The organism is Martinezella rhizogenes (genome assembly GCF_027460065.1).
Taxonomy (GTDB): Bacteria; Pseudomonadota; Alphaproteobacteria; order Rhizobiales; family Rhizobiaceae; genus Agrobacterium; species Agrobacterium rhizogenes_C.
On sequence record NZ_JAPYZZ010000018.1, the window covers coordinates 55486 to 104894 of the forward strand.

The 49409-nt window shown below is 59.1% G+C and carries 52 protein-coding genes and 3 tRNA genes (1 of these 55 running past the window's edge); 31 read left to right on the top strand and 24 right to left on the bottom strand.

The genetic code is table 11. The features are described from left to right. A protein-coding gene (locus O8B93_RS22470) for an AEC family transporter (protein WP_269712109.1) crosses the window boundary here: on the bottom strand, positions 1–685 show its 5' portion. The gene continues 254 nt to the left of window position 1, outside the view; the window shows 685 of its 939 coding nt (coding positions 1–685); its start codon is at positions 683–685; its stop codon lies off the left edge, out of view. 27 nt (positions 686–712) lie between these two features. After that, positions 713–1459 (bottom strand): cytochrome c biogenesis CcdA family protein, encoded by a 747-nt coding sequence (locus O8B93_RS22475; protein WP_006314286.1) that lies wholly within the window; start codon positions 1457–1459, stop codon positions 713–715. Positions 1460–1739: 280 nt separating this feature from the next. Here O8B93_RS22475 and O8B93_RS22480 point away from each other — a divergent pair. Then, positions 1740–1815 (top strand) — tRNA-Lys (locus O8B93_RS22480). Between the two features lie 170 nt (positions 1816–1985). On the opposite strand, the gene O8B93_RS22485 is transcribed toward O8B93_RS22480, so the two are convergent. The 4 genes from O8B93_RS22485 to O8B93_RS22500 form a co-directional block, all read right to left on the bottom strand. Continuing rightward, the gene (locus O8B93_RS22485; RefSeq protein ID WP_269712110.1) at positions 1986–2492 is read right to left on the bottom strand and encodes an ankyrin repeat domain-containing protein; all 507 of its coding nucleotides are present in this window, start codon (positions 2490–2492) and stop codon (positions 1986–1988) included. Positions 2493–2869: 377 nt separating this feature from the next. Continuing rightward, entirely contained in the window at positions 2870–3613 is a 744-nt protein-coding gene (locus O8B93_RS22490) for a glycosyltransferase family 25 protein (protein WP_269712111.1), read from the bottom strand. Positions 3614–3745: 132 nt separating this feature from the next. After that, positions 3746–5014 carry a YcbK family protein gene (locus O8B93_RS22495; RefSeq protein ID WP_269712112.1) on the bottom strand — a complete coding sequence of 423 codons (1269 nt, stop codon included), beginning with the start codon at positions 5012–5014 and terminating at the stop codon, positions 3746–3748. Positions 5015–5173: 159 nt separating this feature from the next. Then, a complete protein-coding gene (locus O8B93_RS22500; protein ID WP_269712113.1) occupies positions 5174–5614 on the bottom strand; it encodes a VOC family protein in 441 nt (146 codons plus the stop codon). A 192-nt stretch (positions 5615–5806) separates the two neighbouring features. On the opposite strand from O8B93_RS22500, the gene O8B93_RS22505 reads away from it, so the two are divergent. After that, positions 5807–6385 (top strand): cold-shock protein, encoded by a 579-nt coding sequence (locus O8B93_RS22505; protein WP_269712114.1) that lies wholly within the window; start codon positions 5807–5809, stop codon positions 6383–6385. After that, the gene (locus tag O8B93_RS22510) at positions 6385–6867 is read left to right on the top strand and encodes a DUF192 domain-containing protein (protein ID WP_269712115.1); all 483 of its coding nucleotides are present in this window, start codon (positions 6385–6387) and stop codon (positions 6865–6867) included. The genes O8B93_RS22505 and O8B93_RS22510 overlap by 1 nt, the downstream gene beginning before the upstream one ends. A gap of 60 nt (positions 6868–6927) precedes the next feature. Here the strand turns inward: O8B93_RS22510 and O8B93_RS22515 are convergent, their stop codons facing one another. Then, the gene (locus O8B93_RS22515; RefSeq protein WP_003522642.1) at positions 6928–7176 is read right to left on the bottom strand and encodes a BON domain-containing protein; all 249 of its coding nucleotides are present in this window, start codon (positions 7174–7176) and stop codon (positions 6928–6930) included. Positions 7177–7389: 213 nt separating this feature from the next. Between O8B93_RS22515 and O8B93_RS22520 the strand changes: the two genes are divergently transcribed. Both O8B93_RS22520 and O8B93_RS22525 read left to right on the top strand, forming a co-directional pair. Continuing rightward, a complete protein-coding gene (locus O8B93_RS22520) occupies positions 7390–7659 on the top strand; it encodes a DUF982 domain-containing protein (protein ID WP_006314278.1) in 270 nt (89 codons plus the stop codon). A 210-nt stretch (positions 7660–7869) separates the two neighbouring features. After that, positions 7870–9012 carry a ceramide glucosyltransferase gene (locus O8B93_RS22525; RefSeq protein WP_269712116.1) on the top strand — a complete coding sequence of 381 codons (1143 nt, stop codon included), beginning with the start codon at positions 7870–7872 and terminating at the stop codon, positions 9010–9012. 52 nt (positions 9013–9064) lie between these two features. Here the strand turns inward: O8B93_RS22525 and O8B93_RS22530 are convergent. Then, positions 9065–9141 (bottom strand) — tRNA-Pro (locus O8B93_RS22530). 267 nt (positions 9142–9408) lie between these two features. Here O8B93_RS22530 and O8B93_RS22535 point away from each other — a divergent pair. After that, on the top strand, positions 9409–9714 hold the full coding sequence (locus O8B93_RS22535) for an ETC complex I subunit (protein ID WP_010971882.1): 306 nt from the start codon (positions 9409–9411) through the stop codon (positions 9712–9714). Between the two features lie 42 nt (positions 9715–9756). Next, positions 9757–9833 (top strand) — tRNA-Arg (locus O8B93_RS22540). Positions 9834–9886: 53 nt separating this feature from the next. Here the strand turns inward: O8B93_RS22540 and O8B93_RS22545 are convergent. The 3 genes from O8B93_RS22545 to O8B93_RS22555 all read right to left on the bottom strand — a co-directional run bounded on the left by O8B93_RS22545 (position 9887) and on the right by O8B93_RS22555 (position 11085). After that, positions 9887–10105 (bottom strand): hypothetical protein, encoded by a 219-nt coding sequence (locus O8B93_RS22545; protein WP_269712117.1) that lies wholly within the window; start codon positions 10103–10105, stop codon positions 9887–9889. 120 nt (positions 10106–10225) lie between these two features. Further along, positions 10226–10738 (bottom strand): GNAT family N-acetyltransferase, encoded by a 513-nt coding sequence (locus O8B93_RS22550; RefSeq protein ID WP_269712118.1) that lies wholly within the window; start codon positions 10736–10738, stop codon positions 10226–10228. 191 nt (positions 10739–10929) lie between these two features. Continuing rightward, positions 10930–11085, bottom strand: a complete 156-nt coding sequence (locus O8B93_RS22555) for a hypothetical protein (RefSeq protein ID WP_269712119.1) — start codon at positions 11083–11085, stop codon at positions 10930–10932. Positions 11086–11322: 237 nt separating this feature from the next. Between O8B93_RS22555 and O8B93_RS22560 the strand changes: the two genes are divergently transcribed. The 3 genes from O8B93_RS22560 to O8B93_RS22570 are packed head-to-tail and all read left to right on the top strand — an operon-like array spanning position 11323 to position 14553. Continuing rightward, the gene (locus tag O8B93_RS22560; RefSeq protein WP_269712120.1) at positions 11323–12621 is read left to right on the top strand and encodes an efflux RND transporter periplasmic adaptor subunit; all 1299 of its coding nucleotides are present in this window, start codon (positions 11323–11325) and stop codon (positions 12619–12621) included. A gap of 14 nt (positions 12622–12635) precedes the next feature. Beyond that, positions 12636–13355 (top strand): ABC transporter ATP-binding protein, encoded by a 720-nt coding sequence (locus tag O8B93_RS22565; protein WP_269712121.1) that lies wholly within the window; start codon positions 12636–12638, stop codon positions 13353–13355. Continuing rightward, positions 13345–14553: an ABC transporter permease gene (locus tag O8B93_RS22570; RefSeq protein WP_269712122.1), complete on the top strand. Its 1209-nt coding sequence runs from the start codon at positions 13345–13347 to the stop codon at positions 14551–14553. Before O8B93_RS22565 ends, O8B93_RS22570 begins: the two co-directional genes overlap by 11 nt. A 59-nt stretch (positions 14554–14612) precedes the next feature. On the opposite strand, the gene O8B93_RS22575 is transcribed toward O8B93_RS22570, so the two are convergent. Continuing rightward, entirely contained in the window at positions 14613–15131 is a 519-nt protein-coding gene (locus O8B93_RS22575; protein WP_269712123.1) for a DUF6714 family protein, read from the bottom strand. Continuing rightward, a complete protein-coding gene (locus O8B93_RS22580; protein WP_080856478.1) occupies positions 15100–15333 on the bottom strand; it encodes a hypothetical protein in 234 nt (77 codons plus the stop codon). The genes O8B93_RS22575 and O8B93_RS22580 overlap by 32 nt, the downstream gene beginning before the upstream one ends. Positions 15334–15507: 174 nt before the next feature. Between O8B93_RS22580 and O8B93_RS22585 the strand changes: the two genes are divergently transcribed. Next, a complete protein-coding gene (locus O8B93_RS22585) occupies positions 15508–15783 on the top strand; it encodes a hypothetical protein (protein WP_269712124.1) in 276 nt (91 codons plus the stop codon). Positions 15784–15999: 216 nt separating this feature from the next. Here O8B93_RS22585 and sufA read toward each other — a convergent pair whose 3' ends face one another. The 7 genes from sufA to O8B93_RS22620 form a co-directional block, all read right to left on the bottom strand. After that, on the bottom strand, positions 16000–16389 hold the full coding sequence (gene sufA, locus O8B93_RS22590; RefSeq protein ID WP_269712125.1) for a Fe-S cluster assembly scaffold SufA: 390 nt from the start codon (positions 16387–16389) through the stop codon (positions 16000–16002). Positions 16390–16500: 111 nt separating this feature from the next. Continuing rightward, the gene (locus O8B93_RS22595; RefSeq protein ID WP_269712126.1) at positions 16501–16884 is read right to left on the bottom strand and encodes an SUF system Fe-S cluster assembly protein; all 384 of its coding nucleotides are present in this window, start codon (positions 16882–16884) and stop codon (positions 16501–16503) included. Positions 16885–16922: 38 nt separating this feature from the next. Then, positions 16923–18173: a cysteine desulfurase gene (locus tag O8B93_RS22600; RefSeq protein WP_269712127.1), complete on the bottom strand. Its 1251-nt coding sequence runs from the start codon at positions 18171–18173 to the stop codon at positions 16923–16925. Beyond that, entirely contained in the window at positions 18166–19437 is a 1272-nt protein-coding gene (gene sufD / locus O8B93_RS22605; protein ID WP_269712128.1) for a Fe-S cluster assembly protein SufD, read from the bottom strand. The genes O8B93_RS22600 and sufD overlap by 8 nt, the downstream gene beginning before the upstream one ends. 24 nt (positions 19438–19461) lie before the next feature. After that, a complete protein-coding gene (sufC, locus tag O8B93_RS22610; protein ID WP_003522658.1) occupies positions 19462–20217 on the bottom strand; it encodes a Fe-S cluster assembly ATPase SufC in 756 nt (251 codons plus the stop codon). A gap of 175 nt (positions 20218–20392) precedes the next feature. Further along, a complete protein-coding gene (sufB, locus tag O8B93_RS22615) occupies positions 20393–21862 on the bottom strand; it encodes a Fe-S cluster assembly protein SufB (RefSeq protein ID WP_006698793.1) in 1470 nt (489 codons plus the stop codon). A 199-nt stretch (positions 21863–22061) separates the two neighbouring features. Next, positions 22062–23231, bottom strand: a complete 1170-nt coding sequence (locus O8B93_RS22620; protein ID WP_269712129.1) for a cysteine desulfurase family protein — start codon at positions 23229–23231, stop codon at positions 22062–22064. A 211-nt stretch (positions 23232–23442) separates the two neighbouring features. Here O8B93_RS22620 and O8B93_RS22625 point away from each other — a divergent pair, with 211 nt between their 5' ends. Then, positions 23443–24120 (top strand): alpha/beta hydrolase, encoded by a 678-nt coding sequence (locus O8B93_RS22625; protein ID WP_020012833.1) that lies wholly within the window; start codon positions 23443–23445, stop codon positions 24118–24120. 239 nt (positions 24121–24359) lie between these two features. Here the strand turns inward: O8B93_RS22625 and O8B93_RS22630 are convergent, their stop codons facing one another. Beyond that, positions 24360–25481, bottom strand: a complete 1122-nt coding sequence (locus O8B93_RS22630) for an anhydro-N-acetylmuramic acid kinase (RefSeq protein WP_269712130.1) — start codon at positions 25479–25481, stop codon at positions 24360–24362. 148 nt (positions 25482–25629) lie between these two features. Between O8B93_RS22630 and tyrS the strand changes: the two genes are divergently transcribed. Continuing rightward, entirely contained in the window at positions 25630–26883 is a 1254-nt protein-coding gene (tyrS, locus tag O8B93_RS22635; RefSeq protein WP_269712131.1) for a tyrosine--tRNA ligase, read from the top strand. 45 nt (positions 26884–26928) lie between these two features. Here tyrS and O8B93_RS22640 read toward each other — a convergent pair whose 3' ends face one another. After that, positions 26929–30312, bottom strand: coding sequence for a YhdP family protein (locus tag O8B93_RS22640; RefSeq protein ID WP_269712132.1), 3384 nt, complete (start codon positions 30310–30312; stop codon positions 26929–26931). A gap of 235 nt (positions 30313–30547) precedes the next feature. Here O8B93_RS22640 and O8B93_RS22645 point away from each other — a divergent pair, with 235 nt between their 5' ends. The 5 genes from O8B93_RS22645 (at position 30548) to O8B93_RS22665 (ending at position 35419) form a co-directional block, all read left to right on the top strand. Then, positions 30548–31015 carry a peroxiredoxin gene (locus O8B93_RS22645; protein WP_269712133.1) on the top strand — a complete coding sequence of 156 codons (468 nt, stop codon included), beginning with the start codon at positions 30548–30550 and terminating at the stop codon, positions 31013–31015. A gap of 16 nt (positions 31016–31031) precedes the next feature. Then, on the top strand, positions 31032–31853 hold the full coding sequence (locus tag O8B93_RS22650) for a ferritin-like domain-containing protein (protein ID WP_269712134.1): 822 nt from the start codon (positions 31032–31034) through the stop codon (positions 31851–31853). An 84-nt stretch (positions 31854–31937) separates the two neighbouring features. After that, positions 31938–33236: a M23 family metallopeptidase gene (locus tag O8B93_RS22655; RefSeq protein ID WP_269712135.1), complete on the top strand. Its 1299-nt coding sequence runs from the start codon at positions 31938–31940 to the stop codon at positions 33234–33236. A gap of 219 nt (positions 33237–33455) precedes the next feature. Further along, on the top strand, positions 33456–34967 hold the full coding sequence (locus tag O8B93_RS22660) for a DEAD/DEAH box helicase (RefSeq protein ID WP_269712136.1): 1512 nt from the start codon (positions 33456–33458) through the stop codon (positions 34965–34967). Between the two features lie 8 nt (positions 34968–34975). After that, the gene (locus tag O8B93_RS22665) at positions 34976–35419 is read left to right on the top strand and encodes an NUDIX domain-containing protein (protein ID WP_269712137.1); all 444 of its coding nucleotides are present in this window, start codon (positions 34976–34978) and stop codon (positions 35417–35419) included. Positions 35420–36427: 1008 nt separating this feature from the next. Here the strand turns inward: O8B93_RS22665 and O8B93_RS22670 are convergent. Next, a complete protein-coding gene (locus O8B93_RS22670; protein ID WP_269712138.1) occupies positions 36428–36595 on the bottom strand; it encodes a hypothetical protein in 168 nt (55 codons plus the stop codon). 294 nt (positions 36596–36889) lie between these two features. Here O8B93_RS22670 and O8B93_RS22675 point away from each other — a divergent pair, with 294 nt between their 5' ends. The 10 genes from O8B93_RS22675 to O8B93_RS22720 all read left to right on the top strand — a co-directional run bounded on the left by O8B93_RS22675 (position 36890) and on the right by O8B93_RS22720 (position 44475). Next, positions 36890–37420, top strand: a complete 531-nt coding sequence (locus O8B93_RS22675; protein ID WP_269712139.1) for a helix-turn-helix domain-containing protein — start codon at positions 36890–36892, stop codon at positions 37418–37420. Between the two features lie 136 nt (positions 37421–37556). Continuing rightward, entirely contained in the window at positions 37557–38636 is a 1080-nt protein-coding gene (locus tag O8B93_RS22680) for an ABC transporter substrate-binding protein (RefSeq protein WP_405049083.1), read from the top strand. Between the two features lie 131 nt (positions 38637–38767). Beyond that, a complete protein-coding gene (gene rpe, locus O8B93_RS22685) occupies positions 38768–39445 on the top strand; it encodes a ribulose-phosphate 3-epimerase (RefSeq protein ID WP_063948726.1) in 678 nt (225 codons plus the stop codon). Between the two features lie 44 nt (positions 39446–39489). Further along, on the top strand, positions 39490–39996 hold the full coding sequence (locus O8B93_RS22690) for a hypothetical protein (RefSeq protein ID WP_269712141.1): 507 nt from the start codon (positions 39490–39492) through the stop codon (positions 39994–39996). An 81-nt stretch (positions 39997–40077) separates the two neighbouring features. Beyond that, positions 40078–41385 carry an adenylosuccinate lyase gene (purB, locus tag O8B93_RS22695; RefSeq protein WP_269712142.1) on the top strand — a complete coding sequence of 436 codons (1308 nt, stop codon included), beginning with the start codon at positions 40078–40080 and terminating at the stop codon, positions 41383–41385. Between the two features lie 68 nt (positions 41386–41453). Further along, complete coding sequence (locus O8B93_RS22700) at positions 41454–42017, top strand: alpha/beta hydrolase (RefSeq protein WP_269712143.1); 564 nt, start codon at positions 41454–41456, stop codon at positions 42015–42017. Between the two features lie 203 nt (positions 42018–42220). Further along, the gene (gene purC / locus O8B93_RS22705; RefSeq protein ID WP_003516002.1) at positions 42221–42985 is read left to right on the top strand and encodes a phosphoribosylaminoimidazolesuccinocarboxamide synthase; all 765 of its coding nucleotides are present in this window, start codon (positions 42221–42223) and stop codon (positions 42983–42985) included. A gap of 73 nt (positions 42986–43058) precedes the next feature. After that, positions 43059–43301: a phosphoribosylformylglycinamidine synthase subunit PurS gene (gene purS, locus O8B93_RS22710; RefSeq protein WP_003507918.1), complete on the top strand. Its 243-nt coding sequence runs from the start codon at positions 43059–43061 to the stop codon at positions 43299–43301. 19 nt (positions 43302–43320) lie between these two features. After that, a complete protein-coding gene (purQ, locus tag O8B93_RS22715) occupies positions 43321–43992 on the top strand; it encodes a phosphoribosylformylglycinamidine synthase subunit PurQ (protein ID WP_080824853.1) in 672 nt (223 codons plus the stop codon). A gap of 78 nt (positions 43993–44070) precedes the next feature. Beyond that, positions 44071–44475 carry a hypothetical protein gene (locus tag O8B93_RS22720; RefSeq protein WP_269712144.1) on the top strand — a complete coding sequence of 135 codons (405 nt, stop codon included), beginning with the start codon at positions 44071–44073 and terminating at the stop codon, positions 44473–44475. 128 nt (positions 44476–44603) lie between these two features. Here O8B93_RS22720 and O8B93_RS22725 read toward each other — a convergent pair whose 3' ends face one another. After that, positions 44604–44909: a DUF1127 domain-containing protein gene (locus tag O8B93_RS22725; RefSeq protein WP_269712145.1), complete on the bottom strand. Its 306-nt coding sequence runs from the start codon at positions 44907–44909 to the stop codon at positions 44604–44606. A 93-nt stretch (positions 44910–45002) separates the two neighbouring features. Here O8B93_RS22725 and O8B93_RS22730 point away from each other — a divergent pair, with 93 nt between their 5' ends. The 3 genes from O8B93_RS22730 (at position 45003) to O8B93_RS22740 (ending at position 49060) form a co-directional block, all read left to right on the top strand. Beyond that, positions 45003–46421 (top strand): aminotransferase-like domain-containing protein, encoded by a 1419-nt coding sequence (locus O8B93_RS22730; RefSeq protein ID WP_269712146.1) that lies wholly within the window; start codon positions 45003–45005, stop codon positions 46419–46421. A 154-nt stretch (positions 46422–46575) separates the two neighbouring features. After that, positions 46576–48810: a phosphoribosylformylglycinamidine synthase subunit PurL gene (purL, locus tag O8B93_RS22735; RefSeq protein ID WP_269712147.1), complete on the top strand. Its 2235-nt coding sequence runs from the start codon at positions 46576–46578 to the stop codon at positions 48808–48810. A 16-nt stretch (positions 48811–48826) separates the two neighbouring features. Then, positions 48827–49060 (top strand): BolA family protein, encoded by a 234-nt coding sequence (locus tag O8B93_RS22740; protein ID WP_003516012.1) that lies wholly within the window; start codon positions 48827–48829, stop codon positions 49058–49060. The last annotated feature ends 349 nt before the right edge of the window (positions 49061–49409 follow it).

A 49409-nucleotide genomic window follows, 5' to 3' on the forward strand; every position in this document is an offset into this window, starting at 1 on the left:
TGATCTCCATCGGCACCCGTTTCATGGGCCTCAACGCCAGCGTCACGCCCATGGCAAACAGCGCGCAGGGTGCTGCAGATTGCGCCAGATAATCCACCAGCCGCTGCACCGCCTCCGGCGGCTGCCATGACAGCGAAGCGGCGAGAAATCCGGCGATGACCGACACGATGAACGGATGGGTGATGACCTTGCGCGCCACATCCAGCGCGAGCCTTCCAGCCGAGCGCGTGTCGCCGCCCGCCACCGCCATCATCGCCGGTGCGACGATGAAATGCGCGGCGTTTTCAAGGCAGACGATCAGCGCCACCGGCACCGCCGCCTTTTCGCCAAGCGCCAGAAGCGCAAGCCCCGGCCCCATGTAACCGATATTGCCGTAACTTGCCGCGAAACTCTGGATCGTGGTTTCGGCGAGGCTGTTCCCGCGCACGAAACGGCCGATCAGAAACACCAGCAGAAAAATGCCATAGGTGCAGGCAAGGCTGGCGGCGACAAAATCCATCCGCGCCAGTTCTTCCACCGGCGTCTTGGAGACAAGCTTGAAAAACAGCGCCGGCAGCGCCGCATAGATGATGAAGGTGTTCAGCCAGCCCATCGCTTCGACCGGCTGTTTTGTTATGCGCGCTGCACCGTAGCCGATGAAGATCAGGCCAAAAAACGGCAACAGCAATCCAATGATATCAGCCACAGTCGTTCCCTCACATCCGCGAGAGGCTTAGCCGATTTGCATCAGGATCGGAAAGGTCTCCTGGAACCAGATCGCGACATTGGTGATGAAACCGGACATGAAAGCGAGACCGGTGAGCACCAGCAGCACGCCGAGCAGCTTTTCCACAAGACCGAGATGGCGGCGGAAGCGGACGAGGAAACGCATGAACGACCCGGAAAACGCCGCGGCGATCCAGAACGGCACCGCAAGGCCAAGCGAATAGACCGCAAGCAGCATCGCGCCATCGCCGACCGTATCCCGCGAAGCAGCAACCCCGAGGATAGCTCCCAGAACCGGGCCGATGCAGGGCGTCCAGCCAAAGGCAAAGGCAAGACCCATGACATAGGCCCCGGACAGCGTGGCGGGCTTGCCCGCCCCCTGAAACCGCGCCTCGCGCGAAAACAGGCCGATGCGGAAAACACCGAGGAAATTCAGGCCCATTAGGATAATGATGAAACCGCCGATCTTGGCGAGAATATCGAGATTCTGGCGCAGCAGCGTACCGATCGTCGAGGCACCTGCCCCCAGCGCCACAAACACGGTGGCGAAACCGAGCGTGAAGCAGAAGGCCGAAAACAGCACTGCCCTGCGAACCTCCGGCCGCGGCGCGGTCTCTTCCGTCCTGAACTGCTCGACCGACACACCCGCCATATAACAGAGATAAGGTGGCACCAGCGGCAGCACGCAGGGCGAGAGAAATGAAAGAGCGCCGGCCAGAAGCGCACTGAACAGGGAAATATCGGCAATCGACAAGAAAGAACTCCGCATCCCGCAAAGCCCCGCGATTCTCACTATTCGCCGGCACTTCACGCTTCATTTTCGTGCATGTCATTGCTGCAAAACGATTTCATCCGTTTGCGCGACACGCCTGAAGCCGGTTTTATCCCCAGCCGCCCCCTCTCTCCAATCACCTTTTCGGGGGTGCGACAAAAAAAACCGTATTGAGTGTCGAAACCGCTTTTTTTGGGTTGACCGAACGGATCGCTCTACCTATGTTCCGCGCACTTCCGAAGGGCAGCCAAGCCCGCCGCGGGAGAGCGTAGCTCAGCCGGTAGAGCAACTGACTTTTAATCAGTAGGTCCAGGGTTCGAATCCCTGCGCTCTCACCAACGGAAACAAGCACTTACCGTTGAAAATACTGTTCACGCCGGTAAGATCATCCTCACATATGTGCCGCATCGAATGTTCCCGCCAGCGCTGTGGACATTGCTGTGACTGACATTCGCATATCCCCGCTTCCCTGTAGCGGCGACACAGGACACTCTCTAAACGGCCACCGCTACTTCTTTGCACCACTTGCGATCAGCATACGGATAAGAGCCGCGTCGCCAGTCTGTTTTGCAAAAGAGAGAGCGGTTTCACCCGCCGAGCCCTCGGCATTGGGGTCTGCCCCTTGGGCAAGAAGCGCAGCCACCACATCAGGACCATTCTGCTGATTATTCGCCTGCATGATCAATGGCGTCCATCCCCTCTCATCGCGGGCCTCGATATTGGCGCCGCGCTTTACAAGCAGGGAGACGGTGTCTGGATCGGTGATGATATGGAGAATGGTCACGCCTTCGTCGTTCGCTGCGTTGATGTCGGCACCATTTTTAAGCAGAAGGTCGAGCACCTCCTCTTCGGGATACATGTCGAGGAGATGGATCGGCTGGAAACCGAACTTGTCCCTTGACGTGGCCAAACCGGGGTCAGCCGCAATCATGGTTCGAACGGTTTGGACATCACCCACCTGAACGGCGTGGTGGAAAGCGCCCACCGCATCAGTGTCCGCCGCCGGCGCTGACACGGCGGTAAGTCCAAAAACCATCAGCACGATGAGAAACGAGCGCGGTAGCATTGCGATCCAAAATGTTGAGTATCGCCCGATAACGGAGTCCCTGATTGACGGGCCTCAAGGTCCGCCCATGTTCTACTTGTTTTTAGCTTGATCGTGATGCCACTTGATGGAGAAAAACATGCCAACGCCTAACACGATAAGCTTGAACGGCAAGAAGACTAAAGGGAAAAAATCCCACATTTTGGACACTTCCAGACTTTGATTTAACACCCTGTGGTAACAGATAATTACCTCAAAACTCCCTCACCCAACATCAGGCATTTTGACGCGGGTGGCTCGTAATATCACCATCACGTCACGACCTGCCGCCCTCTGGATGACCATCCCTATCGATAGGCGTAGATGTACCGCGCGATATTGTCGTAAAAGCTGGAAAGATAGGCGGGAACCCGACTGAAACGGGCAAACTTGCTGCCCCTATATTCGTCGCGGGTGCCAACCAGCGTATCCGGGTCGCCGAATGACAGGAAATCCTTATCGGTGATGTAAACCTTGGTGCCATAACCCCAGCCGCATTCGAGAGCCCGGTCGAAGGGCAGCGTCATCCTTCGTGCCGTCTTGAGGAAACGCTCGGCGGCCCTGCGGGAAATGATGTAGCAGGCAGATGAGCCCTGCGGGCCGTAGATGCATCGGCCGAACGCATCGCCAAGAGCACTGGTTTTGCGGCCCTTGAAGCCCTTTCGACGGTGGTTGGTCAGTTTTATGATGGCATCGTCAGGCATCACCGCAACCATGGCCTTGACCCGCTCCGAGAAATCCGGCGTGAAGGCGACGTCATCTTCGACGATCACGGCGACGGGCGCATCGGTCTTCAGGAAGATTTCAAGCGCTTTGATATGGCTGGCGTAACAGCCATATTCTCCCGGCAGGGCGTGGCGGCCATTGCGCAGCTCGAAGCCGCGCCGGTCGAAATCCCGCCAGTCGGCAGGGGAAATAGTCTTGCCGTCTACCCCTTCCACCGGCCGCAGGTCGAGACCGAGGCCGGAGGCGCCTTCCAGCATTTTCTCCAGCCGCGCCCGCGCGCGGGCAATCGAAATGATATAGATCGGGAAGGTGGAGATCGGCTGCATTCGCAAGGCACCATAAGCGGGACATAGTGAACCGCCTCCTACAGCAAGCCGGGCCATCCGTCCATGCGGCTGCGATCTCCAGTCTTATCGGGAGATGCGCCGAAGGCCGTATTGCCGAAAAAACGAGCGGGATTATTTGCGCGGAGCAGTTCGGCGGCAGCGCCAGTTCCAGTCCCGCGCTTCGCCGGTATCCATATGCACTGACTCGGTGTGGCAATAGGTGCCCACGCCGCCACGATCCGGCAGGGAACGCAGATAGGTGGCGAGTTCCCATTTGGAGACACCCTTGATCTGGATGTCAGCGGCATCGCAGGTATAGTGCTTGGAACCCTGCCTAATTCCCTTCGGCGGACGATAACCGGAGGTGACGATCGCCGGGCTGTTATAGTGACGCTCCACATCCTTGATCATCCGCACCAGTTCCGGCTTGAAACAGCCGACTTCGACATGGTCCGTCTGCAGGAAAAGCCCGTTCGGGGCGACGCGTGTGAGGCCCGAAAGTGAGGCGAGCTTCATCAGGCCTGTCGGCTGGTCATCCTCTTCATCGAGATGGGCGTCGTCGAATTCCTCGGACATCATCGAGCGGCCGGAAAGCGCAATGCCCATCGACCCATCACCGGCTCCGGATAATGCGGCAACCTCAGTGTTGCCCGCCGTGCCGCTTTCGATCATCTTCGGCAGACGCTTCTTGGCAGCACCTGCGAAAAACGCCGCAAGCGTCAGGCTCTTGCCCTGGCTCTCCTGCCCCTCACCCGTCGCTCCGGCATTGGCCGCCGGCTGCGCAGCCGCGAGCCGTTCCGGCTGCGGCACCGGCACGGCGGCGGGCTGACGATTTTCGCTATGCTGTTCCGGCGGCACCTGAGCGGCTACCGGAACAGGGACTGGCGCAGCAACAGGCTGCGGCTGCGTCGGCTGCACCGGCGCGGAATAGACGCTGCTGACGGCGGGAATGATTTTCTGGGCGGAACCGCCCTGGGCTGCGGTCGCGCCCTGAGCCGCTGCGGAACCGGGATGGGTCACCGCGTTTGCGGTGGAATAGATGCTGGACGTCCCGGCGGAAATCGCCGTCGGCTGCGTCGCCAGTCCGCCGATATCGGCGGCACCACCATAACCCTGTGCGGGGCCACCGGGTGCCTGTTGGGCCGGAACGTTGCCGGCACCGGCCGCCGATGCGACGGCGGGATCCACATAATGCCCCGGCTGCGTGCCGGCCGCCGGCGCAGCAACTGCTGCTGCGGCCGTCTGCTGCTTGTGCTGTGCGGCGATTTCCGGCTTCTTCGCCGTGGCGGCCATCTCGTCATCCGTCACCGCCGAAACGCAACCGGAAAGCCCGAGCAGCGAAACTGCAACGACAAAACGCTGACAGGAAAGGCGCCCTTTCGCATTCTCTGCAGTTTTCATGGATGGCCTCCGTATCTTACGCATTTTCACCAGCAGCACGGCAACGGAATCGTGCGCTTCCCCGAAACGGAACAGGCCGTTTTTGATTCGCGGACTATGCCTCATCCCCTCGGGACAAGGCAAGTGCGCGAAAAACCGCCCGTATTCGCTCAAAAAACCCTACCAGGAACCGGTATTCTGCATAGATATCCACGGTTCGGCTGGTGCGAGGCTTTCGCCTTTCTGCAGAATTTCGAAGGAAATACCGTCAGGCGAGCGAACGAAAGCCATGTGCCCGTCACGCGGCGGCCGGTTGATGACGATGCCGTTCTGCTGAAGGCGCGCGCAGAAGTCGTAGATATTGTCGACCTCATAAGCGAGATGGCCGAAATTGCGGCCGCCGGTGTAATTCTCGGTATCCCAGTTATAGGTCAGTTCCAGACACGGCGCCTTGTTTTCCTTCGCTGCAGCAATGTCGTCACGCGCAGCAAGAAACACCAGCGTGAATCGGCCTTTTTCGTTCTCGATTCGGCGTATTTCCGTAAGACCTAGGAGGTCGACGTAGAATGTAAGTGATTCGCCAAGGTCTTTGACGCGAACCATCGTGTGCAGATACCGCATTTTATTCCTCTCCATTACACGGGTCCGAAGCCGTTAAACGCACGATGGCAAGCCCCGGACAAGGACGGCGACATAAAAGCAGGTGCGTAAATCAAAAACTAGGGCTTGCGTGAAACCGTTACCAAGATGTTAATCTGGCGCACAGGAATCAGTTGACCGGTGTATGGCGCGTAATCGAGGGGTTGGCAGGATATGGCTGATAGGATGTCATCGAAAACGATAGTCGATGTCGAGGACCTTTCGGGCGATGCCGTGGACCTGACCGAAATCACCGGCGTCGTGAAATGGTTCGACGTCGCCAAGGGTTTCGGCTTCATCGTGCCCGATAACGGCGCGCAGGATGTGCTGCTGCACGTCTCGTGCCTGCGCCGCGACGGCTACCAGACCATCCTCGAAGGCACGCGTATCGTCGCCCTGATCCAGCGGCGCGACCGCGGTTTTCAGGTTTTCCGCATCCTGTCCATGGATCAGTCGACCGCGGTTCACCCCTCGCAGCTGCCGCCGGTACGCACCCATGTGCAAGTCACGCCGTCCAGCGGACTTGAGCGCGCCATCGTCAAGTGGTTCAACCGCACCAAGGGTTTCGGCTTCCTGACGCGTGGCGAAGGAACGGAAGATATTTTCGTGCATATGGAAACGCTGCGCCGTTTCGGCCTGACGGAACTGCGCCCCGGCCAGGTGGTGCTGGTGCGTTACGGCGATGGCGACAAGGGCTTGATGGCGGCGGAGATCCATCCCGATAACCCGGTTTCCATCGGGATGTCGCATTGATGTCCGGCCTGCGTCTCATGGTGAAAAGCGCCGTTACGGCGCTTCTTTTTTTCACGCTTGCCAGCACCGTCCAGTCTCAGGAACGTCAGACATTCACGTCCGAGCCGCTGACCATTGAAACCGCCTCCGGCAAAACCCAGGACTTTGTAGCCGAACTGGCGCTGGACGACGCCCAGCGCTCGCAGGGCCTGATGTTCCGCAAATCCATGCCTCCTGAAAACGGCATGCTGTTCGATTTCGGCGAGACACGCGCCGTGGCCATGTGGATGCGCAACACCCTCATCCCGCTCGATATGCTGTTCATCGCTGGTGATGGCCGAATCACCCATATCCATGAAAACGCGGTTCCGCATTCGGAAGCGATCATCAGCTCCCGCGGACCCGTAAAATTTGTGCTTGAGCTGAATGGCGGCGCCGCAAAACGTTATGGCATCAAGCCTGGCGACATGGTCCGCAGTGCGCAGGTCGGCAACCGGAAATAACATTGCCGCGTTATTGTGTCTGAATGAGCCGGACGACCTCTCGCCCGGCTGGCACAATAATCAGTAAACCGGCTCGATATGGCTCAAAATCCGGCAATTGGAGATGGAAGCGGCAAGATTGATGGCGATATCGATCGCCTCGACCGAATCGGCCGTGCCTTCCAGATAGATCACGTCATTTTCGACAGTCGCGGAAATACGCGACTTTTCGAGACCCGATTCAAAGGCCAGCGCCGAGGTGATCGCCTGGCATACGCCAGCCATGCGGTCTCCGAAAAAGCTTTCCTGAATGCCTGACAAATTGAACATATGCGTTCTCCTTCTTATGGACATACCAACGCATGAGCGTGGAGTTTGTTCATCTCCGGTTCATCTATTTGTTCATCTTCCATTCATCTTGGAAAATTGGAACCCCCTGACCGATCACATTTTAGGTGATCGGGAACCATTTCGTGAGGCAGGCATTTCGCGCATGGGAGCAAACACGGCCATGAAGGCGCGTGAAACAGGGAGGAGAATGACATGCTGATCAACAGAACGGAGCCGTGTCACCACGCCTCGTGGATGAAGCCGGTGGCGATCCACCTGCCGCTTTGCGTCGCCGTGGAGATTTACAGCCCGCTGGTGGCGCTTGACATGCTGATGTACCGCTGGCCCGAGGAACATGGACCAGAATATGAAGAGGCGCGCAGAAACTGCCTCAATGCCATTGCCGGCAAATGCGACATCGAGATTGCACGGGAATCGTTTCTCGTCGCAAGCAGTCATGCCCATATCCTGAACGTCCACTAAAACTCTTTGACCGTCATGATGATTGGGCCCTTCTTCATGAAGGGCTTTTCTTTGCGCCAGGCTTCCGCAGCGCTTTCATGCACGGCGCAGCCTCCCCGCCTGCCGATCATGACATGTAACTGTCACTCAAACGTTATAATCCGCAGAGATGAATTCCATGGAATCGATTGGCGCTGAACCGCCAAAAGCTCGGGAGTGGAACTGGCCAGCATGGAAACCGTCTTTGCCCTTTGCGCAATTCTGCTCCTCGCCGTCAATCTTCTCGGCATCGTTCTCGCCGGCTGGCGACTAACGAGACGGGACGCGGAAAACGATCTTGTCCGGCAAAAACCGCCGGTCTCGGTAGTCGTGCCGCTGCGCGGCGTCGAAAACTTCACGCCGCTGACGCTCTCACGCGCCTTCGGGCTCGACTGGCCGGATTACGAGCTGCTGTTCTGCGTTGCAGACGAATTCGACCCCGTGATCGCGGAAGTCCACAAGGCCGCCGCCGCATTTCCCTCGGTCTCCATGCAATTGCTGATCGGCGACGATCGCGTCAGCGCCAACCCGAAGCTGAACAATTGCGTCAAGGGCTGGCGCGCCGCCAGGCACGAATGGGTGATTCTGGCCGATTCGAACGTGCTGATGCCAAAATCCTATATAGCCGCGATGATGTCGGCCTGGCGGCCGGATAGCGGGCTGGTCTGCTCGCCGCCGCTCGGTTCCCGCCCTGTGGGGTTCTGGGCCAATGTGGAATGCGCCTTCCTCAATGGCTCGCAGGGCCGCTGGCAATATGCAGCGGAAGCGATCGGCATCGGTTTCGCACAGGGCAAATCGATGTTGTGGAACAAACAGTTCCTGGAGGACCGTGGCGGCATTCGCGCACTCGCCGCCGAAATCGCCGAGGACGCCGCGTCCACGAAGCTCGTGCGAAGCGCCGGCCGCAAGGTGCATCTGGTCTCCGCCCCATTTGAGCAACCGCTCGGCCAGCGCCATGCCGGCGAAATCTGGTCACGCCAGACCCGCTGGGCGCGGCTGAGACGCGTGACCTTCCCGCAATATTTCGCACCGGAAATCCTGACCGGCGCGCTGCCGCCGCTTCTTTTCGCGCTTGCCGCCGCCGCCATGATGGATGTGAACCTCGTCGCGACCGCCGCTGTTGTCCTCGCCCTCATGTACGGACCGGAACTGGCGCTCGGCGCCCTCAATGGCTGGCCGGTATCGCTCTATACGCTGCCGGCCATGATCGCCCGCGACATGATCATGCCCGTCGTCTGGGCGCGCAGCTGGATCGGCAGCGCGGTGGCCTGGCGCGGCAATGTCATGACGATCGGCACGGCGGAGAGCACTCTGGCTGGTCCGTCTGCGGAATAACTGAGAATATTTCCTGGGAGTTACGCCGGAAAGCTGATGTTCTGCTTTAAAATGGTCGGAGTGGAGAGATTCGAACTCCCGACCCTCTGGTCCCAAACCAGATGCGCTACCAGACTGCGCTACACTCCGCCGAGGCGATGGCTGGGGAATACACGGTTCACCCAGAGTCCGCAACAGGGAAATTCATCTTTGTTCAGTCGCGGCCCTGATCGGTAAAATACGCAGCCGGCGCGGCAACGGTGGGATAAGGAAAGCGCGGGATAATCGTCTTGACTCTCACCTGAAGTCAGTCCATTTCAAATTCAACGTTCCTGACACGATTTGGTTATTCTATTCAGGTACGTGAAGAATAATTCGGGGTGTTGCGCCCCACTGTCCAACCGGAGCAGTTTCGACATGTCTGCGAAGATCTACCGCCCTGCAAAAACCGCCATGCAATCCGGCACGGCGAAGACCAATGTCTGGGTTCTGGAATTCGACGCCGAAGTTCCGCGCAAGATCGATCCGATCATGGGCTACACCTCCAGCTCCGACATGAAGCAGCAGGTCAAGCTGACATTCGAAACACAGGAACAGGCCGAAGCCTATGCACAGCGCAAGGGCATCGAATACCGCGTGATCCTGCCGAAGGAAGCGACCCGCAAGGTGGTTTCCTACACCGACAATTTCCGTTTCAACCGCACCCAACCCTGGACGCACTGAAACACTACAGTTTTCGCCGGCAGCATCGCTGCCCGGCATGACGGCCCCTTAGCTCAACTGGATAGAGCAACTGCCTTCTAAGCAGTAGGTCGCAGGTTCGAGTCCTGCAGGGGTCGCCACCGCTTCTCACATTGTCAATAAAAGACTGGCCGGATCAGGTTGCAATACGCGATCAGTCTGCGTTTGCATCGCGGTTGTTTTTCATCTTTCTCCATTTCAAGAGATAACCGAAACCCGGTCCGATCAGCATGCCGCCGATAACCCACTCGACCAGGGTCAAGGGTCGCTCATCCGGATCGTGACCAGTCACGTAGAGAAAGAGAAAAAACGCGACCACGCCGCCGATCAGGAGCGTGACCGGAAAAAACACACTGTCGCGAAAACCTTTCATACATTCCACTCCCTTGGCCGTGTTGATAAAGGTATTGGGTATGATTCCGTTGGCAAACGGTTTTTACAGCGGCGACGGCAAGTTATCGATTGAGCAGTATTGCGCCACTAGCAGTCATTGTCACGCGACTGGGAGCAGCCTTTGAAACAAGAGACGGTTTCTCTCAGGGAGGTGACGCGCAAACGCGAAACCAGCTTTATCTAAGATCCTCTGCGACCCCATGTTATCCGGATGGGCCATTGCCCAAACCTCTGGAAGCTCGAGCTGGTTATCTGCGAAACTCAATGCCGCGCTGACGAGCTCGGAGGCATATCCCATCCCCCAAGCTTCGGGGCGGAAATAATATCCAACCTCGAAATTCCAACCGGGATCAAATGGGTCTTCGTACAAACCGCCCCAGCCAACAATCCGGCCGTTGTCACGACGTAAAACCACCCATGGGGCACAGCCATCATGGCGTCTTCGCCATTCATGGACCATTATCCTTCTCTGACATTCTCTTAACGTTTTATCGCAATGGGTATGCTGCATCGCCACCGGGTCTCCAAGGAACTCGAATAGCTCCGGAATGTCCGCATAGCGGGGTGGACGTAGGATCAAACGTTCAGTTTCCAGCACGATCTCGAATTCCACATGTGTTCACACGATAGCCAAACAAACATCCGCGCTAAGGAGCATCGGTCAACTGATTTCGTTACTTTTGTCCGCTTCGGGCCAATAGCCGTCATCAGACTCAGCCGCTGCGCCCCACCCGCTTTAGCCAATTTGCATACTCGCACCTTCCATTCCGCCCCAAGCAAGAGCGCCAACGCCGGCCCTTCGCCCTACCCCTGCCCCATCAACGTGAAGTAACCCCAAGCCGCCACAAAAAACGCGATGACGGCCGCAATCGCCAGCGCCTTCTTCGCTTTCGGCCCGAGCGGTTCGCGCGGCTTTTTCGGCGGCACCGGTTTGCGGAACTTCACCACATTGTCGTTCATTTCATCATCGTCCTGAATGTCACTGCTGAAACCTTAGCCCTCTCTGTGGCATCGGTCTTTCCAATGCTTATCTCTAGCAGACCAGAACTATCATAAATATTACCAAGTTTTCACTTCACCCTTGAGGCAAGCTATGTCACTTCCCACAATCAGAGGAATACACAGCGACAGGCGGATGGACAAACCGCGGAACGGAAACAACCCTCTGTGGTATTTTGAATTTTGCGAGTGACGAGAATGAATGACGCCAACGGCAATGGCCGCGATACACCAGACAGCCAGCCCGATCTGCGTGAGATTCTGGGAACGAACAGAAACGGCAGGAAGAAGAAATCGCGTCGGTTTCTCTATATCGCGGCAGCCATTGTGCTGATTGGCGGCGGCCTTGGCTATTATTACCAGTCACGCGCAGCGGGTGTGGCTTACAACTACACTACGGAACCCGCGCGTCAGGGCGATCTCTCCGTCATCGTCACCTCCACCGGCTCGGTGCAGCCGACGGATCAGGTCGATATATCGAGCGAATTGTCCGGTACCGTGCGCAAGGTCAACGTCACCTATAACACCCCCGTGAAAGCCGGAGACGTTCTGGCGGAGCTGGATACCAACAAGCTGGAGGCCGACGTGCAGAGCGCCCGCGCCAAGCTTGCTTCCGCCAAGGCCAATGTGCTGAAGGCGCGCGCCGATCTCGGCTCGGCAAAGACATCCATGGAACGCCTGCGGTCGCTGGTGCAAAACCGTGTGTCCAGCCAGCAGGATCTGGATGCGGCGCAGTTCACCCACGATGCTGCGGCTGCAACGCTGCAGGTCAACGAGGCAACCGTGCTTTCGGCGGAAGCGGATCTGCGGCTCGCCGAGGTCAATCTCGGCAAGGCCAAGATCGTCTCGCCCATCGATGGCGTCATCCTCACCCGCAGCGTTGATCCGGGCGCCACCGTCGCCTCCTCGCTGAATGCTCCGGTGTTGTTCACCATCGCCGGCGATCTGCGTCATATGGAATTGCAGGTCTCGGTGGATGAGGCCGATGTCGGCAAGGTCGAGACCGGGCAGAAGGCCACGTTCAATGTCGATGCCTATCCCGACCGCAGCTTCCCGGCCGAGATCGAAACCGTGCGTTTCGCCTCCGAAACCGTATCCAATGTGGTGACCTACAAGGGCATATTGACTGTCGATAATGCGGAACTGCTGCTGCGCCCCGGCATGACGGCAACGGCCAATATCATCGTCGAGGAAATCAAGGACACGCTGCTGGTGCCGAATTCGGCGCTTCGTTATACGCCGCCGCGCGAATCCGCCTCGCGTAGTGGCGGGTTGATGAGCCTGTTCCGCCCGCCCCGCATGGGCCGCTCGCAGAACCGCGATGCCGGCCAGGCCGCGCAAGGCAAAAGAACGGTCTGGGTGCTGCGCGACAACAATCCGGTGTCCGTCGCCATCGAAACCGGTTCCACTGACGGCCAGCACACCGTGGTCAAATCGGGCGAACTGAAAGCCGATGATCTGGTGATTACCGACGCTACGGCCCGCAACGCCGGCTGACGGAGGAAGAGCTGATGCAAAAGCCGCCGCTCATCGAATTCCGCAACGTCGTCAAGCAATATGGCCGCGACGAAGCAACCATTCGCGCGCTCGATGGCGTCAGCCTGTCGATCCACGAGAAGGAATTCGTCGCCATCATGGGGCCATCAGGCTCGGGCAAATCCACCTCGATGAACATCATCGGCTGTCTGGATGTACCCACGGCTGGCGAATATCTGTTTCAGGGCGTACCGACCAGCGGCTTCGACAATGAGCACCTGACGCTGCTGCGCCGCCACATGCTGGGTTTCGTGTTTCAGGGCTTCAATCTTCTGTCACGCACTTCGGCGGTGGAAAATGTCGAGCTGCCGCTGGTCTATCGTGGCATGAAGGCCTCGGAACGGCGCGCCCGTGCCATGGAGGCGTTGGCTCAGGTGGGGCTGAAGGGCCGTGAGGATCACACGACGCAGGAGCTTTCCGGCGGTCAGCAGCAGCGCGTGGCCATTGCGCGGGCCATTGTCACCCGCCCTGCCCTGTTGCTGGCCGACGAGCCGACCGGTAACCTCGACACGAAGACCAGCAACGAGATCATGGACCTCATCACCGCGCTCAATCGCGACCGGGGCATCACGGTCGTCATGGTCACGCATGAAGAGGATATCGCCGCCCATGCGGGGCGTCTGCTGCGCTTCGTTGACGGCCACCTCGCTTCCGATAGCGCCGCGGAAAAAAAGGAGAGCTCCGATGTTCTTTGAAACGTCGCGTCTGGCGCTGCGCGCCATCAGCCGCAACCTTTTGCGCTCCTTTCTCACCGTGCTCGGCGTCGTCATCGGCGTGGCCGCCGTCATTGCCATGGTCACCATCGGCAACGGCACCACGGAACAGGTGAAATCGGAACTGTCGCGGCTCGGCACCAACATGCTGTTCGTCCGTCCGGGCCAGTTCGGCCCCGGCCGCGCCAGCACCGAGGCGAAACGTTTCGATGACCGCGATGTCGAGGCCATCCGCAACCAGATAACGGGCATCCGCGCCGTCGCGCCGCAGAACCGCAGCTCCGCGGCGACCGTCATTTTCGGCGGCAAGAACCACCAGACCAGCGTCATCGGCACCACCAATGATTATCTGATCGCGCAGGACTGGACCATCGCGCTCGGCCGCGATTTCCAGCCTGCAGAAGATCGCGGCGGCCAGATCGGCTGCATCATCGGCGAAACGGTGCGGCAGGAACTGTTCGGCGCGGAAAACCCGGTGGGACAGACAATCCGTGTCAGCAACATCTCCTGCCCCGTCATCGGCGTGCTCGCCCGAAAAGGCCAGTCCGGCCTCGGCGACGATCAGGACGACACCATCATCATGCCGCTGAAAATCCACCAGCGGCGCATCGGCGGCACCACCACCATTTCCTCCATCATGGTCTCGGCGCAGGATGGCGTTTCCACCGCCAAGGTGCAAAGCGACCTGCAGAACCTGCTGCGCGAGCGCCGCCGCATCGGCATCGGCCGCGAGGATGATTTCACCGTCAACGACATGACGCAGATCGCCTCGGCCATGACCGGCACAACGACGCTGCTGACCGGGCTTCTCGGCGCGGTCGCAGCCGTCAGCCTTCTGGTCGGCGGCATTGGCATCATGAACATCATGCTGGTCTCGGTGACGGAACGCACCCGCGAAATCGGCATTCGCCTTGCTATCGGGGCGCTGGAAAAACAGGTGCTGACGCAGTTTCTGGTGGAAGCCGTCATGCTGTCGGCCTTCGGTGGCCTCGTCGGCATATTGACCGGCCTCGGCCTTGCCTATGCCGTCGTCGGTTATCTCAACGTGCCCTTCGTCACCAGCCCGTCGATCATCTTCCTTGCCTTTGCCTTTTCGGCGGCCATCGGCGTGATTTTCGGCTATTTCCCGGCGCGGCGGGCGGCGAGTTTAAGCCCGATCGAAGCATTACGACATGAATGAAAGCCGGCGTTCAAACCGCAACCGGCTTTGTCTCTTCCCTGCAATTGACCCGATCCGCTTTAGTCGCTCACCGGGCAGCGTGCACTATCCACCCACTCTTCGAGCGCGCGCTCTATATCGTCCTGATAGGACGGCAGGTTTTCCTTCTCACTGATGGCGCGGAGATACATTTCCACGGCATTCCGTTGCAACGGGGTCAGTAAGGCTGACATCCGCGCAAATAGGGTGCGAATTCGTGCCTGTAGTCGCCATCGAGATCGGCGATCATGTAGGCGGGCAGATGAAATCTGCACTCCTTCAGCATCAAGGAAGGCGGGGCTGCCGGAATGTCTGTTGAGGTCCTTCAGCGGGATCGCGGACCAATAACTCTTCTCATCGCCAGCACGACATGCGGCGCGAACCTCATTGCTCGCATAATCATCAAGCGCCTGCGCCTCGGAGAGGCCGACGCCGCCATCCAGTGTAACACCCGCGAATGCCTCTCGCACCGCGGCTTTCGCATTCGCAATATTATCGGGTTGCGACCTCATCAAATCGTCTGCACGTTCAATGATGGGCTCCCCCACTCCCGTCACCATGCGCTGTCGGCCAGTCTCCACCCTCGGTCCGTTCGAGCGGGGGGCTGTTCAACGCGTCACCCTTGGATGCCGCAGATCCCTTTATCTCCTCCCAGTAAAACGCAAGGCAAACAATACCGGCAATCAGCGTCAGGCCAGCCACGACGCTGGCGACGATCAGCCCTATCGTCCAGATATCAATCGAGGCGCTACTGATGTCCATCCCGCTTCACTCCCCACGATCAATCCCGCCGGCGGTCCGAAACGCCTTCCAGCATGGTCGGCAGGCGGTTCCGCCCTCCCGCCAAACCTCGCAGAATATCCGATATCCTCGCTGATCTTGCGTCAGTGCGTCAATCGGATAGGCTCGCCTTCAAGTTTACCGGATGGAGTTTGGATGTTCAAATCGGTATCGGACAGCGCCGCTGCCGCAGACGGCGGTTCGCTCGCCCTCTTCGTCGAACGGATTGACGGACAGACGGAGCTGTTTGTGATCAATCGCTCCCTCGCGTCACGCGGGACGCCCGACTACAACAAGATCACTTCGAGCCTTCGGCCGCTTGCCAAGGAGGATTGCGCAATGATCGCGGCAGCTCTCGAGCCGCTGTTGACAACGACACCATCGATTCATCCGCTGGCGGATTTTATCGATACGCTGAAACAGCAATCATGACTCTTCGAAAGCTGATTTGCGCGGGGCGCAGTCTGCGGAAAAGAATCTGAAACCTCTCCTCCGTCATCCTCGGGCTTGACCCGAGGATCTACAAACATTTCAAGCGATTTGACGGGGATGGATCCTCGGGTCAAGCCCGAGGATGACGTCGCGTTTGTGGGAACGCTGTGTGCATAAAAAAGGTCTGTCTCTCCACCGCAGAGATAGCGTAACCAATCAAACGCTGGCCTCTGCCTCGCGCTGCTTCGCCAGCGCCGCCAGATCGGCAGGCTTCAGCTCAACCGATTCACCGCAGCCGCAGGCGGATGTCTGGTTCGGATTGTTGAAGGTGAAGCCGGAGCGCATCTTGGTCACTTCGAAATCCATCTGGGTGCCGAGCAGATAAAGCACGGCGGATGGCTGAACCCAGACCTTCGCACCGTCGAATTCAACCAGATCGTCCTTCGCATCCGCTTCGATCACGAGGTCGATGGTATATTCCATGCCCGCGCAGCCACCCTTCTTGATGCCGACGCGCACGCCCTTCGCATCTGGGCCGGAATTTTCAACGATTGCTTTAACGCGCGAGGCGGCAGCCCCGGTCATGGTCATGATCGCAAAGCCCATGGGCTTAATTCTCCTTCGACAATCGAGTTCAAGGCTCGATGCTTATGGAATTCAATTTAAGTGCGTCCGACAATGTCATCAAGGGATGACGTCAGTCAAATCACGTCAATCTCAATACCAGCCGACGGCGACCTGCGCCTCTTCCGACATGCGCTCCGGCGTCCACGGCGGATCGAAGGTCATTGACACGTCGACACCTGATACGCCCTCGACCGCACCGACGGCGTTTTCCACCCAGCCCGGCATTTCGCCAGCCACCGGGCAGCCCGGCGCGGTCAGCGTCATGACGATCTTGACCATCCGGTCGTCCTCGATGTCGATCTTGTAGATGAGACCGAGTTCGAAAATATCGGCCGGAATTTCTGGGTCATAGACAGTTTTCAGCGCCGCGATCACGTCATCGCTGATACGCGCCAGCTCGTCCGGCGGAATGGTCGAGACCTTTTCCGCAGTTTCGGTAACATCCTGTGTCTTTGCAGTGGCTTCGGCAGTCATGGTCTTAAACCTCAATCCTGATCTCTCAAATCCCGATATCAGGCAAAAAATTTGCGCGCATATTCCAGCGCCTCGACAAGAGAGTCTACTTCGGCGCGGGTATTGTAAAGGCCGAACGATGCCCGGCATGTGGAGGTGACGCCGAACCGTTTCAAGAGCGGCATAGCGCAATGGGTGCCGGCCCGCACGGCAACGCCGCGCCGGTCGATCACCATCGAGACGTCGTGGGCATGGATGCCCTCAAGCTCGAAGGAGAAGATGCCGCCCTTGTCAGGCGCATTGCCGATGATGCGCAGCGAATTGATTTCGCGCAGGCGCTCCGCGGCGTAAGCGGCAAGATCGGCCTCGTGAGCAGCAATCGCGGCACGGCCGAGATTGTCCATGTAATCAAGCGCGTAACCGAGGCCGATTGCCTGCACGATGGGTGGTGTGCCAGCTTCGAAGCGGTGCGGCGGCTCGTTATAGGTGACATTGTCTTCCGAAACGTCGAGGATCATCTCGCCGCCGCCCTGGAACGGCCGCATCTCGCGCAGGCGATCGGTCTTGCCATAGAGCACGCCGATGCCCGAGGGACCGTAAAGCTTGTGGCCGGTCATGACATACCAGTCGCAATCGATATCGCGCACATCGACCGGCATGTGAACAGCGCCCTGCGAACCATCGATCAATACCGGAATGCCGCGCTCATGGGCAATGCGGCAGATTTCCTTGACCGGCACGATGGTGCCGAGCGCATTCGACATATGGGTGATGGCAACGAGCTTGGTGCGCTCCGTCAGGCTCTTTTCGAAAGCCTCGATGTGGAACGCGCCGTCATCATCGACAGGCACCCAGACAAGCTTCGCACCCTGCCGCTCGCGGATGAAATGCCACGGCACGATATTGGAATGATGCTCCATGATCGAGATGACGATCTCGTCGCCCTCGCCGATCTTGGGCATGCCGTAACCATAGGCAACCGTATTGATCGCCTCGGTGGATGATTTGGTAAAGACGATCTCGTCCACCGAACCGGCATTGAGGAACCGGCGCACCTTTTCGCGCGCCGCCTCATAGGCGTCGGTTGCGGCATTGGAGAGGAAATGCAGGCCGCGATGCACATTGGCGTATTCGTTCGCATAAGCATGCGAAACGGCGTCGATCACCACCTGCGGTTTTTGAGCGGACGCGCCGTTGTCGAGATAGACCAGCGGCTTGCCATAGACCTCGCGCGACAGGATCGGGAAATCCCGGCGCACGGCTTCGATGTCATAAGGGGCCGCCACTGCGGCGCGTTCGCTCTCAGGCATGATGTTCCAGCCAGCCGGAGATGATCGTCTCCAGCGCCTCTACCAGATTTTCTTCTTCCAGTTCCTCGACGATCTCGGCGACGAAGGCGTTGACGAGCATCGCCCGCGCCTTTGCCCGCGGCACGCCGCGCGCCATCAGGTAATAGAGATGGTTGTCGCTGATATCGGCAACCGTCGCACCATGGCCGCACTGAACGTCATCCGCGAAGATTTCCAGTTCCGGCTTTGCCGAGAACTCGCCATCGTCAGACATCAGCAGCGTATTGCAGGCCATCTTCGCATCGGTTTTCTGGGCATCGGGCGCCACCCGGATCATGCCCTGGAAAATGCCCTTGGCACGGTCGAACACCACGTTGCGGAACACTTCCGTCGAGGTCGTGTTCGGCACGTTGTGGCCAAGAACCATCGTCACGTCGGTATGCGTTTCGCCACCCAAAAGGTTGACGCCGCGAACGATGAGATCCGTGCCCTCGCCTTCCACGTCGATGCGCAGTTCCTGCCGCACCAGCTTGCCGCCGGCATTGACAATGAACAGGCGAATCTTGGCATCCGCACCGATTTTCATGCGCAGCTGGGCAAGATGGATATCGGCTGCACCCTGCTGCTGCAGGATGATCCAGGTCACTTCCGCGCCGTCTTCAACGACGATGTCGGTAACGGAGGAAACAAGGGCTGCATCCGAAGTCACCGAAAGGTGACGCTCGATGACGGTTGCCTTGGAACCCTTGCCGAAAAGAACCGGGAAGCGGCTGTGAACCTGGCCTGCGCCATGGACTGCCTGTAATTCTATCGGCTTTTCGATATCGGCATCGGCCGGAATGTCGAGCACCAGACCATCACGCACGAAGCTGCCGTTGATGCGGCCGATCGCGTCATCCTTGCTGGCTTCCGCAAGGCCTGCGGCCGCGGAACCGTCAGCCAGGCTCTCGGCGAAGCGCGACACACGGATGTCTTCGATCTTGCCGACATCGGCCGTGCCGTGCTGCATATAGGCAACCAGAGAGCCGGCAACCGTCGGCGCCTGCTTCTCGATAACAGGCGCGGGCCGGTCTTCCGGAACGGCACGCAGCAGGCTTTTCAGATCGGTATAGTGCCACGCCTCGATGCGGCGGGTCGGAAGACCGCCGGTCTTGAGATCATCGAACAGCACGTCACGGGCAGCGACAACGGCGCCGTCACCGGGCAATTCGCTGAACTTGGCGGTATAGGCATCGACCAGCGCGGTTTCCGCTGGCGTCAGCCGGTTGGTAGCTTGAATGTTCATGGACATCACCTCCTGGCCTCTGACTTAGGCCGCTTCACCGATGATGTCGGCGTAACCGTTGTTTTCCAGTTCCAGCGCCAAGGCCTTGTCACCCGAGCGGATGATCTTGCCCTTGTAAAGAACGTGGACGCTATCAGGCACGATGTAGTCGAGCAGGCGCTGATAGTGGGTGATGACCACGGTGGCGCGATCCGGCGACTTCAGCGCGTTGACGCCGTCAGCAACGATCTTCAGGGCGTCGATATCGAGACCGCTATCGGTTTCGTCGAGCACGCAGAGTTTCGGCTCCAACAGCGCCATCTGCAGGATTTCGGCGCGCTTCTTCTCACCACCGGAGAAGCCGACGTTCAGCGGACGCTTCAGCATCTCCATGTCGATCTTCAGATCGCCGGCCGCTTCCTTGACGCGGCGAATGAAGTCCGGCGTCGTCAGTTCGGACTCGCCGCGCGCCTTGCGCTGCTCGTTCATCGCAACCTTCAGGAACTGCATGGTGGCGACACCGGGAATTTCAACCGGGTACTGGAAGGCAAGGAAGATGCCCTTGGCCGCACGCTCGGCAGCATCCAGTTCCAGAATGCTTTCGCCGTTGTAAAGAATGTCACCGGAGGTGACTTCATAATCTTCGCGGCCCGACAGGATGTAGGACAGCGTCGACTTGCCGGAACCGTTCGGCCCCATGATGGCGGCAACCTCACCGGCAGCAACCTTCAGGTTGAGACCCTTGATGATCTCGGTTTCGGTATCGGCGATCTTTGCGTGCAGGTCGATGATTTCAAGCATGGTTTTGTTCCTGTTCATGGTGCGGTTTCAAGGACCGCCTCGTGCGCCCCGTCAGGGCTTGTCTCAAATCTCTCATCCGTCATCCTCGGGCTTGACCCGAGGATCCAGGAAGTGGGTTGTCTCCGCTCAGGCAATGGATCCTCGGGTCAAGCCCGAGGATGACGCCGAGCAAGAGTTAACCGACCGAACCTTCCAGCGAAATGCCGATCAGCTTCTGCGCTTCCACGGCAAATTCCATCGGCAATTCCTGAATGACTTCCTTGACGAAGCCGTTGACGATCAGCGCAATGGCCGCTTCTTCCGGGATGCCGCGCTGCAGGCAATAAAACAGCTGGTCTTCGGAAATCTTCGACGTCGTCGCCTCATGCTCGAAATGAGCGGAGGAATTCTTCGCCTCGATATAGGGCACGGTATGCGCGCCGCACTTGTCGCCGATCAGCAGACTGTCGCACTGCGTGAAGTTGCGGGTGTTGGTCGCCTTGCGGTGGGCCGAAACCTGGCCGCGATAGACGTTTTCCGAAAAGCCGGCGGCAATGCCCTTGGCGATGATGCGGCTCGACGTGTTCTTGCCGAGATGGATCATCTTGGTGCCACTATCGATCTGCTGGTGGCCGTTGGAGACCGCGATCGAATAGAATTCGCCACGGCTGTCATCACCGCGCAGAATACAGGACGGGTATTTCCAGGTAATGGCCGATCCGGTTTCCACCTGCGTCCACGAAATCTTCGAACGGTTGCCACGGCAATCGCCGCGCTTGGTCACGAAGTTGTAGATGCCGCCCTTGCCTTCCTTGTCGCCCGGATACCAGTTCTGGACGGTGGAATATTTGATTTCGGCATCATCAAGCGCCACGAGTTCAACCACGGCGGCGTGAAGCTGGTTCTCGTCGCGCTGGGGAGCGGTACAGCCTTCCAGATAGGAGACGTATGCACCTTCTTCGGCGATGATCAGCGTGCGCTCGAACTGGCCGGTGTTCTTTTCGTTGATGCGGAAATAGGTGGAAAGCTCCATCGGGCAGCGAACACCCTTCGGCACGAACACGAAGGAACCGTCGGTAAAGACAGCGGAGTTCAGCGTCGCGTAGAAATTGTCCGTCGTCGGAACGACCGAGCCGAGATATTTCTTCACCAGCTCCGGATGCTCGCGCACGGCTTCCGAAATCGACATGAAGATGACGCCGGCTTTGGCCAGTTCCGCCTTGAAGGTGGTGACCACGGAGACGCTGTCGAACACGGCATCCACCGCCACCTGGCGCTTTTCAACGCCGGCGAGGATTTCCTGTTCCTTCAGCGGAATGCCGAGCTTTTCATAGACCTTCAGAAGCTCGGGATCGACTTCATCGAGCGACTTCGGGCCGGGCGTGCTTTTCGGCGCCGCGTAATAATAAAGATCGTTGAAGTCGATCTTAGGGTAGCTGACGCGCGCCCAGGTCGGCTCTTCCATCGTCAGCCAGCGCTTGTAAGCCTCAAGACGCCATTCCAGCATCCATTCCGGCTCCTGCTTCTTGGCCGAGATGAAACGGATCACCTCTTCCGAAAGGCCCTTCGGGGCCTTGTCGACTTCGATGTTTGTCTCGAAGCCGTATTTATACTGGTCCACATCGATCTGGCGTACCTGATCGATCGTTTCCTGAACCGCTGCCATGTCGTTCTCCAATCTCGCCGGAGCCAAGGTCCGGTGGCTTGTCAACGTATCAAGGCGGAAAGCCGCCTTATTCATCTTCGGGCAAATCGTTCCGAGCCGTCAGCCGGGGCGGAGCTTATACCCATGTAGGTGCGGGATGGCGCTTTTCACACATCCCGGCAAGCGGAAAATTGCTATTCCGCAATTCTTTGCCGCATTTTCAAGCGGCCTGACCGGAAAGCTTGCGCCGCCCGGCAATTTTCGTGAACGCCGCAATCGTCCTGTCTATGTCCGCCTCGTCAGTCGCATGGCCAAGCGAAATCCTGAGCGCGCCGAGCTTGGGATCCTGCCCCATCGCCGTCAGCACATGGCTTTCCCCAACCTTGCCGGAAGAGCAGGCCGAACCGGCAGAGAGCGCAATGCCTTCTATATCGAAGGCGATCTGTCCCGTTTCCGCTTTGAGCCCCGGCAGGGTGAAGAAGGTCGTATTGCCCACACGGGCAACATCCGCACCATGGATGATGACATCAGGCGCATTGACCCGCATGCCGTTCTCGAGCTTCGTCCGCAGTGCGCCAAGACGCGCCGCTTCGTCCGTCAGCCTCTCGGCCGCCACGGCTGCGGCGGCACCAAAACCCATGACCGACAGGGTATTTTCCGTGCCGGAACGATGTCCCTTTTCCTGCCCGCCGCCATGGATCAGCGGCTTCGGCATCATCACCTCACCGCGCGAGATGAGAGCGCCGGCACCCTTGGGACCACCGAGCTTGTGGGACGAGAGAACGAGGAAATCCGCATCGAGCGCATTGATATCGAGCGGAACGCGGCCCGCTGCCTGAACCGCATCAACCACCATCAACCCGCCCGCCGCGTGCACGAGCCGCGCGGCTTCCGCCACCGGCTGGAGAATGCCGGTCTCATTATTGACCAGCATGCAGGCGACCATCGGCAGGCCGGTGGACTTGTCGTGCGACGACAGCAACGCCTCAAGCGCAGCAAGATCGATGACACCCGCTGACGTAACGGGAACTTCCGTAACGTCAGCCTTATCGAACCGGCCGCCTTCCCGGAAAGCGGGATGCTCGATGGCGGACACATACAGGCGACCATAACGCACAGGCGCACGCCCCATTTTGAAGTCCGGTGTCAGAACCAGATTGGCCGCTTCGGTCGCACCGCTGGTGAAGGTGACATGGGATGCCTGCGCGCCTGCAAGGGCGGCGACGTCACGGCGGGCAGCCTCCACGGCGGCGCGGGCAGCACGCCCTTCCCGGTGCACGGAAGACGGATTGCCGGCGAGATCAAGCGCGGACACAAGGATATCACGCACGGCGGGCAGAAGCGGCGCCGTGGCGTTCCAGTCCATATATGTGCGCGTTAAACCCGTCATAGCGGAAAAGCTTCGCTCAATCTTATATGCGCCAAAACGCATTTTTCTTGAAATTACAGTTGCGCTTGCCTTATGACACGACCCGAGTGCTTGAGCACACGCAAAGTTTCGAATTATTCTAAACTGCGTTCTAGAAAAGATGACACAGTTCGTCAAGTCTTCTCATCGGAAGAATGCGGTTCGGGAATGAAAAAACACGACCGGAGTACCAATGCCCGAAGTCATCTTTAACGGCCCTGCGGGTCGCCTCGAAGGCCGTTATCAACCCTCCAAGGAAAAGAGCGCGCCGATAGCGATCATTCTTCATCCGCACCCGCAGTTTGGCGGCACGATGAACAACCAGATCGTCTATCAGCTGTTCTATCTTTTCCAGAAGCGCGGCTTCACGACGCTCCGGTTCAATTTCCGCTCCATCGGCCGCAGCCAGGGCGAGTTTGACCACGGTGCCGGCGAGCTTTCCGATGCCGCATCCGCGCTCGACTGGGTGCAGAGTCTGCATCCCGATTCGAAAAGTTGCTGGGTCGCCGGTTATTCCTTCGGCGCCTGGATCGGCATGCAGCTTCTGATGCGTCGTCCGGAAATCGAAGGTTTCATGTCGATTGCACCGCAGCCCAATACCTACGACTTCTCCTTCCTCGCTCCCTGCCCGTCGTCCGGCCTCATCATCAACGGTGATAGCGACAAGGTCGCGCCTGAAAAGGACGTGAACGGTCTGGTCGAAAAGCTGAAGACCCAAAAGGGCATCCTCATCACCCACCGCACGCTTCCCGGCGCCAACCACTTCTTCAACGGCAAGGTGGATGAGCTGATGGGCGAATGCGAGGACTATCTCGACCGTCGCCTGAACGGTGAGCTTGTGCCGGAACCGGCGGCGAAGCGCATTCGGTGATTGGCCGCCCGGTATCCGGGCAGGCTTGATATCCCTACAATGGTCCCCGGCGGGCTTGGCTCACCCCCGCTGCCCTGCCGGGCATCTCCCCCTCAAGGGGGGAGATCAGCCAGACGCCTGCTCATCGCCCAAGCTTCTACGTTTAAGATGGCCGGAAGGTCGCCACGATTCGATCTCCCCCCTTGAGGGGGAGATGCCCGGCAGGGCAGAGGGGGGTAAGCCCCACCCACCCTCGATCACTACGCCCGCACAAAAACCCCACCCGTCACCGGCTCCTTCACGCCCGTCGTGCCGGGATAGGTCAGCGGCAGCCCCCTCATCGAACGCACCGCCAGATAGGCCCACGCCTCCGCCTCCATCGCCCCACCATCGAATCCCGCCTCTTCCGCCGCAATCACCCGCGCACCCGCCTTTGCTGCAAGCTCCGCAAATTCCGCCATGATCACGGGGTTGAGCCGCCCACCACCGCAAACCACATAGGTCTTCGCCGTTTCCGGCAAATAGCTCGCCGATTTCAGAATGGCAGCACCCGTCAGATGCGCCAGCGTCCGTGCCCCATCCGCCAAAGAAACCTCACCCTTTTTCGGCGGCACAAAATCACCGCGGTCCAGCGAGCGGCGGATATTGGCCGAGAAGAACGGGCTTTCCATATAACGCGCCACCAGCGAGCCAACGACGCTCCCGCCCGCCGCCGTCCTGCCGCCCTTGTCAAAGGCCTTGCCGGTATGCGCCTCGATCCACTGGTCGATCAACATGTTGCCGGGGCCGCTGTCGAAAGCGGCAAGCCGCCCCGCTTCACCGATATAAGTCAGATTGGAGATGCCGCCGATATTGACGAAAACAGCGGGCGTTTCGAACCCATCAGGCAGATTGGCGGAAAGCGCCATGTGATAGGCGGGAATGAGCGGCGCACCCTGCCCGCCATGCACCATGTCGTTGGCCCGCATGTCGTACACCACGTCGATGCCGGTCTCGGAGGCCAGCAGCGCGCCGTCGCCGATCTGTACGGTCAGTGCCTCATCCGGCCGGTGCAGCACCGTCTGCCCATGAAACCCGATGACATCGATATCACCGGGCAGAAGCCGGTGACGATGGAGAAAGGATTTCACCGCCGCCGCATGGGCAAGCGTCAACTTGCGCTCGGCCTCGCCCAGATCACCCGGACGCTCACGCCGTTCGCGGATGGATTTGGCTGTCGTGAGCGCCTTCTGCCAGACGGCGCGCAGACCGGGATCATAGGGGAAATAACCGCTCGGCCCGTGTCGCACCACGCTTTCGCCATCGGTGCGCAACAGGGCGATATCGATGCCGTCCATCGATGTGCCGCTCATCAGCCCGATCGCCGTTTTGATCTCGCCCACGCGCCGCTCCCTTGCAATATCGAATCATGATGACGTGAATCCCGATATTCATGGCCGAAACGGGTGCACATTTCAAAAAACAATGATAAAGCCCCGGCGTTCATTGGCTTTCAATGACGGAAAAGATCAAACCAGAAAGTAAAAGGTTATGTCCAGGTTCAAGTCCGATTTCCTCCGCACGCTCGATGAGCGCGGCTTCATTCACCAGATCTCCGATGAGGCAGGTCTCGACGAACTGTTCGCCAAGGAAACCGTGACCGCCTATATCGGCTATGACCCGACGGCTTCCAGTTTGCATGTCGGCCACCTCACCCAGATCATGATGCTGCACTGGATGCAGAAGACCGGCCACCAGCCGATCTCCCTGATGGGCGGCGGCACCGGCATGGTCGGCGATCCCTCCTTCAAGGAAGAGGCCCGCAAGCTGATGACGATCGACATGATCGAGGACAATATCACCTCGCTCAAGCATGTCTTCGCCAACTACCTCGATTATGACCGCGCCAATAATCCCGCGCTGATGATCAACAATGCAGACTGGCTGCGTGGTCTGAACTACCTCGAATTCCTGCGCGATGTCGGCCGCCACTTCTCGGTCAACCGCATGCTGTCCTTCGACAGCGTGAAGACACGCCTCGACCGCGAGCAGTCGCTGTCCTTCCTCGAATTCAACTACATGATCCTGCAGGCCTACGACTACGTGGAACTGAACCAGCGCACCGGCTGCCGGCTGCAGATGGGCGGTTCGGACCAGTGGGGCAACATCATCAACGGCATCGACCTCGGTCACCGCATGGGGACACCGCAGCTTTACGCGCTGACCTCGCCGCTTCTGACCACCTCTTCGGGTGCGAAGATGGGCAAGTCGGCATCCGGTGCCGTGTGGCTGAACAAGGACCTGCTGCCGGTCTATGATTTCTGGCAATACTGGCGCAACACCGAAGATGCTGATGTTGTGCGTTTCGCCAAGCTCTTCACCACCCTGCCGATGGATGAGATCGCCCGCATTGCCGCGCTTGGCGGATCGGAAATCAACGAAGCGAAGAAGATCCTTGCAACGGAAGTGACAGCGATCCTGCATGGCCGCGCTGCAGCGGAAGAAGCAGCGGAAACGGCACGCAAGACTTTCGAGGAAGGCGCGCTGGCTGAAAACCTGCCCTCCATCGAGGTCCCGGCATCCGAACTCGAAGCCGGCGTCGGCGTCCTCTCCCTCATCGTGCGCGCCGGCCTTGCTGGTTCGAACGGCGAAGCCCGCCGCCATGTTCAGGGCGGCGCAGTGAAGATCAACGATCAGGGCGTTTCCGATGAGCGCCAGATGATCGGCACCGGCGAAGTGACCGGCGATGGCGTCATCAAGCTGTCGGTCGGCAAGAAGAAGCACGTTCTGGTTCGCCCGGCGTAAAACCAGCGCCAAACCTTGCATCAAGGGCCGCGAAAGCGGCCCTTTTTATTGGAACTCGAAAATCTGCCTGAAGACACCGGGCGCAATCAGCGACAGCGGGTTGATCGTCAGTTTCGGCTGGTCCGTCTGGCCTGATAGTTTGAAGGTGATGCCGAGCAGGCCGCGGTCGCGGCCGTTGCCGAGGAAGATGCCGATGAAGGGCAACTCGCCGAACAACCGATTCAGCCCGTAGGCGGGCATGAAGGTGCCTGTCATCTCCATACGGCCACTCTGATCCTTTAGCAGTCCCTGGAATGTCGCGCCGATCTGTTCACCGCGCACCACGCCGTTTTCCACCGCCACAGAACCATTGACGTAAACCACCCGGGCAAAACCGCGCTGGAATTTCTCCGAGCTGACATCGATATTGCGGCGCACCGCATTGTTGAGGCTTCTGCCGTCCTCTCCCGTCGGCGTGGCGACAATGTCCTGGAGCTTGGCTTCGTTGACGACGGCGAAATTGCGCAGGTCGAGCGAGCCGCTCCAGTCGCTGCCATTCGAGGTTGTCAGCGCCAGATTGAGAAGGCCACCGCGAATACGGCTGTAGATATTGGCGAAACGGGCAAGAGAGCCCGCATCGCTGCTGGTCAGCGTTACGGTTCCAGTCGCGCCGCGATTGACGGTCTGCGCAACAACCGCCTGGCCATTGCCGGTGACGCCGCGCACGTCGATCGAGCGCACCTTGCCGTCCCGCACGCTGACATCGGCATTGACGTTGGCAAGCACCTCGTCGTTGAAACCGTACACCTTGTCGAACTGCGCCTTGACCGAAAGCGTGGGCTGCGAACGGGATGCGCCGTCGCCACCGCTCGAAGGGCTGCGCAGCTTCGAGATGAAGGGCCTGAGATCGGCGGATTTCCCCGACGCATTGACGATGTAGCCGTTCTTGGACGCGGCGACCGAAACGGCATAATTGTCGGACGGCGAGAGTTTAACGCGGCTAAGATCGGCGGAAATCAGGCCGTTCTTGCTGAAGGTGATATCACCGGCGGCACCGAAACCGTCGCCATCGAGGGAGAAGTCGCTAACCGTCGTGCGCCCGTCCGCCACTTGCATGGTGAAGGCGGCGCTGGCGGGAATGCCGATGCCCTTGCTCCAGCCGAGCCCGGGCAGGATGATCGATGCCTTGGTGAGATCGAGCTTGATGTCCTGGCTTTTTGGATCGGCGCCGTCGATTTCGATCGCCGTCGTACCGCCGAGGACCGTGGAGAGTTCAGGTGCGAGCTTGGCGACCTGCGTCTCGTTCAAGGTGGCCTTCAGGGACAGGGTGGGAGCGACATTGCTGTTCTTGCGCACCGGCTCCGTCATCACGATATCCATCGGCACGTCGTCCACCCGGCCCTTGCCCTCCAGTTTGAGCTGGTGGTCGTTCAGCGACATGAAGCCGTCAAGCGCAGTCACCTTGTGGCCGGCAAAGGGTTTGGTCAGTGCCAGGTTCTTCAGGTCGAGATCGGCTGTCCACACCGGCGGCGGCGGGTTCTGGCTGGAAAGCATGCCAACAGTCAGCTTCGCATTGGCCCTCACGTCGCCGGTGAAATCCTCCGGCTTGAACTGCGTATCCTTGAGCGCATTGATGGGTTTGAGCGTCGCAAGCTCCGCCACGGCATCGGCCGCACCGGACACGTTCAGCTCGAGATTTCCGAGCAAAGGCTTCTCATACACATCTGAAATGAGGAAGCGGCTGTCCTCCAGCGAAAGCGTCCGGTTGGACGGGAAATAGGACGTCGCCTGCTTGATATCGACGGCCATCTTGCCGCCGACGAGGTCGAAATGCGCATCGACATCCCGCAGCGGCGGAATGTCGCCTGTCGTGTTGAGGCGCGTATCGTCGATGTCGAAGCGGATCTGCATTTCGCTTTCGCCAAGCACCAGCGGGCAGCCCGGGCCGCACATCCGTCCCTGCGGAATGAAGATCGCGATTGACCCATTGGTGACGGTGCCGCCGTAGAGATTAGAGACCACCCAGTCACGCGGCTTGTGCGCCATCCAGAACGGCCAGAGCTGCTTGACGGCCGTCGCCTCCATCTTCGGAATCTGGCCGCCGAAGCTGATTTCCGGCGAACCCTGTCCAAACCGGATTTTCAGCGATCCCGCCATGTCTCCGAGCGGGCCGCTGACGTAAAGGGAGGGAACGTCGAGCTGCTTCGTGGCCGTCGTAAAATGACCGTCCGCTTTCAGGTTGAAAGGAACGGGTGCCTCGCCGGAGGCTTCGGAGGAAGCGACGCCATTGTCTACTCTCAGTGAAAGGCCGAAGCCCTCTTCCGTATCGCTGATTTCACCGTTGACGGGGATAATCGTCCGCCCGAGTTCCACCCGCGAATTGTCGATGACCAGGCTGTTTTTCGCAAAATCATAACGCACATGCACGGTGCCGGTCGTGAACGGCTGGGCCTCGCCACCAATCATCAGCGTTCCATTGCCAAGGCCGAGCGAAACGTCCAGCCGCGGCTCCTGCGCCGCCGTGGCACGCCGGGCGACGATATTGACGCCAGTCTTGACATTCAGGCCTTCATGGAGATTTCCGTCGGGATCGAATTTCTCCAGGAACGGGCCGATATCGAAACCATCGATGCGGGCGTCAAAACCGTCGATCACACCACCTGTGCCGGAGGTTCTGAGCGACACGCTGGCGATTTCCCCGTTAAACAGCGTTTCTCCATCGAGCGTATATCCACCCTGCTGATCCGGTGTCAGCGACAGCTCCCGCACCTCGATGGTGCGCGGCTTGCCCTGTTCATTGGGCGGCAGGTGAACCGAAACGCTGGAAATATCGATTTCCTCGGTACCGCTGCTCAGAAAAGCCTGGGCAAGCTTGTCAAGTTGCCCGAAGGCCGCCTGCAATTGCTGCGGCACGGCGTCGAGCTTGATGCTGGCGAGATCGAAACCGTTGCCCTTCGGCAAAAGCGCCGTATCGAGTTCCATGCCGTCTGCTTCGAGGCTCTGTACCGACACATGGCCGGCCAGAAGCGCCAGCGGATCGAGCGCCATGCCGATTGCCCGCGCCCGGCTCAGATGCTGGCCGGATTCCTTCTCGATAATATCCACATCCTCAGCCACCAGCGCCAGCCGCAGCCCGGTGGAGAACCGGATCGCCGAGGAGCCGATCCGCGCGCTGTAATGGGGTCCGAGCGCCTTTTCCAGCGCCTGCTGGGCCTGGCTCGAAAGCGTCTTGTCGATGGAGCCGGTCTCGACCGATACGATAATGCCGCCGATGGACAGGAAGGCCAGCACGAAAAGGGCGGCGAAAATCTTGCAGAAAGCGCGCGCCATGGAGCGCGGCGGCGGGCAATGCACGATGATCGGGTCTTCGGCCTGCGCCGAAGGAAGCTCGTGCAGCGCAATCATATCGCGCTTGCCGAACGTAACCTTTTCACCCCTTATTTCAGCCATACGCCCGTGTTTGCCCTTGGATAGCTTCTGTTTCGCCGCAACACCGGAGCGGAATGGCGAAAAGTGTAAGCGGTTTTAGTCTGGAATCCCGCTCTAATTGTTTAATTCAGATCACGATTCAGATTTCAGACCTAATCTCCCGGAAATCTGAATCATGATCTGGACGACGCGCGGTTTCGCTATATATCGAATGTGGCGACTTTCCCTCAACATACCGGCGAAAGAAAGGTAGATTATGACTGACCTGACGATTGGCAGCCCCGCCCCCGACTTCACCTTGCCCCGTAATGGTGAAGGGACGGTGACATTGTCGAAACTGCAAGGCAAGGCCGTCATCCTCTATTTCTACCCCAAGGACGACACATCCGGCTGCACCGTCGAAGCGATCGACTTCAGCGCGCTCGGCGGACAATTCGAGGCCACCAATGCCGTCGTCATCGGCATTTCGCCCGACAGCGTCAAAAGCCACGACAAGTTTGCGGCAAAACATTCCCTTTCCGTCATGCTCGCTTCCGACGAAGAGAGGAAGGTTCTGGAAGCCTATGGCGTCTGGAAGGAAAAAAGCATGTACGGGAAAAAATACATGGGCGTCGAACGCACGACGGTCCTTATTGCCCCGGATGGCAAGATCGCCGAAATCTGGAACAAGGTGAAGGTCGCAGGTCACGCGCAGGGCGTTCTCGAGGCCGCCAAAAAGCTCTGAGGGCCATCCAGCCGTGATGCTCCCGACCAAAATCATCTCCCTGCGCGGCGGCGCCACGGAAGCGATCGCCAGTGCCGATCTCGATCGAAAGACCGAACTCGCGCAGGAAACCGCAACGCGCTGGTTCGAACGCCGGCTGTCATTGCGCTCGCCGCTCGATCCACCCCTGCCCGAGCGGCCGGGCAGGCCCGGGAAGCCGGAACTCGTTCCGCCGACCGCGGTGGAGCGGCGTTCGCTGCACAACGTCAAGGGCCGCATCGCCCTGTTGCACGCCATCGCGCATATCGAACTCAATGCCGTCGATCTCGCGCTCGATATCGTCGCCCGTTATGCCAGCGAGCCGGTGCCCCATTCCTTTTTCGATGGCTGGATGCAGGTCGCCTTCGAGGAAGCGAAGCACTTCCGGCTGGTTCGGGACCGGCTGCGAAGCCTCGGGGCCGATTATGGTGACCTGCCCGCCCATGACGGGCTCTGGCAGGCTGCGCATTCCACCCGCAACGATCTGACCGCGCGGCTCGCCGTCGTGCCGCTCATTCTGGAGGCGCGCGGGCTGGATGTCACCCCTTCCCTGCAGGCCAAGATGCGCGAGACCGGCGATCTCGAAAGTGCCGCGGTTCTCGATGTCATCTATAATGACGAAAAGGGTCATGTCGCCATCGGCGCCAAATGGTTCCGGTTCCTCTGCGCGCGTGAAAAGAAGGACCCGGCCGCAACCTTCAGGCAGCTGGTGCGCGCCAATTTCCGCGGCCCACTGAAACCGCCCTTCAACGATCTCGCCCGTGCCGAAGCCGGCCTGACACCCTCCTTCTACCGCTCACTCACATCCGTCAGCCAATAGCCGACAACGCCCTTCCGGCAAAACTTCGTTAACCTTAACGAATTATGATTTCGCTTAAGAAATCGGCCAGTCCGGAGAGAGATTGTGACTGATACGGCGGAAAATCGGGTATTCGGCAAGAAGCGCGAGCCACATGTGCTCATTCTCGCGCGCGGCGAAAACGTGCGGCACATGACCATCCGGCCATGGATGGCGGCGCTTGCCGGCTGCACGATCGGCCTGTTTTCGCTCGGTTATCTCGGTGCCACCAGCTATCTCATCCTGCGCGACGACCTGATCGGCGCGACCATGGCGCGCCAGACCCGCATGCAGAACGACTATGAAGATCGCATCGCGGCGCTCAGAGCCCAGGTGGACCGCGTCACCTCCCGACAATTGCTCGATCAGCAGGTCGTTGAAAAGAAAGTAGAAAAACTGCTGGAACAGCAGGCAGCGCTGACCTCGCGCCACGGGCGCATGAGCGAGCTTCTGGAGCGCGCCGAAAATTCCGGCATCGCAGCCACCGCCCCGGCCGCCCCCTCCTCCCTTTCGAACGCCATGGTGCCGGAAAAACGCGCGGATCTCTCCGGCGGCCTTTCCGCCATCGAAAAGCTGATGGCGCCGAAGCCGCAGGCGGAAAAAGCCACCGCTGCCGACAGACGGGCCGCCTATGTGCCTGAATCCGGCGAAACACCTTCGGACCGGGCAGACCGGGTTTTCTCCAAGGTCACGCTGTCGCTGAAGGATATCGAACGCCAGCAGATATCGCGCATCGCCAGGCTGACCAGCGACGCCGAGGACAAGGCAAGCGCCATGCAGGACATCATCCGGCAGGCGGGCCTGAAGATTGAGGAAAACGGCACCGACGATGTCGGCGGCCCCTATGCAGCCCCTGAGCGCGGTGAAACCGACCCGTTCAACCTGTCGCTCACCAATCTCGACAATGCGCTGAACCGGCTTGATGTCGTCAAGGAAAGCGCGACTGCCCTGCCCTTCGGCAACCCTGCCCCCGGCCGGGCGATCACCAGCCGATTCGGCAACCGGATGGACCCGTTTCTCGGACGTCCCGCTTTGCATACCGGCATCGATTTTCGCGCTGAAACCGGCGCGGACGTCAAATCCACCGGCGCCGGCAAGGTGACGGTGGCGGAAAACTCCGGTGGTTACGGCAATATGGTCGAGATCGATCACGGTCAGGGCGTCTCCACCCGATTCGGCCATCTCTCAGCCATCCTCGTCCGGGCTGGCGACCGGGTGGAAGCAGGCGACGTCATCGGCCGCGCCGGCAGCACCGGCCGCTCCACCGGCCCGCATGTGCATTACGAAGTGCGGCGCAACGATACGCCGGTCGACCCCATGCGCTACCTGATCGCCGGGGCGGAGCTGAAAACCTATCTGAAATAGCAGGCCGATTTTAACGCTTCTTTTGCTCTTTTTACGATAAATCGCACAAATTCACGACCAAGGCTCAAAAGCCCCGCCCGGAGCATCACGTTTCGCGCGCTATTCCCGTTGTTTCCTTGACTTTCCGGCAATTTGGGCCTATCCCCGCGCCAAGTCTTTGCAAGTGCCGTAGCGGCACGCAGGTGTTCTTACCGAACCAGAACGGAAAAAGTTCTTCCTTTGACAACATTCTCTGATCTTGGCCTGAGCCAAAAAGTTCTTTCCGCTATTGCAGATGCCGGCTACACGACGCCGACACCCATTCAGGCCGGCGCCATTCCGCCCGCGCTGGAAAAGCGTGATATCTGCGGTATCGCACAGACCGGCACGGGCAAAACCGCGTCCTTCGTTCTGCCGATGCTGACGCTGCTCGAAAAGGGCCGCGCGCGCGCCAGAATGCCGCGCACCCTGATCCTCGAGCCGACCCGTGAACTCGCAGCGCAGGTGGCGGAGAACTTCGAGAAATACGGCAAGAATCACAAGCTGAACGTTGCCCTCCTTATCGGCGGCGTCTCCTTCGAAGACCAGGACCGCAAGCTCGAGCGTGGCGCCGACGTGCTGATCTGCACCCCCGGCCGCCTTCTCGACCATTGCGAGCGCGGCAAGCTGCTGATGACCGGCGTTGAAATCCTCGTCATCGACGAAGCCGACCGCATGCTCGACATGGGCTTCATTCCCGATATTGAGCGTATCGCCAAAATGATCCCCTTCACCCGGCAGACACTGTTCTTCTCGGCCACCATGCCGCCGGAAATCCAGAAGCTGGCTGACCGGTTCCTGCAGAACCCGACGCGGATCGAGGTTGCCAAGCCCTCCTCCACCGCAAAGACGGTGACGCAGCGTATCGTCGCCGCGCACAACAAGGACTACGAAAAGCGCGCCGTGCTGCGCGATCTGGTCCGTGCCGAAGAAGCGGAACTCAAGAACGCCATCATCTTCTGCAACCGCAAGAAGGATGTCGCCGATCTGTTCCGCTCGTTGGATCGTCACGGCTTTTCCGTCGGTGCGCTCCATGGTGACATGGATCAGCGCTCGCGCACGACGATGCTGCAGAACTTCCGGGATGGAAACCTGAAGCTGCTGGTCGCTTCCGACGTTGCAGCACGCGGACTTGATATTCCAGACGTCAGCCACGTCTTCAACTTCGATATTCCCATTCATGCCGAAGACTATGTCCACCGCATCGGCCGCACCGGTCGTGCGGGCCGTTCGGGCAAGGCCTTCACCCTCGTCACCAAGAGCGACGCGAAATATCTCGACGCGATCGAAAAGCTGATTGCCGAAAAAATCGAATGGCTGAGCGGCGATCTGTCCACACTCCCCGCGCCCATGGAAAGCTTTGAAAGCAATTCCGGCCGCCGTGGCACCAAGGAACGTGGCGGCAGAGGCCGCGACAGAAACCGCCGCGATGCACCCGCATCGCCGGTCGAAAACATCAATCAGGGTGCACAATCCACTGTGGATACGAACATCGCGGCTCACGGAGAAGACAAGGTGAAGGCAGAACGCAGACCGGAAAAGACCCCGCGCAATTCCGAGCGCAACAGCCGCAACCTGAACTCGCTGCACGCCAATGACGACAACCGCGACCGTCGCCGCCATTATCGTGACCATGACGATGGCCCGACACCGGTCGGTTTCGGCGACGACATTCCCGCCTTCATGCTGATCGTGGCCAACGCCAAGGCCTGACCAGCGCCATGGACAACATGACATTGACCATCAAGCCCGGCCTCGATTTTCCGGGTGTTGGCGTGGGCCTTGTCATATTGCGCGAAGGCCGCCTGCTTTTGTGCCGGCGCATCAAAGCGCCGGAAGCCGGATACTGGAGCATTCCGGGCGGCAAGGTAGATCACCTCGAGACTTGCCTCGCCGCAGCGCGGCGGGAGGCCGAAGAAGAAACCGGCCTTCAGATCGGCGCCGTCGAATTTCTCTGCCACAGCGAATTCATTGATCCGCAAGACCGTCACCACTGGGTCTCGCTGATCTTCGTCACCCGCGATACGCAGGGTGAACCGACACTGACCGAACCGGACAAGCTTTCCGCCATTGGCTGGTTCGATCCGGATAAGCTTCCCGAGCCCCTCTCCGCCTTTGCAAAAGACGCCCTGGCCGCCCTGAAACAAGGCCGGACGGGAAACTGAGCCGACCGCCTGCGGGCGACGGGCGCAGTCAAAGCGCGTTTTCGAACAGCCGTATGGATTGTGAGCCGGAGCCGAATTCACCCCCTCCGCGCTATATCTTTTCTATAAAAGCAGAAATGAAAGAACGCCTTTGCGCGAGGCTTTTCAAATTCAATTTTAAATTGCTTAAATTAGCTTCATGTAAAAAACCGCCCCAGTTTCCCGAAGCGGTTTATACGTAATGAAAAAAATAGAATATAGAATGTAATATAGTCTGGCAGTGCTTATAATCGGAACACTTTCCGAGGCCTGTTACGGCCAATTTCAGTCGTCCCCTGAAACAATTCCATCTAAGCTAATCATTTACTTTCCGTCAAGCAAATCTTCTCGCAAATGCGAAAAAACCGCGGGAAGAAACCTTCCCCCGTGATGAAGCTTTATCTATTTTGAATATATATCAGCGACTTATGGAGATGGGAATAAAATGTGCATTTTTGTGGGCTGCACTCTAAGAGGCACAACCGCTAACGCGCACATTCCAAATTGCATATCTACTCCACAAATATGATAATTTTATAAAACAATACAGTCATTCTGCCGCACGGAGTTTCTCCCCGCAGCAAAGGAGGCAGGCGGATGAAACTCCGCACAAAATTAACGATAACGGTCCTTCCCTCCGCGAGAGGCGAATACAACTAAAAATTGATTGTTCGAAAAAGCGATCAATCGAACAACGCGGGCGTCGTAAACTTGTTTGCAATGCTGACTTTAGGCAATTTTCCGATACGCAGGCGAGCCCGCACGGATGCAATGTCCCGTCGCAGTAATAAAAGCACTTACAATGTCGATGTAATGAATCTGCCGCAAGAAATGATAAGCCACCACATAAAAATAGAAACGAATAAAACCAGCAATAAAGACCTACGCCTAAAGTAAATTACGATATTTTGGGCAATTTTCTCCATATTCGTTCCACAAAGCGCATACTTGCGCTGGCAATTCCCCTTTTGTTTGGCAAGGAAATTTCGATCAATCCAGCCGTTCTTCTCTTGGCTTGATCTCAGGAGAAATCATCACCATCGCCATGACGACAATCGCGAATAAAAAAAGAAACGGATACAAAACGAGCATTGCAAGGCCCTTAACAATCAAACTGAGTACCTTGTTTAACAACCCTGGCCTCTCAATACCCATCATGACCGCCTTTTCGGTGATCTATGTATGCAAATATTGTCATCCTCACCTCAAAATCGAATCGAGTTGAAGACCGCTAACGAGTCATCAACAACCCAACGGCGCGATATTTGATTTTATGCAGGAGCACGACGCGTGTGCTCTATCTTGCTGATGCCTTTAACACAGTGCTAAATAACCCATTAAAACAAGTGCGTCCTGCCAGACGCCCTTCCAATTGTTGATATGCGAACACAGAGAGGATTAAATTACATTTGGATTTTTGTAAACTCCATTTGTGATTTAATTTAAAAGAATTTGGCTAGGAAAGAAGTCGAGCCCAAGACAGACCTAGGAAGACGCCTCCGAGCTGTGAGGGCCGCGTTCGATATCGATGATCGGGACGTCTTCGCCAGTCGACTGACAATCAGCAAAAGCGGGCTGGCGCATTACGAGCGGGGAGAGCGCGTGCCCGACGCGGAACTGTTATCCGCGTATCATCGGGAGTTCGGCGTGAACATCTCCTGGCTCGTCACAGGCCAAGGCGATATGTTCGAAGGTGGGCAGTCAACCGGCACGGACCATGGCTCACATCAGCTTCTGATCGATCTGATCAACCCGCTGGGAAGGCTTATAAACAAGGTTTATCGCGACCACGACGTCAGGATAACCGACGATCAGCGCTTCGCGGAGCTGACCAGATGGCACAATAATCTGACCAGCCGCGCCGGCTCCTCCTTTGAATGGAACGATCTGATGTCCCAGTTGCCCTGGGTAGAGCAAAGCCTTGGGGAGGAGCTGCGCTCGAAACGGGCAAGTGCAGAAAGCAGCAAAAGATCGGCGAGCTGACCCTTGATAGCAGAGCCGGCACATCAGCAATGTGGTGGTTTTGCGGGAATGTCTGTGAAGCGCACGTATTTTTCCTTTGGAAAACCGGTTGTTGCCGATAAACATCAAGCCGGGACAACAGGATTTCGATCACGTCATGCTTTCACTTCGCCTGCTAACGATTATCGCCGGTTTTGCCTTTGCGGGCTCAGCAAGCGCGGCATCGATTGGCATTGTTGCTCCGCAGAACGGTCCTTACGAGCTTCTGGGGCAACAGGTACGGCAAGGTGCCAAGGCGGCGGCGGCCAAGCTTGGGCTCGATGTCGTCGAAATCCACGAGAGCTGCGAAGACGGCAGCGGTGGTGCGATTGCCGATGGCCTGGTGGCCGCCAAGGTCAGCGCCGCGATCGGTTTTTTATGCACGGAAACGCTTCAGGGCGTTCTGCCGCCATTAAAGGCGGCCGCCATTCCCGCGATCACGCTCTCCAGCCGCGCGCCTATTCTGATGGAAGATTCCCTGAAATATGGCTGGCCGCTTTTCCGCCTCTCCCCTTCCGACAGGGCCGAATCGGACAGGATCGCCGAAATTATCCTGCGCGACTGGAAGGGACATTCCATCGGGCTTGTGGATGACGGCACGATTTATAGCCGCGAGCTCGTCGACCGCATCCGCGCGTCGCTGGAGGAAAACGGCCTCAAGCCCACCCTTGCCGATACGATGCGCCCCAACCAGGAACAGCAGGTAGCGCTGGTGCGCCGGCTGGCGCGAACCGGCATTTCCCACGTCTTCGTGGGTGCGGAGCGCAACGACGTCGCCATCATCGCCAGGGATGCCGCATCCGAAAACCTTGCTTTGACCATCATGGGCGGCGACGCCATGAATGCGGCGAACAACCCGGTTCCCCTCACCGCCAATGTGCTGGCCGTCACGCGCCCGGCCTATGATACCCTGCCCTCGGCCCAGGCCGTCAGCGGAGAGCTGCGCGCCGCCGGCATCGAACCAGAGGGTTACGTCCTGCCGGCCTATGCGGCGACGGAACTGACTGCCGCCCTTGCGGAGGCGACACAGGCGCAATCGAAACCCGCGCCGGAAATACTGGCTGGCGGCACCGTCTTCAAAACCGTCATCGGCGATCTCGGCTTCACACCATCACATGACCTTTCCGACAATCCCTATCGCCTGCAGCGCTGGAACGGCCAGCGCTTCGAGCCGGCGGACAAGGCGGAAAGACAATAGGCGACACGACATCCGCGTAAATTCGATGAAACACGGCTGAAAACCCCAGGCAAGCGCGCCGCAAGCCGTTTCAAACCCGGATACTTGATGCTAAAGGCAGCTTACGCAACGCGTCGAGAGGAGTTTGCCCCATGTCCCTGCCCATCCGCATAGCACCGTCCATTCTGGCTGCTAATTTCGCCAAGCTCGGACAGGAAGTCGCCGATGTCACGGAAGCCGGCGCGGACTGGATTCATCTCGACGTGATGGACGGCCACTTCGTCCCCAACATTTCCTTCGGACCCGACGTGATCAAGGCGCTTAGGCCGCACAGCAACGCCTTTTTCGATTGCCACCTGATGATAGCCCCCGTTGACCCCTATCTCGAGGCCTTCGCCAAGGCGGGCTGCGATAGCATCACCGTGCATGCGGAAGCCGGACCGCACCTTCATCGCTCTCTCCAGACCATTCGCGGACTTGGCTTGAAGGCCGGCGTCACGCTCAATCCGGCAACGCCGCTTTCCGTCATCGAAAATGTGCTCGATGATGTCGATCTCGTGCTGATCATGAGCGTCAACCCTGGCTTCGGCGGCCAGAAATTCATCCCCGCAATGCTCGACAAAATCCGCGCAGCAAAGGCGATGATCGGCCAACGGCCGATCGAGCTGGAAGTCGATGGTGGCGTCACGGCGCAGACCGCAGGTGACATCATCGCAGCCGGCGCCAATGCACTGGTCGCCGGTTCGGCGGTCTTCAAGGGCGATGGGGTTGAAGATTATCGCAAGACGGTCGCCCTGCTGCGCTCCGCAGCGGAAGCTGGACGAACCTAACCCACCACGTCCGAATGCGGCATAACAAGGCATCGGGGATTGTCATGGAAAGCGTCATGCAGGGTTTCCGTGACAGGGCTCTTCCAACTCTGTTCATCCTGCTCAGCGCTCTTGGCTGGGGCGTCTGTTCGGCAGCATCCGCTGCCATCGGCCTCTATGTCCGCAACAGGCTGGAAACCGATCACGCCGCCGATATCGTGACGCTTTTCTTCTCGGGTGGCTTTTTCGGCTGGCTACTGACGCTCTCTGCATTGCGACTTCTCCCCACCTCAACATCCCGGCCATTGCGTTTTGCGGCGGCCTGTCTCGCGATCGTTTTTTTCACCCTAGCCGTTGCGGCAGCGTTATTCGCATTCGAATACCGCATCTTTTATGCACAATGGCACGCACCGGCTTTTTCCCGCATCTGGTTCTTCCAGCAGCTCTTCACCTCGCTCGGCGCGGTCTACCAATTCGCCATTTTCGGTCTCGGACTGTATTTCCCCTTTGCGGCTCTTCCGCTCTTGGCCGCCGGCGCGTTCCTCTGCCGGCGTGCGCCGCAAGCGACATAGCCATGCAGCTTGATAGATTGAGATTACCGGAACACTTTGCTAAACGGGCAGCAAAATTCCTCCACTAAGAAAGTCATTGCCATGATCCCTCGTTACTCCCGGCCGGAAATGGTCGCCATCTGGTCGCCGGAAACAAAGTTCCGCATCTGGTTCGAGATCGAGGCCCATGCCTGTGACGCGCTGGCCGAACTCGGCGTCATCCCCAAGTCCGCCGCCCAGACAATCTGGGAAAAGGGCGGCAGCGCCACTTTCGACGTCGCCCGCATCGATGAGATCGAGGCCGTGACCAAGCACGACGTCATCGCCTTCCTCACCCATCTTGCGGAATTTGTCGGCCCCGACAGCCGTTTCGTGCACCAGGGCATGACCTCGTCCGACGTGCTGGACACCACGCTCAACATCCAGCTCGTCCGCGCTGCCGATCTGCTGCTCGCCGATATGGATCGGGTGCTGGCCGCGCTTAAGACCCGCGCTTTCGAACACAAGAACACGGTGCGCATCGGCCGCAGCCACGGCATCCATGCCGAGCCGACCACGATGGGCCTGACCTTCGCCCGCTTCTACGCCGAGATGCACCGCAACCGCGAGCGTCTCGTCCATGCCCGTGCGGAAATCGCCACGGGCGCGATCTCTGGCGCCGTCGGCACCTTCGCCAATATCGATCCGCGCGTCGAGGAACATGTCTGCGCCAAGCTCGGCCTCATTCCCGAGCCGGTCTCCACGCAGGTCATCCCGCGGGACCGTCACGCCATGTTCTTTGCCGTTCTCGGCGTCATCGCTTCGTCGATCGAAAACGTCGCCATCGAGATCCGCCACATGCAGCGCACCGAAGTTCTGGAAGCGGAAGAGTTCTTCTCTCCCGGCCAGAAGGGCTCGTCGGCCATGCCGCACAAGCGCAACCCGGTTCTCACCGAAAACCTCACCGGCCTTGCCCGGCTGGTGCGTATGTCCGTCGTCCCCGCCATGGAGAACGTTGCCCTGTGGCACGAGCGTGATATCAGCCACTCCTCCGTGGAACGCGCCATCGGCCCCGATACCACGGTTACCCTCGATTTCGCGCTGAACCGTCTGGCCGGCGTCATCGAAAAGCTGGTGATCTACCCGGACAACATGTTGAAGAACATGAACAAGTTCCGCGGCCTCGTGCATTCGCAGCGCGTTCTGCTGGCGCTGACGCAAGCCGGCGTTTCGCGTGAAGACGCCTACCGCCTGGTACAGCGCAACGCCATGAAGGTCTGGGAACAGGGTGCGGACTTCCTGGAGGAACTGCTGGGCGACGAGGAAGTGCGTGCCGCCCTTCCCGAAGAGGCGATCCGTGAGAAGTTCGACCTCGGTTACCACACCAAGCATGTCGACACGATCTTCACCCGTGTCTTCGGCAAGGCCTGAGAGAACTCCTTGAAGTTAATGCCGCCGCGGCCTTGATCGCGGCGGCATCACAACACAGATATGGGCGCATGAAAGTTTCAGAAGCAGATATCCTGATCGTCCCCGGTTATACCAATTCCGGCCCCGACCACTGGCAGAGCCGCTGGGAGCGCAAGCTTTCCACCGCCCGCCGTGTCGAGCAGGCCGAATGGTCGAAGCCGGTAAAGGAAGATTGGATCGCCCGGCTGGTGGAAGAGGTCAACGCCTCCACAAAGCCCATCGTCATCGTCGCCCATTCGCTTGGCGTGCCGACTGTCATCCACGCCTTGCCCGAAATCGGCAAGAAAGTCTCCGGCGCACTTTTTGTCGCTCCGCCCGATGTCGCCAATCCCGACATCCGGCCAAAACACCTGATGACCTTCGGGCCCTATCCGCGCGATCCGCTGCCGTTTCCGGCGATCACCATCGCCAGCAGGAACGATCCCTTCGGCTCCTATGAACATGCCGATGACATCGCCGCCGCCTGGGGTTCGTTGCTGGTCGATGCCGGCATGTCCGGCCATATCAACGCGGAATCCGGCCACGGCCCATGGCCCGAAGGCGGCATGGTGTTCGCCCAGTTCCTGAGCCGGCTGAAGGCGAACGAGTCCTGACAGTGGCGGCCATGTGGACCGCCTCCCCCTCGATCGGCCCCGCAGGCCGATTTTCAAGACGAAGCGGTTTCCCGGGCCTGTCACAAGAATTGAAGGGAAATATGCCAGCCGCATTGTAGAATGCACTCTTTTCCTTTATGGGACCGCTTCAAAGACCAAACGCAACGCCACCAGAATCGGCGTCAACCAAGAGACCTGCCATTATGAACCGTCGCCGCCGTATTTACGAAGGCAAGGCCAAGATCCTCTACGAAGGTCCGGAGCCAGGCACGCTTATCCAGTTCTTCAAGGACGATGCGACCGCCTTCAACAAGAAGAAGCACGAAGTCATCGACGGCAAGGGTGTGCTGAACAATCGCATCTGCGAATATGTCTTCACCCATCTGAACAAGATCGGCATTCCCACCCACTTCATCCGTCGCCTGAACATGCGCGAGCAGTTGATCAAGGAAGTGGAGATGATCCCGCTCGAGATCGTCGTGCGCAATGTCGCCGCCGGCTCGCTCTCCAAGCGCCTCGGTATTGACGAAGGCGTGGTGCTGCCGCGCTCCATCATCGAGTTCTATTACAAGTCGGATGAGCTGGAAGACCCGATGGTCTCCGAAGAGCACATCACGGCCTTCGGCTGGGCAAACCCCGCCGAGCTTGATGACATCATGGCGCTTGCCATCCGCGTCAACGACTTCCTGTCCGGCCTCTTCCTCGGCGTCGGCATCCAGCTCGTCGATTTCAAGATCGAATGCGGCCGGCTGTTCGAAGGCGACATGATGCGCATCATCCTCGCCGACGAGATTTCGCCCGATAGCTGCCGCCTGTGGGACATCGAGACCCAGAAAAAGATGGACAAGGACCTGTTCCGCCGCGATATGGGCGGGCTGGTGGAAGCCTATTCCGAAGTGGCGCGCCGTCTCGGCATCATCAATGAAAACGAACCGATCCGCGGCACCGGCCCAGTCCTCGTAAAGTAATATCGGTCTGGTAAAGTAATATCGGCCCCGTAAAGTTATATTGGCCTCGTAGGGTAAATCAGGAGAAGATCAGGTGATCAAGGCACGGGTGACTGTTACGCTGAAGAACGGCGTTCTCGATCCGCAGGGCAAGGCAATCGAAGGCGCGCTCGGCAGCCTCGGTTTTGGTGGCGTCGGCCATGTCCGTCAGGGCAAGGTCTTCGATCTGGAACTGGAAGGCGCCGACAAGGCCAAGGCCGAGACCGACCTGAAGGCAATGTGCGAAAAGCTGCTGGCCAATACGGTCATCGAAAACTACGCCATCGCCATCCTCTAAAGCCGCAGGAACCGCGCCCATGAAATCCGCTGTCGTCCAACTTCCCGGCCTCAACCGCGACCGCGACATGATCGCGGCTCTGACGAAAATTTCCGGTCAGGCGCCCGTCACCATCTGGCAGACGGAAACGGATATTCCCGATGTCGACCTGATCGTCATTCCCGGCGGCTTCTCCTATGGTGATTATCTGCGGTGCGGCGCCATCGCCGCCCGCATGCCGGTCATGCAGGCCATCCGCGAAAAGGCCGAACAGGGCGTCAAGGTTCTTGGCGTCTGCAACGGCTTCCAGATTCTGGTCGAAGCCGGCATGCTGCCAGGTGCCTTGATGCGCAACGCCTCGCTAAAATTCGTCTGCCGTGAAGTGAAGCTCGAAGTCGCCAATAACGACACCGAATTCACCCGCGCCTATGACAAGGGCCAGATCCTGCGCTGCCCCGTCGCCCATCATGACGGCAACTATTTCCTCGATACGGATGAGCTGAAGTCCGTGGAAGGCAACGGCCAGGTGGTGTTCCGTTATGCCGAAGGCACCAATCCCAACGGCTCGCTGAACGACATTGCCGGCGTCATCAACGCCAAGGGCAACGTTCTCGGCATGATGCCGCATCCGGAAAACCTCATCGAAGCCGCCCATGGCGGTAATGACGGCCGCGGCCTCTTCGCTTCGGCACTCGGCGTCATCGCAGCCTGATGGACCGGGCGGGCTTCAAGCCCGCCTTTTTTGATGCCGGTTTCCGGCTATGTTTCGGCTTCTCTTCTGGATGACCTGATGCCCCGCATTCTTCGACACGATGCCTTCAAAGCCACCGGACTGATCCTCGCTGCCGCCGCACTTGCCGCCTGCCAGCCGAAACCACAGCCGGTCGCCTCCGTCTCCCGCGCAGCATTGCCGACGATGGAGAGGATCGCGCTTGGCGCCAATGCCTGCTGGTTCAAATCGGGTGATGCCGCGTTCAAGGCCTATCGTCTGGCCCCGGAACTCAATTCTTTCTCGGGCCGCCCGCGCATCCTGCTCGTGCCGCGCAACAGCCCGGAATCGCGTCCCATGCTGGTGATTCAGGCCGAAGGCAACCCGGCAAAGCTCGACGCCTTCGGACCCGTGATGAGCGACACCATCTCCGGCCGCATCGCCACCGACGTCAAGCGCTGGGCCAATGGCGGCAAGGGCTGCTGATAGAACGGAACTCCTCTAAAGAGCGGGCCGAATAAAAAAACCCGCCAGCGCCGGTTGGGAGTGGCGCGGCGGGCTGCCGAATGGCTTGATGGTGCCGGGGAAAGAAGGCACCGCTCTCCGACAAAAAATCAAAGCGGCCGGGAGGGCCAGGAGAGAAGCCGCGATTTTGCGGCCTCGTTGAGAGCCTCATCCCGCGTGACGCCGATATCATGCAGAAGATCGTCGGACAGTTCGCGCAAAGCGAGCCGCCCCTGCCGTTTCCGGTGCCAATTGAACATGCCCGCAATCATGCGACCAATAAGCGTGCGGGCGATCTTGGCCGGAAAGGGCGCCGGCGCGACCATGTCGCCGGCATCGCGGAACACGCGTTCCCGTTCGTAGCCATCAGGATAGAGTGTATCCGCTGTCGAAAGGTATTGATCCATCTTGCGCATATTGCACCTATTGTCTCCGTTTGTTTGATCTCATTCAATGCAGACAATAAATACAATTGACTTAAGCACGGATACAATGCATAAATTGTCACCATGACAAATTGGCTTCCTGACATTACCGAGGGCGACGGCCCGATTTACCTCCGTCTTGCGGACAGTATCGAAGGCGCGATTTCGGACGGGACCTTGCCGTCCGGTTCGAAATTGCCACCCCAGCGCAATCTCGCTTACGATCTCGGCGTGACAATCGGCACAATCAGCCGGGCCTATGGGCTTATTCATGAACGCGGCCTCGTCAGTGGCGAAGTCGGCCGCGGCACTTATGTCAATGAGCGCAAGACCCCTGCGCCATTATCGCCCGAGGAACCATCCGTGTCGGCATTCGGCGGCACGCGCTTCGCTCTCGACACCAGCGCCGAATTCCGCCTGAACACCACGGCAGCGCCGGATGTCGGCCAGAGCGTGCTGGTCGCTAGACATATCGAGGCACTCGCCAGAGAACATCCGTTCGAAATTTCCAACTACACCCGCACCTTTCCCGACAATTGGTGTATGGCGGGCGCTCGCTGGCTCTCCCAGAACGGCTGGTCGCCGAAACCGGAAAACATCGTCTCGACGCTCGGCGCCCATGCCGGGGTGATGAGCGTGGTAACCGCAATGACGGCACCGGGTGACCGCATCGTTTTTGAGCCCGTCACCTATTCCCACATCAGCCGCAGCGCCACCCTTGCCGGGCGCCGCGTGACGCTGGTGGAGGCGGATGAAAAAGGTATCGTCCCTGATGATTTCGAACGCGTCTGCGCCCAGCAACATCCGAAGATGATCTTCCTGATGTCGGCGGGCCAGAACCCCACCTGCGCCACCCTGCCCGAGGATCGGCGGCGGGCAATCGCGGATATTGCCCGCAGATACGGCGTATGGATCATCGAGGACAATCTCTACGGTGCCATGACCCGCGAAGCGATCCCGCTCATCGCGGAATTCGCGCCCGATCTCACCTTCGTTGTCGGTGGCCTGTCGAAATCCGTTGCCGCCGGGGTCAGGGGTGGCTGGGTTGCCTGTCCGGCGCAGTTTTCATCGAGAATACGGATTTCGCATTCGATGTTAACAGGCGGATTGCCCTTCATGCTGGCAGAACTGAATGCGCGTCTCGTCAATAGCGGCGACGCCCACGACATCCGCAAGGATTGCATCGCCGAGATCAATCAGCGCGAGGCGATCGCCAGACACATCTTTGCCGGGCTGGAATTCAATTCCCTGCCCGATATCGCCTTCATGTGGCTGAGGTTGCCCGAACCCTGGCTGTCAGGCACCTTCCGCAATGCCGCCATGAAGGAAGGCGTGCTGATCGACGACGAGGACGAGTTCAAGGCAGGCCGCTCGGAAAAGGTATTCCACCGCGTCCGCATCAGTTTTTCCGGACCTTCCACGCGTGAGGAACTGACACATGCCTTCGGCATCCTGCGCAATTTGCTCGACAACGGTTCATCCGGCTATGAAAGCGAGGCATGATGCGGGGTGCGGCCGTTCAGGCGTCGCCCGCAACAGGTGAATAAGGGCAAAAACCGCCCATTAGCCAGCAAACCGGCGCATTTTCCTGTCGCACCAATGAGCCTCTTGCGCTAAAGAACCGGAAACTTTCCTCGGCTCGAACCGCGTGAGACCTATGTCGATTTCAAACTCCATCAAGATCACCCCGGAACTCGTTGCATCCCACGGGCTGAAGCCCGACGAATACCAGCGTATCCTCGACCTGATCGGACGGGAGCCGAGCTTTACCGAGCTTGGCATCTTCTCGGCCATGTGGAACGAGCACTGCTCCTACAAGTCTTCGAAGAAGTGGCTGAAGACCCTGCCGACAACAGGTCCGCGCGTCATCCAGGGCCCCGGTGAAAATGCCGGCGTGGTGGATATTGACGATGGCGACTGCGTCGTCTTCAAGATGGAGAGCCACAACCACCCGTCCTATATCGAGCCCTATCAGGGTGCGGCAACCGGCGTCGGCGGCATTCTGCGCGACGTCTTCACCATGGGCGCCCGCCCGATCGCGGCCATGAACGCGCTGCGTTTCGGCGCGCCTGACCACCCGAAGACCCGCCACCTCGTGGCCGGCGTCGTGGCCGGTGTCGGCGGTTACGGCAATTCCTTCGGCGTGCCGACGGTTGGCGGCGAAGTGGAATTCGATCCGCGTTATAACGGCAACATCCTCGTCAACGCTTTCGCAGCCGGTCTTGCCAAATCCAATGCGATCTTCCTCTCGGAAGCCAAGGGCGTCGGCCTGCCGGTGGTTTATCTCGGCGCGAAGACTGGCCGCGACGGCGTTGGTGGCGCGACCATGGCCTCGGCCGAATTCGACGAATCCATCGAAGAAAAGCGCCCGACCGTTCAGGTCGGCGACCCCTTCACCGAAAAGTGCCTGCTGGAAGCCTGCCTTGAGCTGATGAAGACCGGCGCGGTCATCGCCATTCAGGACATGGGTGCCGCCGGCCTCACCTGCTCGGCTGTCGAAATGGGCGCCAAGGGCGATCTCGGCATCGAACTCGACCTTAACGCCGTACCGGTGCGCGAAGAGCGCATGACGGCTTACGAAATGATGCTGTCGGAAAGCCAGGAGCGCATGCTCATGGTTCTCGAACCCTCCAAGGAAGAAGTCGCCAAGGCAATCTTCGTTAAATGGGGTCTGGACTTCGCCATCGTCGGCAAGACCACCGACGACCTGCGCTTCCGCGTACTCCACGATGGCGAAGAAGTCGCCAACCTGCCGATCAAGGAGCTCGGCGACGAGGCCCCCGAATATGACCGCCCGTGGACGCCCGCCAAGGTGCCCGCAGCGCTTTCGGAAAACGACGTCCCTGCAGCCGATATTGCCGATGCGCTGGTGTCGCTGGTCGGTTCGGCCAATAATTCCTCGCGCCGCTGGGTCTATGAACAGTATGACACGCTGATCCAGGGCAACTCCCTGCAGCTTCCCGGCGGCGATGCCGGCGTTGTCCGCGTTGAAGGCCATGACAAGAAGGCCCTCGCTTTCTCCTCCGACGTGACCCCGCGTTATGTCGAGGCCGATCCCTTTGAAGGCGGCAAGCAGGCGGTCGCCGAATGCTGGCGCAACATCACCGCGACTGGTGCTCTGCCGTTGGCGGCAACAGACAACCTGAATTTCGGCAATCCGGAAAAGCCCGAGATCATGAGCCAGCTCGTTCATGCCATCAAGGGCATCGGCGAAGCCTGCCGCGTGCTGGAATTCCCGATCGTTTCCGGCAACGTCTCGCTCTACAACGAGACCAATGGCCAGGCGATCCTGCCCACCCCCACCATCGGCGGCGTTGGCCTGCTGAAGGACTGGGGCCGCATGGCGCGCATCCGTTTCGCGGCTGCCGACGAGGTGGTACTCTTGGTCGGCGCACCTGCCGGCCTCGGCACCCACATTGCCCAGTCAGTCTATATGCGTGACGTTCACGGCCGCACCGATGGTCCGGCGCCGCATGTCGATCTGGCTGCAGAGAAGAAGAACGGCGATTTCGTCCGTGGCCTCATCACCGATGGCCTTGCCACCGCCGTTCACGATTGCTCCTCGGGTGGTCTAGCCCTAGCGGTTGCCGAAATGGCGATTTCATCCGGCATCGGCGCAACGATCGATGCGGTTGAAGGCCATAATCCGGTCCTCACCTTCTATGGCGAAGATCAGGGCCGTTACGTCCTGACCGTGAAGAAGTCCGATTTCGACGAGGTGCAGACGGCAGCCAAGGCAGCCGGTGTTTCCTGCCCGGTAATTGGCGTTACCGGTGGTTCCACCGTAAAGCTGGGCACGGCGCGGGCTGTCGAGATTAAAGAATTGCACTTGGCCTATGAATCGTGGTTCCCTCAATTCATGGACGGCGAAACTTTGATCGCCGCAGAATGAATTAAGGAGAAACACCATGCCCATGAAACCCGGCGACATTGAAGACATGATTAAGGCGGGAATTCCCGGGGCAAAGGTCACGATCCGCGATCTGGCCGGTGACGGCGACCACTACGCGGCGGAAGTCGTTGCGGATGCGTTCAAGGGCAAGACCCGCGTGCAGCAGCACCAGATGGTCTATGACGCACTGAAGGGCAATATGGGTGGTGTTCTGCACGCCCTTGCCCTGCAGACCTCAGCTCCCGAATGATTGCGGCCGTGAAAGCGGTTGCGACAACGGCAAGGCTCTGTCCCGCCTGCGGGAAAGCCTGAAGACTGCGAAACAAATAAAGGCCCGCGTGACACCCTCACGCGGGCCTTATACATTAAAGGCCGGACCATCGTTATGATGTTCCGGCCTTGTTTGTCTTGAAGGTGGTTGCAACACCGTCGAGACGATGAGCAGAGCGGTTGGTCCTTGCGGGCCTGAACTTTTCGTTCGAAAAAAAGCAAAACCCTCTGCGCATTACGAGGCTTCGTCGAACCGTTGAGAGAGCCGAGCGCTCGCGTATAAGGGAGACAAGACCTCATGACCTATACTAGCCATTTTGTCGGCATCG

Bases quoted from the DNA above. Each gene is read 5' to 3' on its own strand.
- O8B93_RS22490 (WP_269712111.1), bottom strand. From the start codon at position 3,613: ATGCAGCCGATCTCCACCTTCCCGATCTATATCATTTCGATTGCCCGC.
- O8B93_RS22495 (WP_269712112.1), bottom strand. From the start codon at position 5,014: ATGAAAACTGCAGAGAATGCGAAAGGGCGCCTTTCCTGTCAGCGTTTT.
- O8B93_RS22500 (WP_269712113.1), bottom strand. From the start codon at position 5,614: ATGCGGTATCTGCACACGATGGTTCGCGTCAAAGACCTTGGCGAATCA.
- O8B93_RS22505 (WP_269712114.1), top strand. From the start codon at position 5,807: ATGGCTGATAGGATGTCATCGAAAACGATAGTCGATGTCGAGGACCTT.
- O8B93_RS22510 (WP_269712115.1), top strand. From the start codon at position 6,385: ATGTCCGGCCTGCGTCTCATGGTGAAAAGCGCCGTTACGGCGCTTCTT.
- O8B93_RS22515 (WP_003522642.1), bottom strand. From the start codon at position 7,176: ATGTTCAATTTGTCAGGCATTCAGGAAAGCTTTTTCGGAGACCGCATG.
- O8B93_RS22520 (WP_006314278.1), top strand. From the start codon at position 7,390: ATGCTGATCAACAGAACGGAGCCGTGTCACCACGCCTCGTGGATGAAG.
- O8B93_RS22525 (WP_269712116.1), top strand. From the start codon at position 7,870: ATGGAAACCGTCTTTGCCCTTTGCGCAATTCTGCTCCTCGCCGTCAAT.
- O8B93_RS22535 (WP_010971882.1), top strand. From the start codon at position 9,409: ATGTCTGCGAAGATCTACCGCCCTGCAAAAACCGCCATGCAATCCGGC.
- O8B93_RS22545 (WP_269712117.1), bottom strand. From the start codon at position 10,105: ATGAAAGGTTTTCGCGACAGTGTGTTTTTTCCGGTCACGCTCCTGATC.
- O8B93_RS22555 (WP_269712119.1), bottom strand. From the start codon at position 11,085: ATGAACGACAATGTGGTGAAGTTCCGCAAACCGGTGCCGCCGAAAAAG.
- O8B93_RS22560 (WP_269712120.1), top strand. From the start codon at position 11,323: ATGAATGACGCCAACGGCAATGGCCGCGATACACCAGACAGCCAGCCC.
- O8B93_RS22565 (WP_269712121.1), top strand. From the start codon at position 12,636: ATGCAAAAGCCGCCGCTCATCGAATTCCGCAACGTCGTCAAGCAATAT.
- O8B93_RS22570 (WP_269712122.1), top strand. From the start codon at position 13,345: ATGTTCTTTGAAACGTCGCGTCTGGCGCTGCGCGCCATCAGCCGCAAC.
- O8B93_RS22575 (WP_269712123.1), bottom strand. From the start codon at position 15,131: ATGGTGACGGGAGTGGGGGAGCCCATCATTGAACGTGCAGACGATTTG.
- O8B93_RS22580 (WP_080856478.1), bottom strand. From the start codon at position 15,333: ATGGACATCAGTAGCGCCTCGATTGATATCTGGACGATAGGGCTGATC.
- O8B93_RS22585 (WP_269712124.1), top strand. From the start codon at position 15,508: ATGTTCAAATCGGTATCGGACAGCGCCGCTGCCGCAGACGGCGGTTCG.
- sufA (WP_269712125.1), bottom strand. From the start codon at position 16,389: ATGGGCTTTGCGATCATGACCATGACCGGGGCTGCCGCCTCGCGCGTT.
- O8B93_RS22595 (WP_269712126.1), bottom strand. From the start codon at position 16,884: ATGACTGCCGAAGCCACTGCAAAGACACAGGATGTTACCGAAACTGCG.
- O8B93_RS22600 (WP_269712127.1), bottom strand. From the start codon at position 18,173: ATGCCTGAGAGCGAACGCGCCGCAGTGGCGGCCCCTTATGACATCGAA.
- sufD (WP_269712128.1), bottom strand. From the start codon at position 19,437: ATGAACATTCAAGCTACCAACCGGCTGACGCCAGCGGAAACCGCGCTG.
- sufC (WP_003522658.1), bottom strand. From the start codon at position 20,217: ATGCTTGAAATCATCGACCTGCACGCAAAGATCGCCGATACCGAAACC.
- sufB (WP_006698793.1), bottom strand. From the start codon at position 21,862: ATGGCAGCGGTTCAGGAAACGATCGATCAGGTACGCCAGATCGATGTG.
- O8B93_RS22620 (WP_269712129.1), bottom strand. From the start codon at position 23,231: ATGACGGGTTTAACGCGCACATATATGGACTGGAACGCCACGGCGCCG.
- O8B93_RS22625 (WP_020012833.1), top strand. From the start codon at position 23,443: ATGCCCGAAGTCATCTTTAACGGCCCTGCGGGTCGCCTCGAAGGCCGT.
- tyrS (WP_269712131.1), top strand. From the start codon at position 25,630: ATGTCCAGGTTCAAGTCCGATTTCCTCCGCACGCTCGATGAGCGCGGC.
- O8B93_RS22640 (WP_269712132.1), bottom strand. From the start codon at position 30,312: ATGGCTGAAATAAGGGGTGAAAAGGTTACGTTCGGCAAGCGCGATATG.
- O8B93_RS22645 (WP_269712133.1), top strand. From the start codon at position 30,548: ATGACTGACCTGACGATTGGCAGCCCCGCCCCCGACTTCACCTTGCCC.
- O8B93_RS22650 (WP_269712134.1), top strand. From the start codon at position 31,032: ATGCTCCCGACCAAAATCATCTCCCTGCGCGGCGGCGCCACGGAAGCG.
- O8B93_RS22665 (WP_269712137.1), top strand. From the start codon at position 34,976: ATGGACAACATGACATTGACCATCAAGCCCGGCCTCGATTTTCCGGGT.
- O8B93_RS22670 (WP_269712138.1), bottom strand. From the start codon at position 36,595: ATGATGGGTATTGAGAGGCCAGGGTTGTTAAACAAGGTACTCAGTTTG.
- O8B93_RS22680 (WP_405049083.1), top strand. From the start codon at position 37,557: ATGCTTTCACTTCGCCTGCTAACGATTATCGCCGGTTTTGCCTTTGCG.
- rpe (WP_063948726.1), top strand. From the start codon at position 38,768: ATGTCCCTGCCCATCCGCATAGCACCGTCCATTCTGGCTGCTAATTTC.
- O8B93_RS22690 (WP_269712141.1), top strand. From the start codon at position 39,490: ATGGAAAGCGTCATGCAGGGTTTCCGTGACAGGGCTCTTCCAACTCTG.
- purB (WP_269712142.1), top strand. From the start codon at position 40,078: ATGATCCCTCGTTACTCCCGGCCGGAAATGGTCGCCATCTGGTCGCCG.
- O8B93_RS22700 (WP_269712143.1), top strand. From the start codon at position 41,454: ATGAAAGTTTCAGAAGCAGATATCCTGATCGTCCCCGGTTATACCAAT.
- purC (WP_003516002.1), top strand. From the start codon at position 42,221: ATGAACCGTCGCCGCCGTATTTACGAAGGCAAGGCCAAGATCCTCTAC.
- purQ (WP_080824853.1), top strand. From the start codon at position 43,321: ATGAAATCCGCTGTCGTCCAACTTCCCGGCCTCAACCGCGACCGCGAC.
- O8B93_RS22720 (WP_269712144.1), top strand. From the start codon at position 44,071: ATGCCCCGCATTCTTCGACACGATGCCTTCAAAGCCACCGGACTGATC.
- O8B93_RS22725 (WP_269712145.1), bottom strand. From the start codon at position 44,909: ATGCGCAAGATGGATCAATACCTTTCGACAGCGGATACACTCTATCCT.
- O8B93_RS22730 (WP_269712146.1), top strand. From the start codon at position 45,003: ATGACAAATTGGCTTCCTGACATTACCGAGGGCGACGGCCCGATTTAC.
- purL (WP_269712147.1), top strand. From the start codon at position 46,576: ATGTCGATTTCAAACTCCATCAAGATCACCCCGGAACTCGTTGCATCC.
- O8B93_RS22740 (WP_003516012.1), top strand. From the start codon at position 48,827: ATGCCCATGAAACCCGGCGACATTGAAGACATGATTAAGGCGGGAATT.